The sequence below is a fragment of the Mesorhizobium sp. L103C105A0 genome (genome assembly GCF_000502215.1).
Taxonomy (GTDB): Bacteria; Pseudomonadota; Alphaproteobacteria; order Rhizobiales; family Rhizobiaceae; genus Mesorhizobium.
In genome coordinates, this window is the sequence record NZ_AYXF01000006.1 from 168,586 (window position 1) to 224,107 (window position 55,522).

The 55,522-nt window shown below is 63.7% G+C and carries 54 protein-coding genes and 2 pseudogenes (1 of these 56 cut by a window edge); 28 read left to right on the forward strand and 28 right to left on the reverse strand.

The features are described 5' to 3' along the window. Both X727_RS146585 and X727_RS146580 read left to right on the forward strand, forming a co-directional pair. A protein-coding gene (locus X727_RS146585) for an ABC transporter ATP-binding protein (protein WP_023834572.1) crosses the window boundary here: on the forward strand, positions 1-914 show its 3' portion. 13 nt of this gene lie to the left of the window's left edge; the window shows 914 of its 927 coding nt (coding positions 14-927); its start codon lies beyond the left edge, outside the window; the stop codon is at positions 912-914. Further along, the gene (locus X727_RS146580; protein ID WP_023681263.1) at positions 911-1,672 is read left to right on the forward strand and encodes an ABC transporter permease; all 762 of its coding nucleotides are present in this window, start codon (positions 911-913) and stop codon (positions 1,670-1,672) included. Before X727_RS146585 ends, X727_RS146580 begins: the two co-directional genes overlap by 4 nt. Positions 1,673-1,865: 193 nt before the next feature. Here the strand turns inward: X727_RS146580 and X727_RS146575 are convergent, their stop codons facing one another. After that, entirely contained in the window at positions 1,866-2,897 is a 1,032-nt protein-coding gene (locus tag X727_RS146575; RefSeq protein WP_023814554.1) for a phosphatidylglycerol lysyltransferase domain-containing protein, read from the reverse strand. A 185-nt stretch (positions 2,898-3,082) separates the two neighbouring features. Between X727_RS146575 and X727_RS146570 the strand changes: the two genes are divergently transcribed. From X727_RS146570 to X727_RS146560, 3 genes are all read left to right on the forward strand, one after another. Beyond that, positions 3,083-4,231 carry an NAD(P)/FAD-dependent oxidoreductase gene (locus X727_RS146570; RefSeq protein WP_155923588.1) on the forward strand — a complete coding sequence of 383 codons (1,149 nt, stop codon included), beginning with the start codon at positions 3,083-3,085 and terminating at the stop codon, positions 4,229-4,231. Between the two features lie 394 nt (positions 4,232-4,625). Further along, positions 4,626-5,111 (forward strand): MarR family transcriptional regulator, encoded by a 486-nt coding sequence (locus X727_RS146565; RefSeq protein WP_023703860.1) that lies wholly within the window; start codon positions 4,626-4,628, stop codon positions 5,109-5,111. Next, positions 5,108-5,788: a GNAT family N-acetyltransferase gene (locus tag X727_RS146560; RefSeq protein WP_023703859.1), complete on the forward strand. Its 681-nt coding sequence runs from the start codon at positions 5,108-5,110 to the stop codon at positions 5,786-5,788. Before X727_RS146565 ends, X727_RS146560 begins: the two co-directional genes overlap by 4 nt. A 118-nt stretch (positions 5,789-5,906) precedes the next feature. Here X727_RS146560 and X727_RS146555 read toward each other — a convergent pair whose 3' ends face one another. Beyond that, on the reverse strand, positions 5,907-6,131 hold the full coding sequence (locus X727_RS146555) for a hypothetical protein (RefSeq protein WP_023736970.1): 225 nt from the start codon (positions 6,129-6,131) through the stop codon (positions 5,907-5,909). Between the two features lie 240 nt (positions 6,132-6,371). On the opposite strand from X727_RS146555, the gene X727_RS146550 reads away from it, so the two are divergent. Both X727_RS146550 and X727_RS146545 read left to right on the forward strand, forming a co-directional pair. After that, positions 6,372-6,713 (forward strand): hypothetical protein, encoded by a 342-nt coding sequence (locus X727_RS146550; RefSeq protein ID WP_023673273.1) that lies wholly within the window; start codon positions 6,372-6,374, stop codon positions 6,711-6,713. Between the two features lie 4 nt (positions 6,714-6,717). Beyond that, complete coding sequence (locus tag X727_RS146545; protein WP_023701943.1) at positions 6,718-7,428, forward strand: phosphatase PAP2 family protein; 711 nt, start codon at positions 6,718-6,720, stop codon at positions 7,426-7,428. A 16-nt stretch (positions 7,429-7,444) separates the two neighbouring features. Here the strand turns inward: X727_RS146545 and X727_RS1000000168020 are convergent, their stop codons facing one another. Further along, positions 7,445-7,636: a hypothetical protein gene (locus tag X727_RS1000000168020; protein WP_155923589.1), complete on the reverse strand. Its 192-nt coding sequence runs from the start codon at positions 7,634-7,636 to the stop codon at positions 7,445-7,447. A gap of 79 nt (positions 7,637-7,715) precedes the next feature. On the opposite strand from X727_RS1000000168020, the gene X727_RS146540 reads away from it, so the two are divergent. Together X727_RS146540 and X727_RS146535 are read left to right on the forward strand one after the other, a co-directional pair. Beyond that, entirely contained in the window at positions 7,716-7,985 is a 270-nt protein-coding gene (locus X727_RS146540) for a helix-turn-helix transcriptional regulator (RefSeq protein ID WP_023673276.1), read from the forward strand. Positions 7,986-8,064: 79 nt separating this feature from the next. After that, the gene (locus X727_RS146535) at positions 8,065-9,786 is read left to right on the forward strand and encodes a SulP family inorganic anion transporter (protein ID WP_023805827.1); all 1,722 of its coding nucleotides are present in this window, start codon (positions 8,065-8,067) and stop codon (positions 9,784-9,786) included. Positions 9,787-9,804: 18 nt separating this feature from the next. On the opposite strand, the gene X727_RS146530 is transcribed toward X727_RS146535, so the two are convergent. Beyond that, on the reverse strand, positions 9,805-10,662 hold the full coding sequence (locus X727_RS146530; RefSeq protein WP_023834573.1) for an ATP/GTP-binding protein: 858 nt from the start codon (positions 10,660-10,662) through the stop codon (positions 9,805-9,807). A gap of 116 nt (positions 10,663-10,778) precedes the next feature. Between X727_RS146530 and X727_RS146525 the strand changes: the two genes are divergently transcribed. Next, a complete protein-coding gene (locus X727_RS146525; protein ID WP_023739823.1) occupies positions 10,779-11,579 on the forward strand; it encodes a helix-turn-helix transcriptional regulator in 801 nt (266 codons plus the stop codon). 116 nt (positions 11,580-11,695) lie between these two features. Next, the gene (locus tag X727_RS146520; RefSeq protein ID WP_023834574.1) at positions 11,696-13,072 is read left to right on the forward strand and encodes an adenylate/guanylate cyclase domain-containing protein; all 1,377 of its coding nucleotides are present in this window, start codon (positions 11,696-11,698) and stop codon (positions 13,070-13,072) included. 142 nt (positions 13,073-13,214) lie between these two features. On the opposite strand, the gene X727_RS146515 is transcribed toward X727_RS146520, so the two are convergent. Both X727_RS146515 and X727_RS146510 read right to left on the reverse strand, forming a co-directional pair. Next, positions 13,215-13,511, reverse strand: a complete 297-nt coding sequence (locus tag X727_RS146515; RefSeq protein ID WP_023834575.1) for a YciI family protein — start codon at positions 13,509-13,511, stop codon at positions 13,215-13,217. Between the two features lie 64 nt (positions 13,512-13,575). After that, positions 13,576-14,403 (reverse strand): oxidoreductase, encoded by an 828-nt coding sequence (locus X727_RS146510; protein ID WP_031204401.1) that lies wholly within the window; start codon positions 14,401-14,403, stop codon positions 13,576-13,578. A gap of 123 nt (positions 14,404-14,526) precedes the next feature. On the opposite strand from X727_RS146510, the gene X727_RS146505 reads away from it, so the two are divergent. Then, positions 14,527-15,117 (forward strand): TetR/AcrR family transcriptional regulator, encoded by a 591-nt coding sequence (locus tag X727_RS146505; protein WP_023673283.1) that lies wholly within the window; start codon positions 14,527-14,529, stop codon positions 15,115-15,117. Positions 15,118-15,124: 7 nt separating this feature from the next. On the opposite strand, the gene X727_RS146500 is transcribed toward X727_RS146505, so the two are convergent. The 3 genes from X727_RS146500 to X727_RS146490 all read right to left on the reverse strand — a co-directional run bounded on the left by X727_RS146500 (position 15,125) and on the right by X727_RS146490 (position 17,493). Beyond that, a complete protein-coding gene (locus X727_RS146500) occupies positions 15,125-15,925 on the reverse strand; it encodes a hypothetical protein (protein ID WP_023834577.1) in 801 nt (266 codons plus the stop codon). A 42-nt stretch (positions 15,926-15,967) separates the two neighbouring features. After that, a complete protein-coding gene (locus tag X727_RS146495; protein ID WP_023828854.1) occupies positions 15,968-16,909 on the reverse strand; it encodes a CHAD domain-containing protein in 942 nt (313 codons plus the stop codon). Between the two features lie 86 nt (positions 16,910-16,995). Beyond that, the gene (locus X727_RS146490; protein ID WP_023681278.1) at positions 16,996-17,493 is read right to left on the reverse strand and encodes a CYTH domain-containing protein; all 498 of its coding nucleotides are present in this window, start codon (positions 17,491-17,493) and stop codon (positions 16,996-16,998) included. Between the two features lie 92 nt (positions 17,494-17,585). Here X727_RS146490 and X727_RS146485 point away from each other — a divergent pair, with 92 nt between their 5' ends. The 4 genes from X727_RS146485 to X727_RS146470 are packed head-to-tail and all read left to right on the forward strand — an operon-like array spanning position 17,586 to position 21,290. Continuing rightward, the gene (locus X727_RS146485) at positions 17,586-18,290 is read left to right on the forward strand and encodes a DUF1956 domain-containing protein (protein WP_023805823.1); all 705 of its coding nucleotides are present in this window, start codon (positions 17,586-17,588) and stop codon (positions 18,288-18,290) included. Further along, positions 18,287-19,240, forward strand: a complete 954-nt coding sequence (locus X727_RS146480; protein WP_023805822.1) for an HlyD family efflux transporter periplasmic adaptor subunit — start codon at positions 18,287-18,289, stop codon at positions 19,238-19,240. Before X727_RS146485 ends, X727_RS146480 begins: the two co-directional genes overlap by 4 nt. Next, complete coding sequence (locus X727_RS146475) at positions 19,237-20,157, forward strand: ABC transporter ATP-binding protein (RefSeq protein WP_023805821.1); 921 nt, start codon at positions 19,237-19,239, stop codon at positions 20,155-20,157. The genes X727_RS146480 and X727_RS146475 overlap by 4 nt, the downstream gene beginning before the upstream one ends. Continuing rightward, positions 20,154-21,290 (forward strand): ABC transporter permease, encoded by a 1,137-nt coding sequence (locus tag X727_RS146470; RefSeq protein ID WP_023805820.1) that lies wholly within the window; start codon positions 20,154-20,156, stop codon positions 21,288-21,290. Before X727_RS146475 ends, X727_RS146470 begins: the two co-directional genes overlap by 4 nt. Positions 21,291-21,294: 4 nt before the next feature. Here the strand turns inward: X727_RS146470 and X727_RS146465 are convergent, their stop codons facing one another. The 3 genes and pseudogenes from X727_RS146465 to X727_RS146460 all read right to left on the reverse strand — a co-directional run bounded on the left by X727_RS146465 (position 21,295) and on the right by X727_RS146460 (position 23,278). After that, positions 21,295-21,894, reverse strand: a complete 600-nt coding sequence (locus tag X727_RS146465; RefSeq protein WP_023681283.1) for a DNA-3-methyladenine glycosylase — start codon at positions 21,892-21,894, stop codon at positions 21,295-21,297. 17 nt (positions 21,895-21,911) lie between these two features. Continuing rightward, positions 21,912-22,292, reverse strand: a pseudogene (locus X727_RS01000000164830) (nuclear transport factor 2 family protein). A gap of 8 nt (positions 22,293-22,300) precedes the next feature. After that, the gene (locus X727_RS146460; protein ID WP_023673293.1) at positions 22,301-23,278 is read right to left on the reverse strand and encodes a threonine/serine dehydratase; all 978 of its coding nucleotides are present in this window, start codon (positions 23,276-23,278) and stop codon (positions 22,301-22,303) included. 195 nt (positions 23,279-23,473) lie between these two features. Here X727_RS146460 and X727_RS146455 point away from each other — a divergent pair, with 195 nt between their 5' ends. Both X727_RS146455 and X727_RS146450 read left to right on the forward strand, forming a co-directional pair. Further along, positions 23,474-25,495 carry a hydantoinase/oxoprolinase family protein gene (locus X727_RS146455; RefSeq protein ID WP_023752360.1) on the forward strand — a complete coding sequence of 674 codons (2,022 nt, stop codon included), beginning with the start codon at positions 23,474-23,476 and terminating at the stop codon, positions 25,493-25,495. Between the two features lie 123 nt (positions 25,496-25,618). Beyond that, on the forward strand, positions 25,619-27,790 hold the full coding sequence (locus X727_RS146450) for a malate synthase G (RefSeq protein WP_023819275.1): 2,172 nt from the start codon (positions 25,619-25,621) through the stop codon (positions 27,788-27,790). Positions 27,791-27,995: 205 nt separating this feature from the next. On the opposite strand, the gene X727_RS146445 is transcribed toward X727_RS146450, so the two are convergent. Both X727_RS146445 and X727_RS0134185 read right to left on the reverse strand, forming a co-directional pair. Next, complete coding sequence (locus tag X727_RS146445) at positions 27,996-29,528, reverse strand: YifB family Mg chelatase-like AAA ATPase (RefSeq protein WP_023834578.1); 1,533 nt, start codon at positions 29,526-29,528, stop codon at positions 27,996-27,998. A gap of 248 nt (positions 29,529-29,776) precedes the next feature. Next, positions 29,777-30,841, reverse strand: coding sequence for a glycosyltransferase family 4 protein (locus X727_RS0134185; RefSeq protein ID WP_155923590.1), 1,065 nt, complete (start codon positions 30,839-30,841; stop codon positions 29,777-29,779). 76 nt (positions 30,842-30,917) lie between these two features. Between X727_RS0134185 and X727_RS1000000169090 the strand changes: the two are divergent. Then, positions 30,918-31,400 (forward strand): annotated as a pseudogene (locus tag X727_RS1000000169090) (glycosyltransferase family 2 protein); the annotation flags it as partial. A 791-nt stretch (positions 31,401-32,191) separates the two neighbouring features. Here X727_RS1000000169090 and gshB read toward each other — a convergent pair. From gshB to X727_RS146425, 3 genes are all read right to left on the reverse strand, one after another. Continuing rightward, positions 32,192-33,145, reverse strand: a complete 954-nt coding sequence (gene gshB, locus X727_RS146435; protein ID WP_023834581.1) for a glutathione synthase — start codon at positions 33,143-33,145, stop codon at positions 32,192-32,194. Positions 33,146-33,279: 134 nt separating this feature from the next. Continuing rightward, a complete protein-coding gene (locus X727_RS146430) occupies positions 33,280-33,654 on the reverse strand; it encodes a GtrA family protein (protein ID WP_023681308.1) in 375 nt (124 codons plus the stop codon). Positions 33,655-33,658: 4 nt separating this feature from the next. Then, the gene (locus X727_RS146425; protein ID WP_023834582.1) at positions 33,659-34,663 is read right to left on the reverse strand and encodes a glycosyltransferase; all 1,005 of its coding nucleotides are present in this window, start codon (positions 34,661-34,663) and stop codon (positions 33,659-33,661) included. Positions 34,664-34,793: 130 nt separating this feature from the next. On the opposite strand from X727_RS146425, the gene X727_RS146420 reads away from it, so the two are divergent. The 8 genes from X727_RS146420 (at position 34,794) to X727_RS146385 (ending at position 43,973) form a co-directional block, all read left to right on the forward strand. Beyond that, on the forward strand, positions 34,794-36,587 hold the full coding sequence (locus X727_RS146420; RefSeq protein WP_031198343.1) for a hypothetical protein: 1,794 nt from the start codon (positions 34,794-34,796) through the stop codon (positions 36,585-36,587). A 100-nt stretch (positions 36,588-36,687) separates the two neighbouring features. Then, the gene (locus X727_RS146415) at positions 36,688-38,037 is read left to right on the forward strand and encodes an EAL domain-containing protein (RefSeq protein WP_023673185.1); all 1,350 of its coding nucleotides are present in this window, start codon (positions 36,688-36,690) and stop codon (positions 38,035-38,037) included. 169 nt (positions 38,038-38,206) lie between these two features. Continuing rightward, positions 38,207-38,974, forward strand: coding sequence for an SDR family oxidoreductase (locus X727_RS146410; protein WP_023755348.1), 768 nt, complete (start codon positions 38,207-38,209; stop codon positions 38,972-38,974). Between the two features lie 5 nt (positions 38,975-38,979). Then, positions 38,980-39,924, forward strand: a complete 945-nt coding sequence (locus tag X727_RS146405) for a 2-dehydro-3-deoxygalactonokinase (RefSeq protein ID WP_027049049.1) — start codon at positions 38,980-38,982, stop codon at positions 39,922-39,924. Positions 39,925-39,946: 22 nt separating this feature from the next. Next, positions 39,947-40,588 carry a 2-dehydro-3-deoxy-6-phosphogalactonate aldolase gene (locus X727_RS146400; protein ID WP_023755350.1) on the forward strand — a complete coding sequence of 214 codons (642 nt, stop codon included), beginning with the start codon at positions 39,947-39,949 and terminating at the stop codon, positions 40,586-40,588. After that, positions 40,588-41,463 carry an SMP-30/gluconolactonase/LRE family protein gene (locus X727_RS146395; protein ID WP_196814867.1) on the forward strand — a complete coding sequence of 292 codons (876 nt, stop codon included), beginning with the start codon at positions 40,588-40,590 and terminating at the stop codon, positions 41,461-41,463. Before X727_RS146400 ends, X727_RS146395 begins: the two co-directional genes overlap by 1 nt. 103 nt (positions 41,464-41,566) lie before the next feature. Continuing rightward, positions 41,567-42,628: a hypothetical protein gene (locus X727_RS146390; protein ID WP_023814537.1), complete on the forward strand. Its 1,062-nt coding sequence runs from the start codon at positions 41,567-41,569 to the stop codon at positions 42,626-42,628. Between the two features lie 91 nt (positions 42,629-42,719). After that, positions 42,720-43,973: a low temperature requirement protein A gene (locus X727_RS146385; protein ID WP_027049051.1), complete on the forward strand. Its 1,254-nt coding sequence runs from the start codon at positions 42,720-42,722 to the stop codon at positions 43,971-43,973. A gap of 18 nt (positions 43,974-43,991) precedes the next feature. On the opposite strand, the gene X727_RS146380 is transcribed toward X727_RS146385, so the two are convergent. The 4 genes from X727_RS146380 to X727_RS146365 form a co-directional block, all read right to left on the reverse strand. Continuing rightward, a complete protein-coding gene (locus X727_RS146380; RefSeq protein WP_023681317.1) occupies positions 43,992-44,279 on the reverse strand; it encodes a DUF1330 domain-containing protein in 288 nt (95 codons plus the stop codon). Positions 44,280-44,292: 13 nt separating this feature from the next. After that, positions 44,293-45,006, reverse strand: coding sequence for an orotidine-5'-phosphate decarboxylase (pyrF, locus tag X727_RS146375; protein ID WP_023701963.1), 714 nt, complete (start codon positions 45,004-45,006; stop codon positions 44,293-44,295). Beyond that, positions 45,003-45,599, reverse strand: a complete 597-nt coding sequence (locus tag X727_RS146370) for an NADPH-dependent FMN reductase (protein ID WP_023701964.1) — start codon at positions 45,597-45,599, stop codon at positions 45,003-45,005. Before X727_RS146370 ends, pyrF begins: the two co-directional genes overlap by 4 nt. A gap of 120 nt (positions 45,600-45,719) precedes the next feature. Beyond that, positions 45,720-46,331, reverse strand: a complete 612-nt coding sequence (locus X727_RS146365) for a LysE family transporter (RefSeq protein ID WP_023714463.1) — start codon at positions 46,329-46,331, stop codon at positions 45,720-45,722. Positions 46,332-46,453: 122 nt separating this feature from the next. Here X727_RS146365 and X727_RS146360 point away from each other — a divergent pair, with 122 nt between their 5' ends. Further along, positions 46,454-47,362 (forward strand): LysR family transcriptional regulator, encoded by a 909-nt coding sequence (locus X727_RS146360; RefSeq protein ID WP_023701965.1) that lies wholly within the window; start codon positions 46,454-46,456, stop codon positions 47,360-47,362. A 95-nt stretch (positions 47,363-47,457) separates the two neighbouring features. Here the strand turns inward: X727_RS146360 and pmtA are convergent, their stop codons facing one another. The 7 genes from pmtA to X727_RS146325 all read right to left on the reverse strand — a co-directional run bounded on the left by pmtA (position 47,458) and on the right by X727_RS146325 (position 55,466). Next, positions 47,458-48,063 (reverse strand): phospholipid N-methyltransferase PmtA, encoded by a 606-nt coding sequence (gene pmtA / locus X727_RS146355; RefSeq protein WP_023681321.1) that lies wholly within the window; start codon positions 48,061-48,063, stop codon positions 47,458-47,460. Between the two features lie 117 nt (positions 48,064-48,180). Continuing rightward, on the reverse strand, positions 48,181-49,311 hold the full coding sequence (dnaJ, locus tag X727_RS146350) for a molecular chaperone DnaJ (RefSeq protein WP_023681322.1): 1,131 nt from the start codon (positions 49,309-49,311) through the stop codon (positions 48,181-48,183). 219 nt (positions 49,312-49,530) lie between these two features. Beyond that, a complete protein-coding gene (gene dnaK / locus X727_RS146345; protein ID WP_023673200.1) occupies positions 49,531-51,447 on the reverse strand; it encodes a molecular chaperone DnaK in 1,917 nt (638 codons plus the stop codon). 371 nt (positions 51,448-51,818) lie between these two features. Continuing rightward, positions 51,819-52,817: an LLM class flavin-dependent oxidoreductase gene (locus tag X727_RS146340; protein WP_023834584.1), complete on the reverse strand. Its 999-nt coding sequence runs from the start codon at positions 52,815-52,817 to the stop codon at positions 51,819-51,821. Positions 52,818-52,839: 22 nt separating this feature from the next. Further along, positions 52,840-53,043 (reverse strand): arylamine N-acetyltransferase, encoded by a 204-nt coding sequence (locus X727_RS146335; protein WP_023687482.1) that lies wholly within the window; start codon positions 53,041-53,043, stop codon positions 52,840-52,842. Between the two features lie 82 nt (positions 53,044-53,125). Beyond that, the gene (locus tag X727_RS146330) at positions 53,126-54,295 is read right to left on the reverse strand and encodes an AI-2E family transporter (RefSeq protein ID WP_023681324.1); all 1,170 of its coding nucleotides are present in this window, start codon (positions 54,293-54,295) and stop codon (positions 53,126-53,128) included. Between the two features lie 109 nt (positions 54,296-54,404). After that, positions 54,405-55,466 (reverse strand): LLM class flavin-dependent oxidoreductase, encoded by a 1,062-nt coding sequence (locus X727_RS146325; protein ID WP_023741321.1) that lies wholly within the window; start codon positions 55,464-55,466, stop codon positions 54,405-54,407. Between the last annotated feature and the right edge of the window lie 56 nt (positions 55,467-55,522).

Below are 55,522 nucleotides of genomic sequence, written 5' to 3' on the forward strand. Positions count from 1 at the left end.
TTTCGATTGCCGGGGTCACCAAGACCTACGCCACCGGCTTCAAGGCGCTGAAGGAAATCAACCTCGACATCGAACGCGGCGAGATTTTCGCGCTGCTGGGGCCGAACGGCGCCGGCAAGACGACGCTGATCTCGATCGTCTGCGGCATCGTCAACCGTTCGTCGGGAACGGTGACCGTCGACGGCCACGACATCAACCGAGACTACCGCGCCGCGCGCAGCCTGATCGGGCTGGTGCCGCAGGAGCTGACCATCGACGCGTTCGAGAGCGTCTGGGCAACCGTCACCTACAGCCGCGGCCTGTTTGGCAAGCCGCCCAATCCGGGCTTCGTCGAAAAGGTGCTGCGCGACTTGTCGTTGTGGGACAAGAAGGACGCCAAGGCGATCACGCTGTCGGGCGGCATGAAGCGGCGGCTGATGATTGCAAAGGCGCTGTCACATGAGCCGCGCATCCTGTTCCTCGACGAACCCACGGCCGGCGTCGACGTCGAACTGCGCCAGGACATGTGGGCGATGGTGCGGCGGCTGCGCGACGACGGCGTCACCATCATCCTCACCACGCACTATATCGAAGAGGCCGAGGCGATGGCCGACCGTGTCGGCGTCATCAACCGCGGCGAGATCATCCTGGTCGAGGGAAAGGCCGAACTGATGCGCAAGCTCGGCCGCAAGCGCCTGATCGTGGAATTGCGCAACCCGCTCGCCGCCATTCCCGATGCATTTTCGCACTATGCGTTGGAGCTGTCGGGCGATGGCACACAGCTGACCTACACCTATGACAACCAGAGCGAACGCCCCGGCGTCGCATCGCTGCTGCGCGAACTCGAGACGGCCGGCATCCAGTTCCGCGACATGGACACGCAAAACAGCTCGCTCGAGGAGATCTTCGTCAATCTGTTGAGGCAAGAGCCATGAATTGGCGAGCAGTATGGGCGATCTACCGGGTCGAGATGGCGCGTGCGTTCCGCACCGTGCTGCAGAGCATCGTCTCGCCGGTGATCTCGACATCGCTTTATTTCGTCGTCTTCGGCTCGGCCATCGGCTCGCGCATCACCGAGATCGACGGCATCAGCTACGGCGCCTTCATCGTGCCGGGGCTGATCATGCTGTCGCTGTTGACGCAGTCGATCTCCAACGCTTCCTTTGCCATCTATTTCCCGAAATTCGTCGGCTCCATCTACGAGCTCTTGTCGGCGCCGGTGTCGTATCTGGAGATCGTCATCGCCTATGTCGGCGGCGCCGCGACCAAGTCGATCATCCTCGGCTTGATCATCCTGGCGACGGCCTCGCTGTTCGTGCCGCTCACCATCCAGCATCCGTTCTGGATGCTGGCCTTCCTTGTCTTGACGGCGGTGACCTTCAGCCTGTTCGGCTTCATCATCGGCATCTGGGCGAAAAGCTTCGAGCAATTGCAGCTGGTGCCGCTATTGATCATCACGCCGCTGACCTTCCTCGGCGGCAGCTTCTATTCGATCAACATGCTGCCCGAGACCTGGCGCACGGTGACGCTGTTCAACCCGGTCGTCTACCTGATCAGCGGTTTCCGCTGGAGCTTTTACGGCAAGTCCGATGTCTCGGTCGCCGTCAGCCTGGGCATGACGATGGTGTTCCTCGCCATCTGCATCGCCATCGTCGCCTGGATCTTCCGCACCGGCTACCGGCTGCGCAACTGACCCTGCCGCTCTTAAGCGCGTCGCGTTTCAACGGACTCAGGCGACGCGCATTAGGTCTTTGTTCTTATGCATGTCGTTTGCTCAAAACCGGGACCACTTTTGAGCGACATGCAAATAGGGGATCGCCCGTGCGCCGGTCAAATCAACAGTTTTGCTGAGGGCAAATTGGCCACGTTGGCCGCCACGGTTCTTGCTAGATCGCCTTGATGAGGCGCAGCAACCCCAGCATCTCGATCAGCCTGCCTTGGCGGAAGGCGATGTAGGTCGGTTCCTCGATGCCGTGGAAGCGGCGCTTGAACGCCGCCTGGCCCTTGAGGTTGAACTTGCTGCGGTTGACCCAGGGCGACTCATAGGCCCGCTCGAAGGCGTTGCGCCAGAAGCTCGATTCGGCAAAGCTGTTGGCTCCGACATCGAGCATCGGCGACAGGCCGAGCGTGACGACCGAAATGCCCTCATTGCGAAACCGGTCGACGGCGAATTTGGTCAGCCCGATTTCGGCATGCGGCGAGGCATCGATGTGCTTGCGCTTGAACGAGGTGGTGTAGCCGATCACCTTGCCATCCCGGAACATCGGATCGAAATCGAGCAGAGCGACGAGCTCGCCTTCCGGGCTGTAGAGCACGAAACGGCGCATATCGATGCCGAGATGATCGGCAAAGGGGCGGTTGAGGAACGCCATCTCCCAGCGCTTGACGATGCGGTCGGCCCGCCAGTTCTGTGACAGGCGCTGGACCTCGTCGAGATAGACCGCTCCTTCGCCAAAGGAAAACCCCTTCTTCAACAGCCAGCGTTCGGAATACCGCACGGTTTCGTTGCGCTTGCCGGAAAAATCGTGAGCCGGCAGTTCCAGCCGCGTGTCGACGCCCAGACGGTTGACCTGGTAGCCGAGCCCGGCCAGAACGCGCGCCGTCGGTTCGCCGATCTGCACGAACCACGGGCTGTCGGCGGCTTCGACAAAGCGCCTGATATAGTCGGGCCGATCGGCCGGATGGGCCACCGGGTCACCGAGCGCGAAATGGTGCTTCATCTTGGTGCCGAAGGCGATGTAGCCGTCGGCGTCGCCGAAATAGGACAGTTTTTGCTGCACGGCGGTCGAATAGGCCAGCGAGAAGTCGCCGTGCCGGCGGACAAGCGCCAGCCGCTCGACATGCGAAAAATCCTGGCGCGGCACCTTGGCTGCGGCGCCCTCCAGCAGTCTGTCAAGAAAGATACGCAAGGAGGGCATGGTCGAGCTTCCGCGTGCCGATGATAAACAGGCTTGCCCCCAAGGCCTCGAATCAGTCGCATTGACGCGACCTCATTATCGATCATATCGCCCCTGTGCCATATGGGACGTGCCATATAGGACGGGTCCCCATGGCGCACCTGAAAGGGAATCTCGACCGAATGGCGGCTACGACAAGCGAAACGATGCCTATCGTCCTGGGGCCGAAAGGACTCGACGACACGGTTATCGTCATCGGCGCCGGAGCGGCGGGGCTGGCGGCCGCCGACGCGCTTGGCCGGCGCGGCGTGCGGGTCGTCGTGCTTGAAAAGGAGCCGCGGATCGCCGAACCGTGGCGACGGCGGCACGAGAAGCTGACCCTCAACACGCATCGCGCGCTATCGGCCCTGCCCGGCCTTGCCTATCCGCCACGCACCGCCGCCTTTCCGAACAAGGATGCCATCGTCGGTTATCTCGAGGATTTTGCCCGCGCGCGCGGCATAAGGGTCGAATTCGGCACCGCCGTCGAGCGGATCGAACGCAGAGGCAATGGCTGGCTCGTCCATACGGGCCGGGAAACGCTGAGCGCCCGCAATGTCATCGTCGCCACCGGCCGCGACCGCTTGCCATGGACGCCGGACTGGCAAGGCAAGGCGACTTTCACCGGCAAACTTGTCCACGCCGCCGATTTCGGCACAGCACAGGACTATGTGGGCAAAAGCGTGCTGGTGGTCGGAGCCGGAAATTCCGGCTTCGACGTGCTCAACCACCTCGCCCGCGCCGACACCAAGGCCATCTGCTTGTCAGCCAGGCAGGGTCCGTCGCTGATGCCGAAACGGATCGGCAAGGTCGCCGTGGCGCGCTTCGGCGGTTTCATGGCGATGCTGCCGACGTGGATTGCCGATGCCGCGATTGCCGCGACGCAGCGGCTGGTGTTCGGCGACCTCGCCCGCTTCGGCCTGCCGCCGGCGCCGAAAGGCGGCGCCAGCCGGCTCGGCGTCGAGCAGATCGCTATCGCCGTCGACGACGGCGCCGTCGCAGCGCTGAAGGCCGGACGGATTTCGGTGGTGGCGCCGGTGGCGGCTTTCGAAGGCGCCGGCGTGCGGCTGAACGACGGCACGGTGCTCGAGCCGGATGTGGTGATCGCGGCAACCGGCTATCGCACCGGCCTGGAGGCCATGCTGGGCGATCTCGGCGTGCTCGACGCCAAGGGCGTGCCGAAGGCCAATGGCGGCACCCCGAGCGGCCAGCCCGGCCTGTGGTTCATCGGCATGCGGCCAAGCCTGACCAGCTATTTTCACAGCGCCGGCCTGCAGGCCGAAGCGATTGCCCGTCAGATCGCCAAGGGGTTGTAGACGAGCGCTTCTGGACGGAGAACCACCGCGCACTTCGGGCTGCTGCTATGGCGCGGACTAGTGGTTCAACGCATCTGCAAGACGGATCGAATATCCTGGCGATTGGCTGAAACGCCGATCCCGTCGTCATCCACGGGCGAAGCAAGGAGCGTAGCGACGGCGCAGACCCGAGGATCCATGCCGTGACTTCTGAGCTACGCTGCGTTGCAGGTTCTGCTCCGCTGCTTCCACGGCCAAGGCATGATCCCTGGGTCTCCGCGACGGAGCTTCGCTCCTGCTTCGCCCAAGGACGACGAAGTTGAGATGCTTGCGGCCAACCTCCAAAGCAGGCGCTTGAACTCGTTCATTGCATCATTATATAACATGTTATACTTATCCAGGAGACGGACCACCCATGGAAGACATCATTCGATCCCTTGGCTACCTCACCCTCGGCAGCAGGCTGAAGCGCATCGGCGAGCAGTTGCAGGCCGATACGCAGCGCATGCTCGATGGGCTGGAGGTGCCGGTGCAGTCCAGCCAGTATCCTCTGCTGGCCGCGCTCGACCGGCTTGGGCCGCTGCCTGTCGGCGAGCTGGCGCAGTCACTGGGGATCACCCAGCCGGGGGTGACGCGCAGCGTGGCGCTGCTGGCCGAGTTGGGGCTGGTCGAGGCCGCGCCATCGAACGACGACCAGCGCCGCAGGATGATCTCGCTGACCGCGAACGGCCAGCGCCTGGTCGATAAGGCGAAGCGGGACGTTTGGCCGCGCATCGAGAACGCCGTTGCCGACTTGTGCAAAGACCTTGCAGGGCCGCTTCTCGAACAACTCTCGGCAATAGAGGACGGCCTGGCGGCGGCCCCGCTCGACCGTCGTGTGAAACAGGATGTCGCGCCATGAGCCATGTCCTCGATCGTCCGGTCTGGAGCGCGCTCGACACGCGGCATCGGATCTTTGCGTATGGCGACAGGCTCGCCAGGCGCTATCCCTCCTCGATCGTCCCCTTCGCGGCTTCCGGGGCAGACGACGCTGAGAGCCTGCAGGCGCTCGCAAGCCTCATTCCTGCAGGTGAGAGCGTGTTCATGCTCCAGGCGGACCCCATTGCCTTGCCGCCGGAACTGACCGCGACCGTGACCGCCTTCGGCGTTCAGATGGTTGCCGAGGCGCCATTGCCTTCCGTGTCGGACGAGCGTGTACAGCAGCTGACGCAGGACGACGCGGCCGAGATGCTTGCTTTGGCGTCACTGACCAAGCCCGGCCCGTTCACGCTCAAGGCGCTGAGCCTCGGCGAGTTCTGGGGCGTGAAGATCGACGGCCGGCTGGCGGCGATGGCCGGCGAGCGCATGAAGCAGCCCGGCTACAGCGAACTCAGCGGCGTCTGCTCGCATCCCGAATTTCGCGGCAGCGGCCTCGGCCGGCTGCTGTCGGTGTTCGTGGCCAACCGAATTTTTGCGCGCGGCGAAGTTCCCTACCTGCATGCCTATGCCAGCAATGCCGGCGCGGTTGGGTTGTACGAATCCATCGGCTTCAGGCTGCGGGCAGAGATGAATGTGGCCGTCGTGCAGCGCGCCGGCTAGAGCGTTTCACCGTTTCACGGAAACGGCGAACCGCTCCTAGGCCTTTATTTTTACGCAATTCCGGACGGAAAACCGCTTCACACTTTTCCTGGAATTGCTCCAGGCCGCCTTGCGGGCCTCAGGCTGATTTCGGCTCCAACCTGCGGAAACCCACGGTTTCCATAAGCATATCTTCCTCGATCATGCCGGCATTGTGGAGCGCAAGCAGGTTCAGCGCGATCTCCCGCGCCTCCGCCGAATCGGGATGCACGTCGCGCCTGCGGCAGGCTTCGTCGAACACGCGTTGCAGCCTGGCGATGTCGTCGGGTTTCAGCAGGCCACGGTCATAGACGGACTTTGGCATGGCACTCTCCTCCAGAAGACGTAGGGCGCCATGTTTAAATGTCCATTCTTATCCGGGGCTTGGGTGGGCAGCTGCCTGGGTTTGCGTTAATCCGGCCCGAGCGTTGCAATCAGACCGCGATCGTGCTGCCATTCATTCAGCCACCTCTCGTCATCGTCGGGCCTGTCTCGCCGCAGTCTGCTTGACGTGTCGGCGCGCTTGCGAAACAAGGGCTGCCACAAACGACAGCGAGGCACAAAAGTGAGTTTCTGGGGACTGGCGCAGCTCGTCGTTTCGACGGTGATTTTCCTGCTGGCGGCAATCGCGGCCAAGCAATGGGGGCTGGCGCCAAGCCTTGGCAAGATCGTGCTGACACTGGCGCTGTATACGGCGGGCAATCTGATGATGCTGCGGCTGGTTCGTGAGTTCGGCATGTCGGTGTCGTTCAGCCTGTCGGCGGTGATCCAGCTGGTGGCGGTCAATGTGGTGGCGCTGGTGTTCTTCGGCGAACGCGTCAATGCCTTGCAAGCGACCGGCATCGTGCTGGCCATCGCGGCGGTGGTGCTGATCTCGCTCGGGCCTTACCTGCAGGGGCGACTGTAATCCGATGAAGACCCCGCGTGCGTTCACCAACTGGCTTGAATTTCCGGTGCTGCTGGCCGGGCTGGTGATAGCCGCCGGGCTGTGGGGCTTCGAGGAACTGATGGAGGTGGCGCGGGCCACCACGCCGCACGCTTTCGATACTGAGATCCTGCTCGCTTTCCGAAAAGTGGGTCAGCCGGATGTTCCCGTCGGCCCGGCATGGCTGGAAGGCGCGATGCGCGACATCACCAGCCTCGGCAGCTCCAGCGTGCTGGCGCTGATCGTAACGGCGGTGATCGTCTACCTCCTGCTGATCCGTAGGCCGAGGACGGCGCTGCTGATCTTTGTCGCGGTGGCCGGCGGGCAGCTGCTGTCGACCTTGCTCAAGGCCGGCATCGACCGGCCGCGCCCCGATCTTGTCTCGCACCTGGCCAACGAGACGTCGCTGTCGTTTCCCAGCGGCCACGCCATGCTGTCGGCGGTGACCTATCTCACGCTGGGCTCGCTGGCAGCGCGCTTCCTGCCGGGACGAACGACGAAAATCTATGTCCTCAGCCTGGCGGTGCTGGTAACGCTGCTGGTCGGCGTCAGCCGCGTCTATCTCGGCGTCCACTGGCCTTCCGACGTGCTGGCGGGATGGTGCGCCGGCTTCACCTGGGCGACGCTGTGCTGGCTGGCGGCGCGAATGCTGCAGCGGAACAAGGCGGTGGCCGATGGCAACGAGCCCGAAGACTGACGATCCGGAGCGACATTCAAATCAGCCGGTTGATCAGCCCGTGTCCGCAGCCTGCCAGCAGAAAAACCGCCGACAGCAAGGCTGCCGAAGTCGTCAAGGTCCTGAAAATCTTCAACTGATATTTCCCCGCCAGTAAGAGCCAAGGCGGTAGCGTAGCATGCTCATCCCGTATCCCGCCATCCGGCTTTGTGGAGAGATCATGTTTCATGTATGCTTTATGATGGTTGAAACATCACTATGATTGTATTACACGTCGTCTCCGCAGACTCAGACGGGGGTTCCGACCGATGATCACTGCCGCGCAGATGCGCGCCGCGAGGGCGCTGGCCGGCATCGATCAGAAGACGCTCGCCGAGCGTGCCGGCGTTTCGCTTCCGACAATCCAGCGCATGGAAGCGAGTGACGGCGTGGTCAGGGGTGTGGTCGATACGCTGATGAAGGTTATCCAGGCTCTCGACGAGGCCGGGGTGGAGCTCATCGGCGAGAACCAGACCAGCGAGCGCGGCGGCCGGGGCGTGCGCCTCAAGCCGGTCGCGCCGCCGAACCCGCAAGGCTGAGCCGGCATATAGTCGCGACGGCGACCGCCGACAGTCCTGCCGACGATCCCGCCGCCTTCACGCAAGCGGAAGGCAGTCCATGGATCAGATCCGGCGGGCAGTGCATCAACCGGCCCAGAAGTCGGCAAAGCCGACATTTTCAGAGCTGTTCACGCCCAAGCTGGTGACGGTCTGGCGCGAAGGTTACCGCCTGCCGCAGTTCAAGGCCGACTTCATGGCCGGGCTGACCGTCGCTATTGTCGCGTTGCCGCTGTCGATGGCGATTGCGATTGCTTCGGGCGTGACGCCGGAGCGCGGCCTGTTCACGGCCATTGTCGGCGGCTTCATCGTCTCGGCGCTCGGCGGCAGCCGCTTCCAGATCGGCGGCCCGGCCGGCGCCTTCATCGTGCTGGTGGCGGCGACGGTGCAGCGCGAAGGCGTCGACGGACTGCTGCTGGCGACGATGATGGCCGGCATCTTCCTGCTCGCCATCGGCTATCTCCGGCTCGGAACCTATATCAAATTCATCCCTTACCCGGTGACGGTCGGCTTCACCGCCGGCATCGCAGTCATCATCTTCTCCGGCCAGATCGTCGAACTGTTCGGGCTGAGGCTTGCCGGGCCGGAGCCCGGGCCGCTGCTGCCGAAGCTGATGGCGATCGGCCACGCGGCCGGCACGCTCAATATCTCGGCAACGCTGGTGGCGGCGCTGACCATCGCCACCATCGTCGGGGTGAAGCGCTGGCGGCCCGGCTGGCCGGGCATGCTGATCGCCGTCGGACTGGCCTCCCTTGTCGTGGCGCTGCTTTCGCTGCCGGCGGAAACGATCGGCACGCGCTATGGCGGCATTCCGCGCAGCCTGCCGTTGCCGGCACTGCCGGGACTCAACCTCGACAAGGCGATTGCGGTGCTGCCGGATGCGGTGGCTTTTGCGCTGCTCGGTGCCATCGAATCGCTGCTCTCGGCCGTGGTCGCCGATGGCATGACCGGGCGGCGTCACCGTTCCAATTGCGAACTGGTGGCGCAAGGCTTTGCCAACATCGCGTCTGCCCTGTTCGGCGGCATCTGCACCACCGGCACCATCGCCCGCACCGCCACCAATGTGCGGGCCGGCGCGCATGGGCCGGTTTCCGGCATGCTGCATTCGCTTTTTCTGCTGGTCTTCATGCTGGTGGCCGCACCGCTGGCCAGCTACATCCCGCTTGCCGCCCTTGCCGGGGTGCTGGCGGTTGTCTGCTGGAACATGTTCGAGAAGCAGGCCTTCGCCACGTTGCTGCGCGCTTCGCGCGGCGATGCCCTGGTGCTGATGGCAACCTTCCTGATCGTCGTCTTCCGCGACCTCACCGAAGGCATCGTCGTCGGCTTCGCGCTAGGCTCGATCCTGTTCATCGACCGTATGGCCAAGTCGATCGCCGTGGAGGCGGATTTGCCGCTGGTGCAGGACGATGTCGCCGACAGCAGGGGCCGCGCCTACGATGCAAGCGAGGCAAGCGACGCCGACACCGTCGTCTATCGCATCTCCGGCGCCTTCTTCTTCGGCGCCGCCTCTACTGTCGGCACGGTGCTCGACCGCATCGCCGACCAGCGCAAGAACTTCATCCTCGATTGTTCGGCGGTGCCCTTCTTCGATTCCACCGCGGCCAATGTCATCGAGGGCGCGGCGCACAAGGCGAAACGCGCCGGCGTGCGTTTCATCATCGCCGGCGCCTCGCCGCAGACACGGCGCATGCTGATCAACCACGGCGTCAAGCGGCCGCTGGTGACCTTTGCCGCCTCGATCAAGGATGCGCGGGCGCAACTCAAAGCCGCGCCCGCTGGCTGAGCCGGCAAGTGTGCGCCGTCAGTCCAGGCTCAGCACCGCGATCTCGCCCTCGTTCATCAGCGGCACGAAAATCCGCGTGCCGTCTGTGCAGATATCGGCGCTGCCCGGCTTGAACTGCTCTACAGCCTCCGGCGCCTCGCCGACTTTGTACCTATAGAGCGTGCCGGTCATGAAGGCGGTGGCGTAGATGCTGTCGCCGATGGCGACGACGCCATCGAGGTCGGCAAAGTTTTGTGCGCTAGGCAGCGGCGTCACGGCTTTCGTCGCGAGATCGACCGACAGCAGGCCCCCGGGCGCGGCAGTGCTGAAGTCCGGCTTGATGCCCTTGCCCCAGGACGCCACGATCAGCCGACCTCCATCGGCAAAGATGCCGTTGGGCGCGGCGAGCTTCGCATCCTTCACGAACAGGTCCGGCTTGTCGCCGTCGATGCGGTAGATCGCATCGGCCAGCATGTCGGTGACATAGACCTTGCCCGATGAGTCCGATGTGACGTCGTTGAGGAAGACGGCACCGGGCACATCGATGGTCGAGACGAGCTTGCCGCTGGCGAGATCGACGATGCGCACCTTGGTGATATCGGCGACGTAGAGCTTGCCGCCGGAGATCGCCGAGCCTTTTGGTGCATCCATGCCGTCGGTCCAGTGCCGGCTAATGATCTTGCCGTCCAGCGACAGCACCGAGAGATAGCCGTTGCCGTCGGCCTCCCCGGGATTGCCGACGATGTTGGAGACGATGATGCGATTGTTGGCGGCGTCGAACAGCGCCGATTCGGGTTGCTCGAAGCCCGAGGCGCGCCAGAGTTCGGCGGCCTCGGCCGCAGGTGCGAGCGCGATACCGAAGGCGGCGACGCAAATCGAGGTGATGAGGGTTTTCACGGCCAGGTCTCCTGTGGTGGATGGCGGAGAGCTAGAGATGTCGATACTTTTCCGGAAGGGCGATTGCCGCTAGTATCGAAACGCGATACCAAATCGCGAGAAAAGAGGTGCATTCCATGAACGGCCTGATCTTCGAGGCGCTGAAGCGGACGCTGAAGGCCAAGGGCGTCACCTATCGTGAGCTTGCCGGGCGGATGGGCGTTTCCGAGCCGACGGTGAAGCGCATCTTCCACGAGCGCAACTGCAAGCTCGACCGTCTCGTCGGGATCTGCGCTGCCGCCGGCGTCGAGCTGGAAAACGTGCTGGGGTCGATGAACCGGGGGCCGGGACCGGTCAACCGCATCGCGCCGGAGGTCGAGCGCAAGCTTGCCGGCCGGCCGGCGTTGCTGTTCATCTTCGTCATGCTGTCGGAGAAATTTACGCCCGAGGGCGTCATGCGCTCGCAAGGCTTGAGCGAAGCGTCGATGTTCCTCTATCTGCGCGATCTCGAAGCGCTCGGCCTCATTGCGCTGGGCAGCGGGTTGTCGGCACGGCTGCTGGTCGACACACCGATCCAGTGGAATTTCGAAGGGCCGCTCAGGCCGCTATTCGAGATGACAAACAAGAATTTCATCGGCTGGGCGATCACCCATCTGGAGCGGGAAGCGACCTTCGTCTCTTTCTCCAGGCGGATGCGGCCGGAGACGGCGGAGATGGTGAAGCGCGAGGCGGAGGAACTGGCCGAGCGCGCCAAACTGCTCGCCCATCACGACCAGCACACGACGCCGGAAGACGGGCTGACCGGCTACAAATGGACATTTGCTTTTGGCGCAACCCCGTTTCCGGCGATCATGCCGATCGGCCCGCACCCCAGGGATGCCGGTGCGTCCGACCGGCCCACCGCTCCGGCAAAGGGACGCCGCCCGTTGCCGGCTTGACGCGCCAGCCGCGTTTCAAAAACGAAACCATGATAGAGTTCGCGCGCTGATTTGCCAGACTGTACGGGGCGGGTTTGCCGAATGCGTGACCGTCACCGCAAAATCGAAGTGATCCTATGCCGACCGCGCCAACACTTGAACTTCGCCGCTATTCGCGCCTGAAAAATTTGCGGGAGCGCGCAGAACGCCAGGGTGCTGCATTGCAGTTCTGGGCGCGCACGGCATCGCTCGCCGTGATCTCCTGCTTCTTTTCATTGATCAGCCGCTGGGATGCCTCGCTGCTCTTCGTGCTGGCGGGCCTCGCGCTGTTCCAGCTCGTCGGCCTGATCCAGTTTCGCTTTGCGCGCCGTCGCAACGCGCCATGGTGGATCGGTTACCTCGTCGGTACGCTGGACATCATTCTGTTGACCGTTCTGCTGGTAACGCCCAACCCGTTTTCCCTCGAGGTCGCGCCGGCTGCGATGCAACTGCGCGAGGGCAGCTTCAAATTCCTGCTGATTTTCGTATGCCTTGGCGCGCTGACCCTTTCGACGCGATTGGCGCTCTATCTCGGCGCGCTCGCGGCCTTGACGTGGACGATCGGGGTGGGATGGGTGGTTTTGCATGCGGGAACCGTCATTCCGGCAACGAACCTCTATTCGCTGCCGATGACAGAGCGACTGAATCTCTATCTCAACCCCAATTTCGTCGATACGTTCGCGCAGGCGACCAATGTGTTGGTTGTCCTGATTATCGGCGCGATCATGGCGCTGGTCGTCTCTCGTTCCCGGCATCTGTCGGAAGACTATGTCAAGGCAGAGCGCGCCCGCGCCAATCTCGCCCGGCATTTTTCGCCCAATGTCGTCGACCAGCTCGCCACGGATGACGAGCCCTTCGGCCCGGTCCGCCGGCAGGATATCGCGGTGCTGTTCGCCGACATCGTCGGCTTCACACACTATTCCGAGGATCATCCGGCCGAAGCAGTGTTCGAACTACTGCGTCAGTTCCACCGTCGCATGGAGCAGGTCGTTTTCGACCACCATGGCACCGTCGACAACTATATCGGCGATTGCATCATGGCGACCTTCGGGGTTCCGCAAGCCAGCCATGACGACGCAACCCGGGCCATCCGGTGCGCTGAAGCGATGATCGCCGCTATCGAAGACTGGAATGTCCAGCGTGTGTCCAGAGGATATCCGCCGCTGGACGTTCGGATCGGTGCACAATATGGCGCCGTCGTCCTCGGCGCGGTCGGCAGCGAGCGCAACCTGTCCTTCGCGGTGGTGGGCGACACCGTCAACGTCGCCAGCCGTTTGCAGGCGCTCTGCCGTGAGCTTCAGGCGAATATTTGCTTTGGGTCACGACTGATCGAGGCCGCGAAGGCGGAATCGCCAACGACACGGTTGAATGCGCGCGATCATGGGCCGGTGAGCATCCGGGGCCGGGACGAACCGGTCCATATCTGGGTCGAACACAGAGCCGAAAACCAGGGCGCCATTGCGGTTTCGGCGTGATGCCGGCCGCCATGTGAGACGCCTGCACCTCGGCAGGATGGACGCCAGAAACCTCGACTGGATCGCGCCCGCCAGCGTGCGCAAAGCTGGCCCCTTCGAGAGCGACTTTCGCTGCCGCATCGATGCGGTTTGGTCGAAATGGTTAGCCGTGCGTTTTCAAATGCAGCATCGGATGGTGTTCGTAGTGCCCGGCGCCATTCTTCACGATCGGGTCCTCCGAGGTGATCGCCTCTATGTCCAGATCATCGGCAATCCGATAGAGCGACACCCCATAACCGCCAGCCGGGTCCATCACGGGGCCGTGCGCGACGATAAGCCTCTTTTCAAGCAGGTCATCCAGGAATGCTCGGTGCTGCTTCATCCACTCTTCCTCATCGGTGGTCATCGTTGCCAGAAAGTCGGAACGCGGCGGAATATATTTGCACAAATAGGACTTCATTCGTCGCTCCTCGGCGAAAGGAGGCTCGCCTGCCGGACTGGCCTGGCCATGCCTTGATTTTAGATCAATCGGCCACGCCCATCTGCTTGCGGAAGCTCTTGTCGAACATGTTTTCGGGCACGAAGCGCCGCATGAAGCGAAGACGGCCTGCCGTTTTGCCAGGCGTATAGCGCATGCTCGGCGTCTTTTCGGTGGCTGCCTGTACCACTTTGTCGGCCACCGCTTCCACCGGATCGCCGCTCGCGATTCTGTTGCGCCAGGTCGAATTCATGGCTGAGCGCCCCTGTTCGTAGACGCCGGAAATCCGGTCAGGCTGTTCGGCGTTCTCTTCCAGTCCGGTGCGGGTGAAGGCGGGCTCGACAAGGGAAACCCTGATGCCGAACGTTCGAAGTTCGTGATCGAGCGACTCGGAATATCCTTCGACTGCGTGTTTGGTGGCGGTGTAGAGGGCGGTGAATGGCCCCGGCAGGAAACCGGACACCGAACTGATGTTGATGATCCGGCCCTCGCCCTGTCTGCGCATGATGGGCAGCACTTCATTGGTCATGCGAACGATGCCGAAGACATTTATGTCGAACATGCTTTGGGCTTGAGCGACCGATGATTCCTCGGCGCCGCCGATCAGGCTGCGGCCCGCATTGTTTACCAGTACGTCGATCCGGTCGGCGAGGGCGACAACTTGCTTGATGGCGTCTCTGACGGACCCATCATCGGTGACGTCGCAAGGGACCATGTGAATGCCCTGACGCACTTCGTTGGGCGCAGCTCGGCGGCTGGTGCCGAACACGCGATACCCCGCCCGGATGAGCGCAAGTCCGGCCGCATGCCCGATGCCACCCGAAGCGCCGGTGATCAGCGCGATCTTCTCGGCGCGCGACTGAACTTGTGTCATCTCAACTTTCCTGCCTAATGATTATGATCGTAATCATTGGGTGATAATGACCGCCATAATCATTGTCAAGCGCCTCCGCCACGTCTTATATGTCGATCATCATCAATAGAAGAGGATGCGGTCGTGAAGGTGAGCAAGGAGATGGTCGAGTTAAATCGAGAGCGGGTCATCGATACCGCCGCAAAGCTCTTCCGCGAACAAGGGATCGACGGGATCGGCATTGCCGATCTGATGAGCGCGGCCGGGCTTACCCACGGAGGCTTCTACCGACAATTCAAGTCGAAGGACGACCTCATCGTTCAGGCCATGCAGCGGGCCTTCAGTGACATGAGCGCCGATCTATCCGCCCGGCTCGCTTCGACCGATACTCCGTTTGAGACGCTGGTGCGCCACTACATCTCGGACCATCATCGCGACAATCCGGGGCACGGATGCAGCCTCACCGCACTGGCGGCCGATGCCGCCCGGCACGACGATCCAGCGCTTCGATCGTTCTTCGGAAGCATCGTCAGCAATTATGTCGCGTTGATCATTTCACTCCTGCCGGGAAGCGACCCGGCCGCGAAGCGGAGTGCCGCGATCGCATTCCTAGCGGAAATGGTCGGATCGGTGATCCTCTCCCGCGTCGTGCCCGATCCGACGCTTTCCGCTGAGATCATCGACACTGTCTCGAATGATCTCATAGGGCGCCACTCGCCATCGGCGCCGGTTTGAATGGTTGCTATTCGGCGGCCTTCGCCTCAGCGGCCCTATCTTCCCAGGTCACCGCCCGGTAGTCGAACCCAAATTCCAGCGTCGGTTTCACGATGCGGAAGAAGGGCGACAGGTCGAAGTCGCGCGGCGTGTAGAGCGAGTGGTGGCGGATGTGCAGGATTTCGCGGCGCGAATAGTTCGACTGCGCTGAGGCGCGGCCGGGCGCGCGGGTGATCTCGGGCAGGATCGGATAGCGGATCTCGCCATAGGCTTCGGCGATCAGGGTCGAGCAGATGGCGCGCGTCGGGTCGCCGGAGCCGAAAGCCAGCATGCGGCGGCGCCAGCGCACCGGCACCGGCGGCGTCGGCAGGAAAAAGCGCAGCATGTCGAAAATGTTCTTGAGATCGTATTTCAGGCCGAGCTTGCCGATCATGAAGGCGACGACATGGTCGCGGTCTTCCGGGGTCAGCCCGCTCGCCCGGCAGATACGGGTGTTGTAGGTGCGGTAGCGCGACAGCGGCACGGCGACACAGCCTTCGCCGAGCGTGACTTCGATCAGCCGACGCCGTTCCGATCCGTCCTCCGGTTCGGACAAGGCATCGCCGATATAGAAGGCCGCATGCGACCAGGTCGACTGGGTCAGGTATTTGATCGCCGCCGAGATCTTCTGGTTGCCTTCGATGAGCAGGATGTCGCCGGGCTCGAGCGTGCGCCGCAACGTCTCGGCGTCGGACGGCGTGTAGGGCTCATAGCCGGAGGATTCGTCCTGCAGCCGGCCGGCAAGCCAGCGGCCAAGTCGGTCCAGAAGCGTGTCGGCAGGTGCGGTCATGGTAGAGCGTGACTAGCACGCGCCGGCGGGGGAGTGCCAGCGTCAGCCGGCCGGCACTGTCTCTTCCGGCAGTGCCGGCCCGGCGAGGTCGTCGCGCGCATTGCGGGCGAGCTTCTTTGTCGAGCGCTTGGGACTGTCGCCGAACAGTTCGGCCGCCCCGGCGAGGCAGCTCTTCTTCAGGCTTTTTTCCGAGCGCTTCAAAAGCTTGCCCAGGAGCTTGGTGTCCTGCGCATCGCCGAGCGGCTCGCCGTCGGCTTCGAGCAGGGCGCGCATGACGAAGACATCGTGCAGTTCGCCGAGCTTTTCACCCAGTTCGTCGACCGCCTTGCGCCGCACCTTGATCGGCGTCGGCCACAGCCGGCCGAGCAGCGAAAGATGCATCGAGTGGGTCTTGGCCGCCTTACGCAGATCGTGGAAATCCTCGGCTCCTCCGTGGGATCCGGCCTTGTCCAGCGCCTTCCTGGCCCGGCGCAAGGTCTTGCGAGCGCCTTCCGCAAGCACATCGGCTGCATGCTCAGGCAGATCGGGGAGCAGCAGCCGCTCGATCCGGATCAGGCCTTCCTCGCAGGCGGCCGTGGCCGCGCCTATGGCGGCGTCGAGACCAGCCCCGGCATGGATTTCATGCTGGCGGGCGATAAGCCGGTCGCGCACGCTGTCGAGGCCGCCGCCGGCAACCTGCTCGGGAAAGGCGGCTGCCAGCCGGTCGACGGTCTCGACCAGCGCGGTCGCCTCGCGCGGCCCGGCAAGCAGCGCCGCCACCTGACGGTAGCATTGGTTCTCAGTCCGACAGAATGTTTCATTTCCGGAACGGACCAGCCGCAGCAAGGCGCGCGCGCTCTTCAGCCGCTTGCGGCATTTGTGCAATGCCTGCTCCGGCTGGTCGCGCGCGACGGCCAGATGGGCAAGCGCCTTGCCGATCTCCTCGCCAAGGATACGCCTGACCTCGCCGGTCAGCGGCAGGCGCGGATCGATGCGAAAGCTCATGCGGCGATCTCCGGAATCCCCCTAGAGCATGATGCCGAAAAGTGTGAAGCGGTTTTCGGACGACATCATGCTCCATCTCTTTTGATTTAGAGCCGGATTCCGATTTTAGGTCGACCCGACCTAAAATCATCCGGCTCTAGGGCGAGCGACGCGTTGTAAAATCTCTGCTCGCCGGTCACTTCGCGGCCGAGCCAATCAGGCAGCATTTCGTCAGGTACATCCTCCGGCGTCTCCAGTTCGGCCACCACAAGGCCGGCTAGGATCCCGCCGAAAACATCGACTTCGTAGAGATAGCCGCGATGCCTAACATGGTGGCGTGTCTTCTCGATGACATGTCCGATGGCGAAGGCCAGCATCTCCTCGGCATCAGTCAGAGGAATTTCATATTCGTATTCGTCGCGCTCGCGGATCTTGCTGCCGAATTTAAGCGTCAGCTTCGCCGAACTGCCGTCGCTGATGCGCACGCGCACGGTGCGGCCAGGTGCTGCGGCAAGATAGAACTGGCGAATGCGTATATTCGCCTCGGCCATTTCTAGCCATTCGGCGCTGGAGACCAGGAACTTGCGCTCGACTTCCTTGCCCATGGCCGCGCACTAAAGCGTCTGCGGCCCGACATGGCAAGCCGCCGCGGATAATCAATTTGACTTTAATCAATCGATTGATTAAAGTGCCCAGCATGATCAAAACCGTAGCCGATAAAACGCCCCGCCAGGAGACATCCCCCGCAGAGCAGACGCGCGCCGCACTCGTGCTTTCGGCGCTCAAGCTGTTCGGACGGCAAGGGTTCGACGGCACGTCGACGCGTGAGATCGCCGCCGAGGCCAAGGCCAACATCGGCTCGATCGCCTATCATTTCGGCGGCAAGGAAGGGTTGCGCGCGGCCGCCGCCGACCACATCGTCGAAACCATCCAGTCGGTTGCCGGCCAGGCGCTCGGCGGCACGCAATTGCCGGGTCAAGCCGGCCCGGAGGCGGCGAGGGCACAATTGTTCGCCGCGCTGGAAGCGATGGTGGCGTTTATCGTAGCCAGACCGGAAGCTGGCGAGATCGTACAATTCGTACTTAGAGAGTTGTCGCATCCGACGGCCGCCCTCGACCGCATCTATGACGGGGTGTTCGAACCGACGCATCGCCGCCTCTGCCAGATCTGGGAACAGGCGACGGGCGAGCCGGCCGAAAGCGAGGCCACCAAGCTCGTAGTCTTCACGCTGATCGGCCAGGTCATCTATTTCCGCATCGGCCGCGAAGCAGTGATGCGTCGTATGGGCTGGCGCGAGATCGGTAACACCGAAGCCGCCAAGGTGGTGGCGGCGGTCACAAGCAATCTTGGCGCCATACTGGCGGCCCGCAATCCGGTCGCCCGCAAGGAGGGCAAGCGATGAGTTTTCTCTGTTCCCTGCCGCTCGCAGCCCAGCTGTTCGGCGCCTGCGCGCCGGCAGCGCCGCTTGCCGTCGGCTATGTCGAGGGCGACTATGTCTTGCTGGCGCCGATCGAAGTGGCGCAGGTCGAGACCGTCGCGGTCAAGCGCGGCGACCGTGTTGTATCAGGCACGCCGGTGGTGACTCTCGAAAGCGCCGACGCAAAAATCGCCGTCGCCCAGGCAGATGCCGCGCTCGCCCAGGCGCAGGCGCAGCTGGCCGACCTGCAGATCGGCAAGCGGCCGGAGGAGATCGCGGTGCTGAAGGCCGAGGTCGACATGGCCAAGGCCCAGGCCACGGATGCCAAGCGCAAATACGACCGCGCCGCCGACCTGTTCAAGCGCGGTGCCGGCACGCAGGCCGACTACGACACCGCCGCCGCGACGCTGGAGACCGCCAATGCGCAGGTCGGCCAGGCGCAGGCCAACCTCGCCGTCGGCGGTCTGCCTGCGCGTCCCGAAACGATCAAGGCGGCAGACAATCAGGTCAAACAGGCGCAGTCGGCGTTGGAACAGGCTGAGTGGCGGCTATCGAAGCGCGTGCTGGCGGCACCCTCGCCCGGCCGCATCAATGACGTCATCCGCAATCCCGGCGACACCGCCGGTCCGACCGCGCCTGTCATTTCGATGTTGCCGGACGGTGCGGTAAAGCTCAGCGTCTATGTCCCGGAAAGTGCGTTCTCGTCGATCAAGGTCGGCACGCTGCTTGTCGTCCATTGCGACGGCTGCGGGCCGGAGGTGAAGGCGCGCGTCAGCTATGTCTCGCCCGACCCGGAATTCACCCCGCCGGTGATCTACTCGCTCGAGAACCGGCAGAAGCTGGTCTACCTCGTCGAGGCGCGGCCTGAGGGCAAGGCGCAAGCGCTGCAGCCGGGACAGATCGTCGATGTCGAGCTGGCGGCCTCCGCAAAATGAACGCCATCGACGTTCATGGCCTGGTCAAGCGTTTCGGCGACAAGACTGTCGTCGACCATGTGACGATGAAGGTGGCAGAGGGCGAGATCGTCGGCTTTCTCGGGCCCAACGGGTCCGGCAAGACGACGACCATCCGCATCATGTGCGGCCTGCTGACGCCCGACGAGGGCGAAGGTACGGTGCTGGGTTTCAACATCCGCACCGAGTCGCTCCGCATCAAGCGCGAAGTCGGCTACATGACGCAGAAATTCTCGTTCTACGAGGATTTGACGATCGGCGAGAATCTCGAATTCGTGGCGCGGCTCTACCGGCTGAAGCCGGTCGAGGAGCATGTGTCGAAAACGCTGGAAGAGCTTGGCCTGACGAGCCGCCGCAACCAGCTCGCCGGCACGCTGTCGGGCGGCTGGAAGCAGCGGCTGGCACTGGCCGCCTGCATCATGCACAAGCCGAAGCTGCTGCTGCTCGACGAGCCGACCGCCGGCGTCGATCCGAAGGCGCGGCGCGAATTCTGGGACGAGATCCACCGGCTGGCGAGCGGCGGTCTGACCGTGCTGGTGTCCACCCACTACATGGACGAAGCCGAGCGCTGCCACCGAATCAGCTACATCTCCTACGGCAAGATGCTGGCCACCGGCACGGTGGACGAGGTGGTGACGAATGCCGGTCTGACCACCTTCGTGCTGCAGGGACCGCGCCTCGACCAGGTCGCCGATGCACTCAGGGACCGGCCCGGCGTCGACCAGGTGGCGCCGTTCGGCGCGACGCTGCATGTCGTCGGCTCCGACAAGGCAAAGCTCGAAAAGGCGCTCGCCGATGTCGAGAAGGAGCACAAGGGTGTCAGCGTAAAACCCGGCGAGACCAGCCTCGAGGACGTCTTCATCCAGTTCATGTCCGGCTCGAAGGACAATATGGCATGAACAGCGTCTTCTCCTTCGCCAGGCTCGGTGCGCTGCTGATCAAGGAATTCATCCAGATGCGGCGCGACCGCATCACCTTCGCCATGATGCTGGGCGTGCCGCTTTTGCAGCTGGTGCTGTTCGGCTACGCCATCAACAACGATCCCAAAAGCCTGCCTGCCGCACTGGTGGCGACCAGCAACGACCCCTACACCCGCGCCATCGTCGCGGCTCTGCAGACGACCGGCTACTACCGCTTCGACCATGTCGCGCAAAGTGCCGAGCATGCTGAATTCCTGATGGCGCGCGGCGATGTCGCCTTCGTCGTCACCATCCCGGCCGATTTCGGCCGTCGGGTGGAGCGCGGCGACAATCCGCAGATCCTGATCGAGGCCGACGCAACCGACCCGGCCGCCGCCAGCGGCGCCATCTCGACGCTAAGCAAAGTGGCCAGCCAGGCGCTGCTTCGGGCGCAAGGCATGCAGGAGGCGGCGAGTGAGGCCGCCAGGGGCCAGCTCGATGTGGTGGTGCACCAGCGCTACAATCCGGAAGGCATCTCGCAATACAACATCGTGCCCGGCCTGCTCGGCGTCATCCTGCAGATGACCCTGGTGATGATGACCTCGATCGCGCTGACCCGCGAGACCGAGCGCGGCACTATGGAAAACCTGCTCGCCATGCCGTCCAGCCCGTTCGAGATCATGCTGGGCAAGGTGCTGCCCTATCTGGTGGTCGGCGGCGTCCAGGTGGTGGTGGTGCTGGCGGCGTCGAAGCTTCTGTTCGCCATTCCTTTCACCGGCTCGATGTCGCTGCTGCTTACAGCCGTATTGGTGTTCGTGCTGGCGCTGGTGCTGCTTGGCTACACCATCTCGACCATCGCCCGCACGCAGATGCAGGCGCTGCAGCTGACCTTCTTCTTCTTCTTGCCGTCGATCCTGCTGTCCGGCTTCATGTTCCCCTATCGCGGCATGCCGGGCTGGGCGCAGACCTTCGGCGAGATTTTTCCGCTGACGCATTTTCTGCGCATCACCCGCGCGGTGATGCTGAAGGGCGCCGAACTGCCGGCGGTTGCGGGCGAGATCGCCTGGCTGGTCGGGTTCGTGGCCCTGTTTGCCGGCGTCGCATTGGTGCGGTTCAGGCGCACGCTCGACTGAGCGTTCAGGAATTGAGCGATGGCGGACCGCTGACGAACGGACTGCCCCTGACATAGAACCGCAGCGGGCGGTCCGCATCCTTCGTGATGCCGATGCGGATGCCTTGGCCGATGTCGCCGGGCTCGTGCTCGTCGGCTGCCAGCCATAGCGGGCCTTGGCGGCACAGATCGAGGCCGTCCAGCGAACGGTCGATCCGCAATGCCTGGGCGAGCCGCCCCGGCCCGCGCGCCAGGTCGCGCAGGCGCTCCACGCCCCGGTTCAGCCGCATGATGGCGATGCCTTCGAGCGGCTCCAGCGCCCGGATCAGCACGCCGGTGCCGGTGCCCGGCCCCTCGCTCGAGACATTGAGCATCCAGGAGACCCCATAGGCGAGGTAGACGTAGGCGTGTCCGGGCCCGAGGAACAGCGAACGGTTGCGCGGCGTCATGCCGCGATAGCCGTGCCCGGCGGCGTCGCCGGTGACATAGGCCTCGGTCTCGACGATACGGCCGCTGACGATGCCTTCCGGCAGCTCCCGCACCACGAGCTTGCCGATGAGATAGCGGGCGAGATCGGCCGTATCATCAGGCAGTTCGGCACGATCGAGCGGATGGTGGCCGGTCATGCTACCGCCGCCGTGTTTCAAGGTATCCGTTCGACCCATTGCGCGCGCGACTGCCCCGGCTCGAACGGATCGCCGAAATACTGGGTCTCGCGAACCACCTAGCCATCGACGAACTCCATGATGCTCACCGTATAGGACGGAATCCCGTCATAGGTCAGGACATATTCGGTGATCCAGAGGTCGCCTGACCCGGTGATCCGCCGCACGGCAAAGCGCTTCCGGTTGGGCTGCGTGGCGCGCGACGACTGGATGTTGTGCCGTCCGCTGATGCGCTCGCCTGATTGCGGATAATCGAGCACCGCGTCCTCGCGATAGATCTGATGCTCCGTCTCCAGATCATTGGCATCGGAGGCAGCCCAATGGCGATCGAGAGCCGCCCTTATCTCAGCGTCTGCCATATCGGTTCTCAGGCCGCGGCCATGATCTCGGCATAGGTGGTGAAATCGACATTGCCGCCTGACAGCACGACGGCGACGCATTTGCCCGACAGTTCGATCTCGCCTGACGAGAGCGCCGCCAGCGCCACGCAGCCGCCGGGTTCGACCACCAGCTTGAGATGGGCCATGGCGTCGCGCACCGCCTGTGCGGCCGCCTTGTCGGAGACGGCGATGGCGCCGGCGAGGTTCTTGCGGTTGATCTCGAAGGTGATGGCACCGGGCTCTGCGGTGAGGATGGCATCGCAGATCGAACTGTGGCCGGGCTCGTTAGAAACCCTTTTTCCCTCGATCAGCGAGCGGCGGGTGTCGTCGAAATGCTCGGGCTCAACGGCCCAGACTGCTGTGGCCGGCGAGGCATCCTTGACGGCGATCGAAATGCCGCTCGTCAGGCCGCCGCCTCCACAGGGAATGACGACCGCATCGAGGCTGACGCCGAGCGCTTTTGCCTGGCGCATCAGTTCGAGACCGATCGTGCCCTGGCCGGCGATGATGGCCGGATCGTCGAAAGGAGGCACCAGCACCATGCCCTTGTCCATGTAGGGTCGCACCACCGTCATGCGGTCGTCGCGAAAGCGGTCGAACGGCACCACTTCGGCGCCCATCTTGCGGACATTGGCGATCTTCATCGCCGGCGCGTCGGCCGGCATGGCAATGACCGCCTTGACGCCGAACATGGCAGCCGCCGCGGCGACGCCCTGAGCATGGTTGCCTGAGGAGAAGGCGACGACGCCGCGGCTGCGCTCTTCTTCGCTCAGCGAAGACAGTTTGTTGTAGGCGCCGCGGAATTTGAACGAGCCGGTGCGCTGCAGCGTCTCCGGCTTGAACAGGATGCGGCCGCCGAAGCGTTTGTTGAGTTCCAGCGATTCGATCAAGGTCGTTTCGGCGATCAGGCCGGAGAGCCGCGCGGCGGCGGCATGGATGTCGGCGATCCCGGGAAGCGTGGTCATGGCGAAGTCCTGAAAGGGATGAGATCGGCGCATGGTGCACGCAAAGGCAGGCCACGCACCAATGAAAAAATGTGACCGTTACAAAGTTTGGCGGGCATGAGCGGCGACGAGGGTCAAACTGGCCCACCTCTCCCGCCTTTATCAGCTGGGCCGTATCGGCTAAGGGCGGGGGAGCAGAATCCCGGACCGCCAGACATGACCGCCAAGCCAAAACCCCTGTTTCTCGGTATCGACACCGGTGGCACCTATACCGATGCCGTGCTGTGGTCGGAACAAGGCGGGCCAAAAGGCAAGGTGCTGGCCAAGGCCAAGGCGCTGACCACGCGGCACGATCTTGCTGTCGGCATTTCCGGCGCGGTCGATGCGGTGCTGGGAAAATCCGCCACCGATCCGGCCGCTATCAAACTCGTGTCGATGTCGACGACGCTCGCCACCAATGCGCTGGTCGAGGGCCAGGGTGGGCGTGTGGCGCTCATCATGATCGGCTTTACCGGGGCCGACCTTGCGCGCGACGGGCTGAAGACGGCGCTCGGCACCGATCCGGTGGTGTTTTGTCCGGGCGGCCATGACGTGCACGGCAATGCGGCCAAGCTCGATCTGTCGGGGCTGGAAGCAGCACTCCCTGAACTCGGCGCCTCGGTGTCGGGCTTTGCCGTCTGCGCCTATTTCGCCACCCGCAACCCGGCGCATGAACTCGCCGCGCGCGACCTCATCCGCGAAAAGACCGGCCTGCCGGTGACCGCCAGCCATGAATTGTCGGCCAAGCTCGGCGGTCCGCGTCGCGCGCTCACCACCTTGCTCAACGCCAGGCTGATCTCGATGATCGACCGGCTGGTGGCGGCAACCGACGGATTTTTGGAAGCCCGCAACATCGCAGCGCCCCTGATGGTGGTGCGCGGCGATGGCGCGCTGGTTTCGGCGGCGTTTGCCCGCCAGCGGCCGATCGAGACCATCCTCTCCGGCCCGGCCGCCAGCCTGGTCGGCGCCCGCCACATGACGGGCCTGGACAACGCCATGGTGTCCGACATTGGCGGCACCACCACCGATGTCGCCGTGCTCGATGGTGGCCGGCCCCGGCTCGACCCCGAAGGCGCCACCGTCGGTGGCTTCCGCACCATGGTCGAGGCGGTCGCCATGCGCACCTTCGGCCTCGGCGGCGATTCCGAAGTGGCGCTGGAAGATGGCGCGCTCAACCCGAAGATCCTGCTCGGGCCGCGCCGCCTGGTGCCACTGGCGCTGGCCGGCATGATGCATGGTGTTTCCGTGACATCGGAGCTCGAGCGCCAGCTCAGGGCGCCCAACCCCGGCCGCATGGACGGCCGCTTTGCGTTGCGCACCGGCGTGCCGGACAGGCTCGCCGCCGGCCTGACCGCGCCCGAGGCGAAACTGTATGAACTGATTGGTGCCGTGCCGCTCGCCATCGACAGGCTGCTCACCTCGAACGCCCAGAACGCCACGCTGAACCGGCTGGTCTCGCGCGGTCTTGTGCATATCTCGGGCTTCACCCCCTCGGACGCCGCCCATGTGCTCGGCAAGCAGGCCAACTGGGACCCGCTTGCGGCCCGGCTCGGCGCCGAACTGTTTGCCCGCAAGCGTGATGGGCGAGGCCAGTACATCGCGCCGTCTCCGGAGGTGATTTCCGAACGCGTGCTGCTGACGCTCACGCGCTGGTCGGCCGAATACATTCTGGAGACAGCCTTTGCCGAGGATGGGCTGGATGGCGCCGCCACCGTCGCGCATGCGCTGGTGCAGCGCGCCGTCGATTCCCATCCCGGCATCGCAAGGCTCAGCGTCGCGCTCGATCGTCCGGTCATTGGCCTCGGCGCCTCGGCGCCGCTGCACTATGCCGGCTTGGCCGAGCTGGTCGGTAATGAGTGCGTGGTGCCGGAGGATACTGATGTCGCCAACGCGCTCGGCGCTGTCGTCGGCCAGGTCCGCGTCTCCGCCGAAGCCCGCGTCAGCCAGCCCAGGGAAGGTTTGTTTCGTTTGGCGTCGGGGCAAACGGTGCGCGACTTCACGGACGAGGCCGAGGCGATCGCGGCAGCGGAGGCTGATGTGCGGGCGATCGTAGCCGCGCGCGCGAAGGATGCCGGCACGGATAATGCCGAGATCGACGTTTCGACCGAGTTCAAGGTGTCTACGGTTGAGGCCCAACGGATGTTTATCGAAGCGCATGTGGTGGCGGTTGCATCGGGTCGGCCGAGGATTGCGGTTTAGGTGATCTCCCCCACGAGGGGAGAGATCAGCAGCTTCAAATTCCCCGCCTTCACCCTAAGCTGAATTGACCCTTCACCCCTGACATGCCAAAGGCCGCAAAGCCTTTCATCTGGAGAAGCCCTGATGACCGATCGCGTCGAGATCGCCGGATTGCGGATTGCCCGCGAACTGCATGACTTTGTCGGCGAAGCGCTGCCGGGTACCGGCATTGCCGCCGACGCCTTCTGGAACGGCTTTTCGGCTATCGTCCATGATCTCGCGCCGAAGAACCGGGCGTTGTTGGCCAAACGCGACGCCATGCAGGAACAGATCGACGCCTGGCACCGCGCCAATGGCGCGCCCATCGATATGGAGGCCTACAAAAGCTTCTTGCGTGAGATCGGCTATCTCGTGCCCGAAGGGCCGGCCTTCTCCGTGACGACCGACAATGTCGACCCCGAGATCGCCAGCGTTGCCGGGCCGCAGCTGGTGGTGCCGGTGATGAATGCGCGTTATGCGATCAACGCCGCCAATGCTCGCTGGGGCTCGCTCTACGATGCGCTCTACGGAACCGACGCCATTGCCGAGACCGGTGGCGCCGAGAAGGGCAAAAGCTTCAACCCCGTGCGCGGCGCCAAGGTGGTTGCCTGGGCGAAGAGTTTTCTGGACGAGTCCGTGCCGCTCACCTCGGGCAAATGGGCCGGCGTGAACGGGCTGACGGTTTCGGGTGGCACCTTGCGGCTCGGCGCTGGCGCCGGCGGCACCACGCTGGCCAACCCGAAACAATTTGCCGGCTATCGCGGCGACGGTGCCAACCCGGAAGCCATCCTGCTGGTCCAGAACGGCCTGCACATCGAGATCCTCATCGACCGCACCAACCAGATCGGCCGCACCGACCCGGCCGGCATTGCCGACGTGATCCTGGAATCGGCGCTGACCACCATCCAGGACTGCGAGGATTCGGTCGCGGCGGTGGATGCCGAGGACAAGGTCATCGTCTACCGCAACTGGCTCGGCCTGATGAAGGGCGATCTGGCGGAGGAAATCAGCAAGGGCGGCAAAACCTTCACGCGCAAGCTCAATCCGGACCGCGCCTGGACCGCGCCCAGTGGTGGCGCGCTGAGCTTGCCTGGCCGCTCGCTGATGCTGGTGCGAAACGTCGGTCACCTCATGACCAATCCGGCCATCCTCGACCGCGATGGCAACGAGGTGCCGGAAGGCATCTTGGATGCGGCGATGACGGCGCTGATCGCGCTGCACGATGTCGGCGCCAACGGGCGTCGGATGAATTCCCGCGCGGGCTCAATGTATGTGGTGAAGCCGAAGATGCATGGGCCGGAGGAAGTCGCCTTCGCAGTCGAGATTTTCGACCGCGTCGAAGCGCTGCTCGGTATGGCGGCAAACACCATCAAGATGGGCATCATGGACGAGGAGCGGCGCACCACCGTCAACCTCAAGGAGGCGATCCGCGCGGCGAAGGAGCGCGTCGTGTTCATCAACACCGGCTTCCTCGACCGCACCGGCGACGAGATCCACACCTCGATGGAAGCCGGGCCGATGATCCGCAAGGGCGACATGAAGCAGGCCGCCTGGATCTCCGCCTATGAGGCGTGGAATGTCGACATCGGGCTCGAATGCGGGCTCGCCGGTCATGCCCAGATCGGCAAGGGCATGTGGGCGATGCCGGATCTGATGGCGGCGATGCTGGAACAGAAGATCGCGCATCCCAAGGCCGGCGCCAACACCGCCTGGGTGCCGTCGCCGACAGCGGCGACGCTGCACGCCACGCACTATCACAAGGTCGATGTCCACGCCGTCCAAGCGGCGCTGAAGAGCCGGCCGAAGGCGAAGCTCGATGATATATTGTCGGTGCCGGTGGCGGTGCGGCCGAACTGGACCCCCGACGAGATCCAGCGCGAGCTCGACAACAATGCGCAAGGCATTCTGGGCTATGTCGTGCGCTGGATCGACCAGGGCGTCGGCTGCTCGAAAGTGCCCGACATCAACGATGTCGGCCTGATGGAAGACCGCGCCACGCTGCGCATCTCCTCGCAGCACATCGCCAACTGGCTGCACCACAAGGTGTGCTCGCAGATCCAGGTGATGGATTCGCTGCGGCGCATGGCAGCGATCGTCGACCTCCAAAATGTCGGCGACCCGCTCTACCGCCCGATGGCCGCCGATTTCGACAATTCCATAGCCTTCCAGGCCGCCTGCGACCTGGTGTTTAGAGGCCGCGAACAGCCGAACGGCTATACGGAGCCGGTGCTGCACGCGCGGAGGCTGGAGCTGAAGGCGAAAGAGCGGGCGAATTAGCGCCTGCGTTTCCCTCCCCCTCGAGGGGAGGGTGGCCCGAAGGGCCGGGTGGGGTCCTGCGTGAAGTGCGGCGACTCCCTTCGGACGACACTACAAGCAATGTCATTGCAGAGGCCCCTTCTCGGCTCGGCTCCAAAAAGATCGACCATTCTTCGGCGACCCCCACCCTGCCGCTTCGGGGCCACCTTCCCCTCAAGGAGGAGCGTTACGCCGCCTGCGCTACCCGCTCCGACATCATGCGGTAGGAAATCGCCTCGGCCAGGTGAATTCGGCCGACGGTTTCGCTGGCGTCGAGGTCAGCCAGTGTGCGCGCCACTTTGAGCACGCGGTGATAGGCGCGCGCGGAAAAGCCGAGTTTCTCGTTGGCGTCTTTCAGCAGCGACAGGCCGGCGGCATCCGGCATCGCGATGTCCTCGATAACAGAAGGCGAGCAATGGGCGTTGGTGGTGGCGCTGGTAACGCCCAGCCGCTCGAAACGTTCGCGCTGGATGGTGCGGGCGCGCGCCACGCGCTGGGCAACGGCGGCACTTTTCTCCGCTCGGTCGGGCCGGATCAGGTCGGCGGCCGAGACCGCCGGTACCTCGATCCTGAGATCGATGCGGTCGAGCAGCGGGCCGGAAATGCGCGCCTGGTAGTCGGTGCGGCAGCGCTCACCGCGCAGGCAGCGATAGCCGGGCTCGCCGGCCATGCCGCAACGGCACGGGTTCATCGCCGCCACCAGCTGGATGCGCGCTGGATAGGTGACGCGGTGGTTGGCGCGCGCGATCATGCAGTCGCCGGTCTCCAGTGGCTGGCGCAGCGCATCCAAGGTCTGCGGCGTGAATTCGGGAAACTCGTCGAGGAACAGGACGCCGTTATGGGCAAGCGATACTTCGCCCGGCCGCGCCCTGATGCCGCCGCCGACCATTGCCGCCATCGAAGCCGAATGGTGCGGGGCGCGGAACGGCCGCCGGTCGGTGAGCTTGCCTTCGCCGAGCTCGCCGGCCACCGAGGCGATCATCGAGACTTCAAGAAGTTCCTTGGGCGCCAGTGGCGGCAGAATTGAAGGCAGCCTCTGCGCCAGCATCGATTTTCCCGAGCCGGGAGGCCCGACCATCAACAGATTGTGGCCGCCGGCCGCCGCCACTTCCAGCGCCCGCTTGGCGCTTTCCTGGCCCTTGATGTCTGAAAGGTCGGGCAGGTCGCGGGCCGAGACATGGATGCCGGGCTCGGGCCGCGACAGCACCTGCGTGCCGCGAAAATGATTGGCGATGGCAATCAGGCTGCGCGGCGCCAATATGTCGAAATCCTTGCCCGCCCAGGCCGCTTCCGGCCCGCAGCCGAACGGGCAGATCAGGCCTTTTCCCTCGGCATTGGCGCCGATCGCCGCCGGCAGCGCACCGGCGACCGTGGCAATGGTGCCGTCGAGCGACAATTCTCCGAGCACGACATAGGAGGCCAGCATGTCGCCCGGAATGGCGCCAAGGGCGGCCATCAGGCCGAGCGCGATCGGCAGATCGTAATGGCTGCCTTCCTTGGGCAGATCGGCCGGAGCGAGGTTGACCGTCACCTTCTTCGACGGCATCGACAGCCCCGACGCATGCAGTGCCGCCTGCACGCGCTCGCGGCTTTCGGCCACCGCCTTGTCGGCCAGCCCGACGATCTGCATGCCGACCTTGCCCGGCGCGATCATCACCTGGACATCGACCGGTACGGCCTCGATGCCCTGGAAAGCAACCGTGCGAACCCGCGCCACCATCTTGCTCTGCCCCCGGATATCGGCTCGCCTCGGCCTTGTGGTTCAGACCGCGAGCGACGTCAGGACAAGACAACCATAGATTTCAGGCCAAGACAAGAACATTACAGGAACATGCATTCGTGGTGGTTGCAGCGCGCTGTGCCGGTTGCAAAAACGGAAGATGGTTGAGCAAAATGGAACGGCTGCTCCGCCTCCTCGACCGCGTTAACAAGGCGACTAGGCCCTTCGGCAATCTGAGGGTGTTGCTTCTAAACGGTGATGAAGGCATCGACCGAACCTGAAAGCGATCGATCGATCGCGACCTGCGGTGGAAGCCACTCCATGACAGGATATCTGAAAGGCCAAGGCAGGGCGATCCGGCGCGAAGAGCCGCTCTCCAGAAAAATCTCGTTTACAAGGTCTATGAACCGCCCGCGGTCTCGTTCGATTCGTTTCAAAGTTTGCGAACGAATGTAATCCCGGGGAATTCGTCGCTCCTTCAGCGCTAAGACAGCCTCCGCGATGGATCGAGGATCGGGTGGAACTGTAAGCGAATAGTCGTCATCCAGATAAAGGTCTCGGCCGCCATGGTTCGGCGTCGTGACCACTGGAAGCCCCGCGAGAAGATATTCCGTGCTTGCGAACATTGGTCCTTCCAGGTGAGAGAGACAGATTCCCACGGCTGCACGATTTAGATGCGTGTTCACCTGAGCCGGTGCCAATCGGACAGGCTTGCCGGTGCCGTCAAACTCGTTGATAAAGACGTGATGCGGCGCGAGCTCCCTATGCCGATTTATTCGCGCTCTTTCCGACTCCGTCGTGGAGGATCCGCTTGAATCTCGATAGAAGACAAATGCGCAACGCTGGATGCCAAGCGACAAGTCATGGCGCTTCCACGGAGCCAGCTGCGCATTGTAGATTGCATCAAATTCTACAGGGACGTCATCGAGAGGCCTGAATATGTGTTCGGAGGTTGTTGACGTCTTGTTGTGCAGGACGGCGGCCTCGCCGGACTGGTTCAACAGATCAGCCTCTGGCTGAGTGTTGGAAAGGAAGATTAGCGAGTGACGGGGGTTCTTGAGTCTATGCAGAACGGCATAGGTCCGGATGGTTTTGACGCTAGCACTGTTTTCGATGGACCAGGTTGGCGAGATGAGAAACCAGGCGCGGTGGCTGCGTGGACGGAAAGGCATATGACTTGCTAATCCGAGCGGCGTACCGGACATTCCCGAATAGGATATGAACGGATCGTCCGACAGCAAACTGGCCTGAAGAGCAGGTTGCGACTTCGCGGAAGGGTGCCCTTTTCTGAGGTTGTGGCCATGACGCAGCATGGCTCTGACAATCTCGAATTTGGTAGGAGGGCGATACCCGTGCTGTAGGGTCAACATGCGGCAATTGCGATCTTGAGTGCGGAGAAAAACTCGCTTCGATAGAGAGAAATTTGGCAAAGAAACACCGCCAGTTGATCGACGGAATATCTCAGGCGATCAAATCTGGTGTACGGAGAAGCGCCTCTTGAAAGAAAACATCGTCCCAAGCGGAGCTGGTTCTCACATCGCGCTACCAACCGTATCCGTTTGCGTAGGCTGTTTCAATCAAGAGGCATTCATCGACACTGCGATCCGATCCGTAGCGGCGCAGACATACACTGCGTTCGAATGCGTGGTGGTCGATGATTTTTCGACCGACGGTTCCCGCCGAAGGATTGAAGAGTGTCTGTCCCAGCTTGGCGACAGTCGTTTCCGCTTTCTGCCCCGACTGCAAAATGGCGGGCAGTTGACAGCAATGATGACCGGGCTTGACGCGACAGCCGGGCCCCTGATCTCCTTTCTTGACGGTGACGATGCTTGGCATCCTGACTTCATAGAATGCCATGTGAGAGCGCATCTCAGCCAAACCCGTATCGCGGCAATGTCGAGCTCCGATGAGGTGGTGATAGATACGGCCGGCAACCTGCTTGCGGGCGGTCATCCCGTATTCCACCTGAACGACCCGCGATCGATGCCGAAAATGAGCGGCTACCTGCATGTCGACACCGAAGCTGACCCGACATTATTATTTATTGATCGGGGTACCGTGGGTTGGTTTTGGTCAACCACATCGGGGATGATGTTTCGTCGAGCTCCGCTTGAAATCATGCGTCCATCCGATCCGGACGAAATAAAGATATGTGCCGATGGTTATATGGCTCGTGCCGCCCATATGATCGGCGGAACCGTGAGGATTGGGCGGGCTCTTGGCAGTTATCGGCTTCACGGCGGCAATGGCTGGGCGGACGGGCGCATCCTGGGTACCGGAGTTGGCCTCGGCAGGATGTCGCCTGATACTGAAATAGCGATACGGCGGGCACTGGCCAATCGTTGGTGCGAAGTGGCGCCGGGACTGGCGCATTTAATCTCCCGCCACCCAATGCGCAGGACCTTGGTCGACCTGATCGGACTGTCTGCGGCTTTTGCATTGCTGGAAAAGAACTCCGATGCGGGTTTTCTGCTGAAAGACTGGGCAACACCACAGCGAAAATTGCAGACCAGACTTATCGGTCTCCTTCCTCCGAAACTGAGGCCTCGGCGCTTCCGGGACATAGTTCGATTTGATGAGCCGCTTGCTCGGCAGTCTTACCCGATAAAGAGCATCTTTCGATGCTTCTCTGGACCCACCAAAGTCCTCCGTAGCAACGCACACTACGCGGCCAAATTCCGCCGCTTCGCCTCTACCGCGTCCCAGAACAGGCTGGCGATATCCGCGCCACCAAAGCGTTGCACTTCGCGCACGCCGGTTGGCGAGGTCACGTTGATCTCGGTCATGTAGTCGCCGATCACGTCGATGCCGACCAGGATGAAGCCGCGCTCTTTCAGCGACGGGCCGATGCGGGCGCAGATTTCGCGTTCGCGTTCCGTCAGCTCGGTCTTTTCGGCGCGGCCGCCGACATGCATGTTGGAGCGCGAGTCGTGGTCGGCCGGCACGCGGTTGATGGCGCCGACCGCTTCGCCGTCGATCAGGATGATGCGCTTGTCGCCCTTGCGCACGTCCTTGAGATAACGCTGAACGATATAGGGCTCGCGTGACAGCTGGGCGAACATTTCGAGCAGCGAGGCGAGGTTGCGGTCATCCTCCTTGAGATGGAAGATGCCGGCGCCGCCATTTCCGTAGAGCGGCTTGACGATGATGTCGCCGAACTCCTTGCGGAAGGCGGCGACCTCCTGGGGATCCTTGGTGATCAGCGTTTCCGGCATCAGATCGGGGAATTCGGTGACGAAGATCTTTTCCGGGCTGTTGCGCACCCAGGCCGGGTCGTTGACGACCAATGTCTTCGGGTGAATGCGCTCCAGAATATGCGTGGTGGTGATGTAATTCATGTCGAAGGGCGGATCCTGGCGCAGCAGGATCACATCCATCTCCGACAGGTCGGTGCGCACCTTGTCGCCCAGCGTATAATGATTGCCCTTCTCGTCGCGGAGCTTCATCTCTTCGATGCGGGCAAACACCTTGCCGCCCAGCATCGACAGCCGGTCGGGCGTGTAGTGGAACAATTGGTGGCCGCGCCGCTGCGCCTCCAGCGACAGCGCAAAGGACGTGTCGCCGCCGATCGAGACGGTGGAGACATGGTCCATCTGGACGGCGATCTTCAGGGGCATCTTCTGGTCTCCAGCGGGTCGAGCAAGTCCAGGAAAAGTGCGTAGCGGTTTTCCGTCCGGAATTGCGGCAAGGCAAGTCGCCGATATACGGAACTTGGCGGCTTCTGCCAATCGCGCTTGCTTGGCCCAGACCTTTACCGGTCGAAGACCAGCCGGGAGTAACCGAGGAAGGACAGCGCCATGGCGACCAGCGAGGCGACGGCAAGTGCCGCCAGCGGCGGCATTGCCGGCAGCGCGAACAGGATGGCGCAGTAGACGAGATAGTTGACAATGCTGGTGGCGATACCGACGCCGCCATAGCGCGCGCCCTCCTGCGCCACGCCGCGGCTCGACGGCGAAAAGGTCAGGTGCCGGTTGATCTGCCAGGTGACGCACAGCGCAAAGCCGATCGACAGGACACGGGCGACGAAGGGACCGAGCGGCGTCACCGCCAAGAGCAGCCAGAGCACCGCGGCATCGGCGACGAAACCAACGCCGCCGGCCAGGACGAAGCGGGCGAGCCGGCTCACGGCCTCAGGCGGCCCGGGGCGTCTTGCCCGGTTCGGCCTTCGCTGTTTCGCTCGTGCGTTCGCGCCGTTCGACCCGGCCCGACGGGACGGAGAGATAGAAAATGCGCTTCTGCTCGGCGCGTCCGCGCGATACCGAATCGATGATCAGTCCGGTCACCATCGCAAGCATCGAGAGCAGCAGCAGGCCGACCGACAGCACCCAGGTCGGCATGCGCGGCACGAGGCCGGTCTGGGCGAATTCGATCAGCACCGGCGTCATCAGGGCAAGGCTCGACGCCAGGAAGAAAATCGCGAAGGCGCCGAAGAAGCGCAGCGGCTGCGTTTCCTTCATCAGCATGGCGAACATCCACAGGATCCTGGCGCCGTCGCGATAGGTCGACAGCTTCGACGACGATCCCTCAGGCCGGCGGCCATAATCGAGCGCGATCTCGCTCACCGGCAGTTTGAGCTGCGAGGCATGCACCGACATTTCGGTCTCGATCTCGAAGCCGCCGGAAACCGCGGGAAAGCTCTTGACGAAACGCCTCGAGAAGACGCGGTAGCCGGAGAAGATGTCGGTGAAGTCGGCGCCGAACAGCCGCTTGTAGAGGCTGTTGAAGATGCGGTTGCCGAAGGCATGGCCGGAACGGCCGGCATCGTCGGTGACGCCGCGCCTGGTGCCAACCACCATGTCGCAGCGCTCGGTCTGCAGGATGTTGATCAGCAGCGAGGCATCTTCCGGCGCATAGGTGCCGTCGCCATCGGCCATCAGATAGATGTCCGCATCGATGTCGGCGAACATGCGCCGCACGACATTGCCCTTGCCCTGGCGCGGCTCGCGGACGACGATGGCGCCCGCTGCGCGCGCCTTGAGCGCGGTCAAATCCCTGGAATTGTTGTCATAGACATAGATCTCGGCCGATGGCAGCGTCTCGCGAAAGCGCCGCACCACCTCGGTGATGGTCAGTTCCTCATTGTAGCAAGGCAGGAGCACGGCAATGGCCGGCTCATGGCGGACTTCGTGCGGCATTTCCGTCTCCCGACACCCGGCGGAGCCTCCGGCCGCGCTCATATGCGGCCTCGCTCAGGCGACTTTACTATTTATTGAAGCTGTTAAGGCTAGGTTTAAGGCCGCAGTCTTTCCGACGAAGGTCATGATGATGAACGCAGCCAAGGCGGGTGCTTCCTCCTGGAAGTCCGATATGACGCTGGCGCTGCTTGCCATGCTGGTGGTGCTGGCTGTCAATGCCGCCACGGGCTTTCGCGAATTGAGCAATGCCGGCGGCGACAATGACAGCCTGCTGCGGCTGGTCGAGGTTCGCGACATGCTGGCCGGCCAGGGCTGGTTCGACCTGCATCAGTACAGGATGGGGCCGGAAGGCGGTTTCGTCATGCACTGGTCGCGGCTGGTCGACGCACCGCTCGCCGCCATCATCCTCGCCGCCTCGGCGCTGACCGGCAGCATGGCCATGGCCGAAGCGATCGCGCAGGTGCTGTGGCCGGCGCTGCTGTTTTGCCTGGCGGTGTTCTTCCTCGCCCGTGCGGCGCGCAGCTTCGCCGGCGTCGGCGCGGTGCTGCCGGCGGTCGTTATCGGCGCGGCGGCGCTGCATTTCATCGGCATTTTCTTGCCGGGTGCGCTCGATCATCACAATGTCCAGCTGACGCTGACCATGGCCAGCCTCAGCCTGCTGCTCGAGGCGCCGGCGCGTCGCTGGGCGGCGCTGATTTCCGGGCTGTGTGCGGCCCTGACGCTGGCCGTCGGCATGGAAACCGCGCCCTATGTCGCCACCATCGGCGCCTGCATCGCTTTGCTGTTCGTCGTCGATCCCGGCGGCGAACGCCGGATCGCCAGGGATTTCGGTCTCGGCTTTGCCGGCGTTTCAGCCCTGGTCTTCGTCAGCACCATCCCGCCATCGGCCTGGGGCCAGGCGCAGTGCGATGCCTTCTCGGCCGTACAATTCGTCGTCGCGGCAATCGCCGGACTGGGCCTTGCCGCCGTGACGTCGCTCAAGGTGTCCAACGGCACGGCCGGACGCCGCCTGATTTCGCTCGGCCTGCTCGCGCTTGTGCTGGGCGCCGTTGTCGCGGCGCTGTTTCCGCAATGCCTTGCGGCTCCCTACGCAACTCTCGATCCGCGCCTCAAGGAATTGTGGCTCGATCACATCGACGAGGCGCAGTCGCTGTTCAGTATTGCCGCCAGCGAGCCGGCCTCGCTGGCGGCGCGCTATGTCACGCCGCTGGTGGCGATCGCGCTGATGGCGCTTCGCCTGCGCGGACCATGGCGCCGCCAGGACAGCCTCGTCGGCGCCTTGCTGGTCGGCGCCTTCATCGTCAGCGCCTGGCAGGTCCGCGGCTCGACATTCTCGATCGCCTTTGCCGTCATCCCGCTGTCGGCCTGGATCGCAAGCTGGCGCGAACGGGCGAGGATCAGCCCTGCGCGCAGCGTATCGCTGCGCATGGCGGCGGTCTGGGTGGTGTCGGTGAATGCCGTCTGGGCCGGCGCTGCCGCCGCGACGTCGAGCGTGTTCGAGGCCAACAAGGTCTCGGTCGAGGCACAGGACACCGACAGCGATCCGTCCTGCGAGCGCAAGGCCTCCTTCGCGGCGTTGGCCCGGCTGCCGGACACCACGGTGCTTGCCATTTCCAATCTCGGCTCGCCCATCCTGGCCTATTCCGGGCACCGCGTCTTTGCCGGCCCCTATCATCGCAACATCGCCGGCGACCTGCTTGCGCTCGATGCCTTCCTCGGATCGGCGGACCAGGCGAGGACGATCGCGGCGGCTCACCACGTCGGCCTGATGGCGCTCTGCCGCGGCAGCGCCGAAAGCAAGATGCTTGCCGCCAAGGCGCCGCAAGGCTTCCTGGCCAGGCTGATGCAGGGAAGCGTCCCCGATTGGCTCGAACCGGTGGCCGAAACGCGCGGAACCCCGGTCGAACTCTACCGCGTCCGCTAAAGCATCATTCGCCAGCGAAAAATCGATTTCGCGATACGCTTCCTAAACGCTTTGCTGCCAGTCTCAGCCTAAATTTCGGGCGTCACAAACAGGGATACCGATGCAAACGACGTTTGGCACCGGGCAGGCAAGCAGGGAAAACTCGGATCTGGCGTTCACCGATGCGCTGACCGGGCTTGGCAACCATCGCCGCTTCTTCGACAAGGTCGATCGCCTGATCAGCGACCGTGCAGACGATCCCGCGCCGTTCACGGTCGGCATTCTCGACCTCGACGGCTTCAAGCCGATCAACGATCTGTTCGGCCACAAGGCCGGCGACGACATATTGATCCAGGTGGCGATGCGGCTGCGCGCCTCGATGGACAGCCACTCTACTGTCTGCCGCATCGGCGCCGACGAATTCGCCTTCCTCTACCCGATGGTGTTCTCGGAGGAGGCGGCGGCCGAGAAGTCGCGCATGATGATCGAAATCCTGTCGGCGCCCTACGATGTCGGCGAACGCACCGCCAGGCTTTCGGCCTCGGTCGGCTGCTCGCTCTTTTATTCCGGCGACGAAACCACGGAAATCCTCGTCAACAAGGCCGAAACGGCGCTCTACCACGCCAAGCGTTCGGGCCGTGGCCGCGTCGTCGTCTACACCCGCGAAATGGAAGAGGCGGCCAAGCGCGTCACCCGCATCGAACAGGCGCTGCGCCGCGCCGTCTCGGCCGGTGAGGTCGAGCCGCATTTCCAGCCCATCGTCGATCTGACCACCCGCCGCACCATCGGCTTCGAGACGCTGGCGCGCTGGACCGATCGCGACCTCGGCGTCGTCCCGCCGACCGTGTTCATCCCCATCGCCGAAGAGCGCGGCATCATCGGCCCGCTGTCGCAGCTGGTGCTGCGCAAGGCGGCCGAAGCGGCGCGCAGCTGGCCGAAGGACCTGTTCCTGTCCTTCAACCTGTCGCCCTCGCAGCTCGTCGACCAGAACACTGGCCTGCACATATTGTCGATCCTCGACCGCACCGGCTTCGATCCGCGACGGCTGGAGATCGAGATCACCGAAACCGGCCTGATGAACGATCCGGCCTCGGCCGAGAAGATCGTCGAGGACCTGCGTCGCGTCGGCATCCGAGTCTCGCTCGACGATTTCGGCACCGGCCAGTCCTCGCTCGGCCGCTTGCGCGAATTCCATTTCGACAAGCTCAAGATCGACCGCGCCTTCGTCTCCTCGATCCTCGACGACCGACCGTCGGAACACATCATCCGCGCCATTCTGGCCATGTGCGAAGGGCTCGGCATGGATGTCGTCGCCGAAGGCATCGAGGAGGAGGCGCAGGCCGACCGCCTCGTTCAGTTCGGCTGCGCCGGCGGCCAGGGCTATCTCTTCGGCAAACCGGTCGATGCCGACGCCACGCTCGGCTACCTCCGCGATTCCTATCGCGGCGCCCTCTACGCCAAGGCAGTCTGACCGGCGGTCTGGCCTGCGTCGAGCAAGTCAGCGGCGCGAGCCAAGATCGACTGTGGCCGCCATCTTGCGGCCTTTTGTCTGACATAAGCCAATCAAATCGCCGTTTTCGCCCTTGCTCCCCGGACTTGGCTGGATAGGATGCGCGCCGACCGGACCGGGAGATGAAGATATGATGCCATCGGCGGATTTTGCCGACCTCAGGGGAGCCTCGGTGCTGATCACCGGCGGCGGTTCCGGAATTGGTGCGGCACTGACCGAGGGCTTCGTTCGCCAGGGCGCCCATGTCGCCTTCATCGACATCGCCGATGGCCCAAGCACGCTGCTTGCCGACCGCGTCGAAAAAGAACTTGGCCGGCGACCGCTCTACCTCAAGACCGATTTGCGCGACGTCGAGGCGTTGCGCGCTTCGGCCGCCAAAGCGGCTGAGGCACATGGCGACGTCACCGTGCTGGTCAACAATGCCGCCTGGGACGAACGCCACGACGTCGCTGACGTTACCGTCGAGTTCTGGGACAACAATCTCGCCGTCAATCTGCGCCCGCATTTCTTCACCGCACAGGCGGTGGCGCCGGGCATGAAGCGGGCCGGCGGCGGTTCGATCATCAACTTCACCTCAACCTCCTATCTCATCAACCACCCCGATATGCCGGCCTACACCGCCGCCAAGGCCGGCATACTCGGCCTCACCAAAGGTCTCGCCGGCAAGCTTGGGGTCGATGGCATCCGCGTCAATGCGATTGCGCCGGGCTGGGTGATCACCGAGCGGCAGCGGGAACTCTGGGTCACCGAGCAGGGGCTCGCCGCCCATGTCGCCAAGCAAAGCATCAAGCAGGTCATGCAGCCCGACGACATCGTCGGCACGGTGCTGTTCCTGGCCTCCGACGCCTCGCGTATGCTGACGGCGCAGATGTTGATCGTCGACGGGGGTTTCCTGTGAGCCCGGTGAATCAAAATCCGGCAAAAGGCACGCCGGCAGTCGCCGCCGTCGACTGGGGCACGACCCGCATGCGGGTCTGGCTGGTCGACGAGGCGGGCGGGGTGCTTGCCGAGCGTCGCGGCGATGATGGGCTGATCACCGCGCAGCAAAAAGGCTTTTCGACCATCCTCGAAGGCCATCTCGCGGCGCTCGGCGCGCCTGACACACTGCCAGTCATCATCTGCGGCATGGCCGGCTCGCGCCAGGGTTGGCTGGAAGCGCCTTACATCACCGTGCCGGCGCCGCTCAGTGCCATCCTCGCGGGGGCCGCCCGCATTCCCGGCCAGAGCCGCGACATCCGCATCGTGCCTGGCCTGGCGCAGCGCCTGGAAGATGCGCCGGATGTAATGCGCGGCGAGGAAACCCAGCTTGCCGGCGCCGGTTTGCCGGCAAAAGGTCGCCATCTCGTCTGCATGCCCGGCACCCATTCGAAATGGGTTCTGGTCGAAGACGGCGCGGTCGACGGCTTCTGCACCTGGCCGACCGGCGAGCTGTTTTCGGTGCTGGCCACTCACTCGATCCTGCGCCATTCGCTGGGCGAGAGCCCGAAGCCGGTCATTCCGGACAATCCCTCCTTCCAGGAATGGTGCCGCAAGGCTTTGGCCGAGGGCGGCGATGTCACCTCGCGGCTGTTCTCGATCCGCGCCGCCGGCCTGCTGCAGGACCTCAAGGCCGACGATGCCGCCGCTTGCCTGTCCGGCCTGCTGATCGGCGGCGAGATCGCCTCGGCGGGCCGCCGCTATGGCGAAAGCACCACTGCAATCGTGCTGGTCGCCTCGGGGTCGCTAGCAGCCCTCTACCGCCAGGCGCTCGACCTTGCAGCGCTTGCCGTCAGGACGGTCGACGCCGACGAGGCGGTGCGTGCCGGCCTTATCGAGGCGGCGCGAGAAAATGGCATGATCGCCAAATGACTCACCAGAGTGGAGTGATAGCGTGACCCAGACCGCACCCTTCCCGAAGCTCAAGCGTGGTCTTGTCGCCATTCTGCGCGGCCTCAAACCCAGCGAGGCGGTTGCCATCGGCCAGGCGCTGTTTGACGCCGGCATCGAAGCCATCGAGGTGCCGCTCAATTCGCCGGAACCGTTTTCATCGATCGCCAGCATTGTCACCGCTTTGCCCAAGACAGCGCTGGTCGGCGCCGGCACGGTGCTGACTTCAGCCGATGTCGACACCTTGGCCAAGGCCGGCGGGCGCTTGCTGGTCAGCCCCAACATCGATGCCGACGTCATGGCCCGCGCCATGCACCATGGCATGGTGACGATGCCAGGCGTGTTCACCCCCACCGAAGCTTTTCAGGCGATTAGGCTTGGGGCTTCGGCGCTCAAATTCTTCCCGGCAAGCGTGCTCGGGCCTAGCGGCATTTCGGCGATGCGGGCCGTGCTGCCGGCCGATACCGTGGTCGGCGCCGTCGGCGGCGTTTCCGACAAAGACTTTGCCGGCTACAAAGCCGCTGGGGTGACTGCTTTTGGTCTTGGCTCCAGCCTGTTCAAACCCGGCATGAGCGTCGACGAGGTGGCCTCGCGCGCGCAGGCGGCGGTGACGGCCTGGGATGCGGCCTTCGGCGGAGCGGCATGATGGAAAACGTTTCGGTTTTCTCGGACCATGTCTGCGAACTCGGCGAGGGGCCGAGCTACGATCCCGCCACCGATACGCTGTTCTGGTTCGACATCGTCAACGGCCTTCTGCTGGAGCAGGGCGTCGCTTCCGGCGCGCTGAAGGTCCACGACCTCGGCCAGATGGCCAGCGCCATCGCCATCATCGACGACCATCGCCAGCTCATCGCCACCGAGACCGGCCTGCATGTCCGCGACGTCTCGACCGGCAAGCTGACGCTGCATACGCCCATCGAGGCCGACAATGCGCTGACCCGCTCCAACGATTCGCGCGTCCACCCTTGTGGCGCCTTCTGGGTCGGCACGATGGGCAAGGGTGAGGAGAAGGGCGCGGGCGCCATCTACTGGTTCTTCAAGGGCGAATTGCGCACGCTTTACACCGGCATCACCGTGTCGAACTCGATCTGTTTCTCGCAGGATGGAACGATCGCCTACTACACCGATACCGCGACCGGCCTGTTGATGCGCGTCGCCTGCGATCCGGCGACGGGCCTGCCGGTCGGCGAGTCCAAAGTGTTCGTCGACCATCGCTCGTCGCGGGGCTATGTCGACGGCTCGGTTGTCGACCGTGACGGCGTGCTGTGGAACGCGGTCTGGGGCGGCAAGGCAGTGAAGGCTTATGCGCCGGACGGCACATTGTTGCGCGAGATTGCCGTGCCGGCGGGGCAGTCCTCGTGCCCGGCCTTTGTCGGCGCCAAGGCCGATCGGCTGGCGGTGACCTCGGCCTGGAAAGGCAAGGACGACAAGCAGCGCAAGCTCGACCCACAGGCCGGCATGACCTTCCTGCTCGACATCCCCGTCAACGGCCGCTTCGAGCCGCGCGTGCTGATCGCCTGAGCGTACCGGTTGTCGTGCAGGCGGCGGGCGCGGGTCGATTTCGCGCAAGCCGATCGCATTGGCCGTGCGATGGTGTGGCTGCATCACCGAGAAGCTTTGACCCATGCCGCGCCCGACCTTGATCCTCGTCTACGAGCCTGAAAAGGCCTGTTTCGACAGGCTGGTCGCCGATGGTTTTCCTGCCGAGCGTGCCTTGGAAATCTCGTCCTATCTGGCGCAATCGACCGATCTCGCGCCCGAATTCGATGAAATCACCGCCGCTTGCGGGCGGCGCGGCCTCGCCTTCATGCCGGTTGCACTCGACGATGCGTCAAGCGCGCTGGCGAAGGCCGATCCCGCAACCACGCTTGTCTGGACGCTGACCGACGGCATTGCCTATTTCCGCGGTGCTGCAGCGCCCGCACTTGCCAGGCTGAATGGGCTTAGAACCATCGGAGCCGACGATGCGCTGTTCGCGCTTTGCCAGGACAAGTTCCGCTCCGGCGCCGTGCTTTGCGCGCTCGGCCTGCCGGCGCCGCAGGCAGGCCTGGCCCGCGACGGCCGCTGGCTGGCCGCCCCGCCAGCTTCGGAAGCCGGCTGGTTCGTCAAGCCGAACCGGCTCGGCTCTAAGGTAGGCATCTGGCCGGATTCACGCTGCAACGACCTGGCCCATGCGCTGGAGCTTAGCCGGCGGGTCTATGCCGCTTATCGCGACGATGTCGTCGTCCAGCCCTATGTCGGCGGTCGCAATGTCCGCGCCAGCTTCCTTGGGCTGCAAACGGATGCCGGGGCGGAAGCGCTCGGCATTGCGTTCGTCGACTCCGGCGGCGATTTCCAGACCATGGCGGACTCGATGGCGCTTTACGGCGACACCGGCGAGGCCGCCAAGGCGGCTGGACTATACAGCGAGCCGGTGCTGGAGGCGGTTGCCGACACCCAGCCGGCAGCCGCGGCAACCATCCGCCGCATCGCCGAGCGGCTGGTCAGCGGACTTGGCCTGCGCGACGTGTTTTCCATCGATTTCAGGGTCGAGGCCACCGATCATGCCCACCTCATCGAGTTCGAGGTCTGTCCCGGCCTGCCCTGCTTCGATTTCCGCGCCTATTGCCGGCTGCAATGGAGCATGACGCTGGCCGATGCGGTTGCCGAGACGGCGGCGAACCGACTGAACCGACAGGCGATCTGAAAGGCCGCGGGGACCGGCACGACCTACCGCGCCTTGACGGCTTTTGCTCCACCTTTAGTGTCGCGGGACAGTCCTCAGGCAAGGCCGCGCGATGAGCACACCAGCAAGCTCCCTCCATCATCACATAAGGCGCATGGCCGGGCGCGATCCGCATGAGGCGCATCGCGTCGCCACGCCGCTCGAGCTGCTGTTCGATCTGACCTTCGTCACCGCCTTCAGCCTTGCCTCGTCGCAACTGGCGCATGCCTTGGCCGAGGGCCACTACGCGGCGGCGCTGATCGGCTTCGGCTTTGCCAGCTTCGCGATCTGCTGGGCGTGGATCAATTTCTCCTGGTTTTCCTCCGCCTATGACACCGACGATTGGATCTTCCGCCTCGTCACCATGGTGCAGATGATCGGCGTGCTGGTGCTGGCCATCGGCCTGCCGCGCATGTTCGCCTCGATCGAGCATGGCGAACACCTCAACAATTCGGTGATGGTGCTGGGCTACGTCATCATGCGCGTCGCCATGATCTTCCAATGGCTGCGCGCGGCGCGGCAGGACCCTGGGCGGCGGCGTGCCTGTCTCACCTATGCCATCGCCATCGCGATCGCCCAGATCGGCTGGGTGGTGCAGATCCTGGTCGATTTCTCGCTGGCGACGAGCCTGGCTTTCGGCGCGGTCCTGCTTCTCATCGAGCTTGCCGGACCGGTCATCGCCGAACGCCGGGATGGCGGCACGCCCTGGCACGCGCATCACGTCGCCGAGCGCTACAGCCTCTTCGCCATCATCGCGCTGGGCGAAGGGGTGGTCGGCACGCTGGCGACGCTGTCGGCCGTGGTCGAGGAGCAGGGCTGGAACCTCGATGCCGCCTTGATCGGCATTGCCGGAATGGGTCTCACCTTCGGCATGTGGTGGGTCTATTACATGCTGCCCTCGGGGACAGTGCTGCACCAGCACCGCAATCGCTCTTTTGTCTGGGGCTATGGCCAGATGCTGATCGTGGCGGCCATCGTCGCCACCGGCGCCGGGCTGCATGTCGCGGCCTATTTCATCGAGCACAAGGCCCATATCGGCCCGGTAGCGACCCTGCTCTCGGTCGCCATTCCGCTAGGCGTGTTCCTGGGGGCGATCTACGCGCTGTATTATTATCTCGTCCAGCGCTTCGATCCCCTCCATGTCTGGCTGCTGGCGGGAACGGCTGCGGTCGTCGCACTTGCCATCATCGCCGCCCTTGCCGGCGTCGACATGGCGGTCTGCCTCATCTTACTCACGCTAGCGCCGGCCGTCACCGTTGTCGGCTATGAGCTGTCGGGGCACCGCCATCAACTGGAGGTGCTGGCGCAGGAGGAAGCGCCGCACTGAGCAGAGCAGCTTCGCGCGTCAGATACCCTCGACCAGCACGATCTCGCCATCGGCTACTTTCTGACGGATGGCCACGGCGCGCTGGTACTCCGGCGAGTGGTAGCAATCGTGCGCCGCGCTGAGCGATTCGAACTCGATAATGACATTGCGGGCGCGGCCAGGCCCCTCGGCCTTTTCATGCTCACCGCCACGGGCAAGGAACTTCACGTCGAAACGGTCGAAAGCGAGCTTGGCGGCAGCGACATAGTCCTTGTAGCCTTCGGCGTCGCGCACATCGACGCGGGCTATCCAGTATCCCTTGGGCATTTTCTTCTCCTCGTTACGCGGCGCGCATCTCTTCCAGTATGGCTTCCGCCGCCGCGCGCCTGTCGCTTGCCGCCACGATTGGCCGGCCCACAACAAGATGGCTGGAGCCGTTGCGGATCGCCTGGCCGGGCGTCACCACGCGTTTCTGGTCGCCATGGTCGCTGCCCTTGGGCCGTATCCCCGGTGTCACCACCGCCAGGTCGGGTCCGACGATGCGGCGCACCGCTTCCGCCTCCTCGGCCGAGCAGACGACGCCGCCCATGCCTGCATGCAGCGCCTGTTCGGCGCGCCTCAGCACCAGCGTGTGCGGGTCATATTCATAGCCGGCGTCGATCACGTCCTGCTCGTCCATCGAGGTCAGCACGCTGACCGCCAGCAGGCACAGGTCGCTGCCCCTGGCGGCCTCCACCGCGGCCCGCATCGCCTTGGGATAGGCGTGGATGGTCAGCATGGTCATGCCCATGCGCACGATGTTCTCGACACCCTTGGCCACCGTGTGGTCGATGTCGAGCAGCTTCATGTCGAGGAAGATTCTGGTGCCGCCGCTGGCCAACTCCCTGGCGAAGTCGAGCCCGCCGGCGAAGGCCAACTGATAGCCGATCTTGTAGAAGGAGACGACGCCGTCGAGTTCGCGCACCGCCTGTTCGGCCTCTTTCACCGTCGGCACGTCGAGGCCGACGATCAGCCTGTCTCTCATGGTATGGGCCTGCATGGCTGTGGAAATCATGCCCCGGTCCGGGTCGATAGCATGCGCGAGGTTTCGATCAGCGTGCGGCATAGGTGCTCCATCGATTTGGTCAGTCTATCATCCCTGAAATTGCCGTCGCCGTCGAAGGCACTGCCGCCATCGGATACCGAGCATTCCGGCGTCACCATCTCCAGCTGGCAGCGCACCAGCACGGCGCGCAGATGGTTGATGCAGCGGATCCCGGCGAAATGTCCGTTCGAAGACGAGCACAGGCCGGCGACCTTGCCGACAAATGGCCTCACCGGCCAGCCGCCATCGAGGCGCACCCGGCTTACCCAGTCGATCGTGTTCTTGAGCAGTGGCGGGATCGAGCCATTATATTCCGGCGTCGCGATCAGCAGCCCGTCATGGGCGGCGATCAGCCGGCCGAGCTTCACGGCGTTGTCGGGAACGCCTTTTTCCTTTTCGAGGTCCTCGTCGATGATCGGCAGCGGATAGTCGGCCAGCGAAATGCGCGTCACCTCGGCGCCTTGCATGGCCAGCTCCTTCTGCGCCACATCGGCGGTCCTGCCGCTGAAGGCGCCGCTGCGCACCGAGCCGGCGAAGACGAGGATTTTCGCGATCACAGCCATTGGCCACTCTTGTTCCCGGACAGGTACAGCCAGAGGCTGCGCAAATCAACGCACTGGCCCAAAAAACGGAAACGATCGGGGGGCAAGCGCGCGAAGGTGTGCCGAGCAGCTGGGCTATTGCTAGTGGGTGACCGCAATTCTTGCACTCAGCGCGATGAGTGCAACTCCGAGCAAGGCATCTATCGGCCTGCGGACGCTGCCATATACCGACCGAACCCTTCTTGTGGAGAACATTAGCGCGACAAGCCCAAACCACGCCATCGCGACCAGCCCGATTATGGCCAGGGACACTGCCTGGACCCAGATCGGAGCCTGCATCGGCAATACCGATATGAACAGGCTCGCGAAGAAGGCGGCCGTCTTCGGATTTGTAATTCCGACAACGAAGCCGCTTCGCCAGGGAGCCGTAGTCTCTGCGCCACTGACGGCCAGCGGTGGCTGCGCCTGCCAAGCCGACAAAAGGATCTTGCTGCCCAGGTAACCGAGATACACGGCGCCGGCGATCCGGACAGCAAGGTGAGCCCATGCAATCTGCGTCAGCACGAGGCCCAGGCCAAACATCGCGAGAGCCGCCCACACCATGATCGCTGCGGCAATGCCAAGCGCCACATGGAACCCCGCGCGACGGCTGATCAGCGCATGGGAAGTCACGGCTACAAAATCGGGTCCCGGGCTCATGGCGCCGAGCAGGAACACTGAAGCAAGTGTCAGGAATTGCGGAAGGTAGCTCATGCGAAGCTCCAATTTCAGGCTCGTCGTACCGCACGCCTGCATGCCAGAGAGGCCAGGAAGCCGCTCGCCGCGATTTCGAGGGTCGTTTCCCTCATCTTCACAAACCTACAGCGCCCTTTAATATGAGCGAAATGAAAGATATTTCGGCAGCCATGAACAAAGCTAATATCAACATCACAATGGTGCGCGTCCTGACATCGCTCAGCGAGACGCGCAGCTTCACGAAAACCGCCGAGCGGCTCTGTCTTTCTCAATCGGCCATAAGCCATGCAATGAAGGCGCTGGAGGAGATCGTTGGCGCGCCCCTCGTCATACGTGATCGGCGCGGTGTCGCTTTCACCGCAACCGGCGAGTCGGCTTTGGATGCGGCGCGCGCCGCTTTGCATGCTTTAGGCCGTCTTGCCGGCCTACGGGAACACTCCATCAAAGGCAGAGTACGGCTCGCGCTGGTCAGCAGCGCCTCGGTAAAGATTGCTCCATATGCGTTGAACATTACTTCCGTCCGGCACCCGGAGCTTGCTGTCGAACTGCTCTTGGGCACGGATACCGAGGTGGCGGAGTGGGTCGATCGCGGTGCCGCCGATATTGGACTGTCCTACATCGCCGGCAATTGCCAAGCCGAGGAACTTGTCGACGACGAACTCTTTGTGGCGTCATCGCAAAAGAACTCAGTCCAAGGCGGGTCATTTCCGATCCGCGCTCTCGACGGCCAGCCATTCATCATGTCGAGCGGCGGCTGCGGACCAATGCTTGCCGAATTGTTCCAGGATTTTGGCGTTGCGCCAGTTGTCATCCTGTCGGCGAGCGATATGGCGGCGCTGCTTGCTCTGGTTGGGGCCGGGCGCGGTTTGTCGATTGCGCCAGGCCTGGCGTTTCCGGCCGATTGGCAGCGAACCGTCGCGAGGCGTCCTCTGGAGCCGCGTGCGCGTCGGCCTCTGCTGCTTCTGTTCTCCAGCAGCGCCGAAGCAACGGCCGTGCGGGCCATGTGCGCGGCGATCAGAGAAGTCGCCACGAGTTTGCGAGGCGGATAACAGTCAAGGATGTGGATCGACCCTCAATCGAGCTTCCTTCGGGAGACGTCGATCCTCTACAAGGCGCCAGAGACTTCTCCCGCCCCCAATACCAGCTAATGCGCTTCGCGCCGGTAGATCCACAGCTGCGTCGGCGGGATGTTGCGGAAGATGAAGTCGAAATGCTTGACCGTGTAATTGCCGCGGCCGGGCGGGATCGGCGACAACGGCCCATAGGTCAGCTGCACGATCGGCCGTCCAACCGGGATGCGGTCTAGCAGGCTTTCAATATAGGCGATCCGCTGTGCGACCGGGAAATTGAGCAGCGGCACGCCGGAGACGACGGAATCGAAAACCATACCGCTCTTCTCGCCAAGCGTGGCGTTGAGATTGAAGGCATCGCCCTCGATGACGTTGACGCCGGGATAGAGCTGGCGCAGATGGCGCACGAAATCGGTGGAATATTCGACCGCATAGAGGTTTTCGGGCTTAACGCCCTGGGCGAGGATTGCACGCGTGATGACGCCTGTGCCGGGGCCGACTTCAAGCACCGGCAGGCCGGACTTCGGATTGACGATGGAAGCCATCTTGCGGGCGGTGACGGAGCTTGTCGGCACGATCGAACCGACCGACTTCGGCTTGTCGATCCAGCCTTTGAAGAATTTGAGTTCGTCGTCGAACTTTTCCGCCAGCGCCTTCCGCAATCCCGGACCACGTGCCATGCAAGTTCTCCTCAACACTCCCCGAACGCTACTTAGCAGCTAACAGGTCCAAGGCAAGGCGCGATCTGGCATAAGATGTTGATGACGTTTGGGAAGCGTGGCGGCCTTGGCTTGGGTTCAGTGCTCGCCGAAGGATTCGAAAAAGTCCTTCATGCGGGCGAAAAAGCCGCTCGACTGGGGAGAATTGTCCTTCGACGACAGCTGCTCGAACTCTTCCAGCAACTCGCGCTGGCGGCGCGACAGGTTTTGCGGCGTTTCGACCGCGGTCTGGATATAGAGGTCGCCGACATTGGGCTGGCGCAGCACCGGCATGCCCTTGCCCTTGAGGCGGAACTGGCGGCCGTTCTGCGTGCCTTCGGTCACTTTCACCTTGGTCTGACTGCCGTCCAGCGTCGTCACCTCGAACGAGCCGCCAAGGGCGGCCGTCGTCATCGATATCGGCACCTTGCAGTAGAGATCGGCGCCGTCGCGCTGGAAGAATTCATGCGGCTTCACCGCCAGGAAAATATAGAGGTCGCCCGATGGGCCGCCGCGCAGGCCCGCCTCGCCCTCATTGGCAAGCCGGATGCGGGTGCCGTCCTCGATGCCGGCCGGGATATTGACCGACAGCGAGCGTTCCTCGGTGACGCGGCCCTGGCCGGCGCATTTCGGGCACGGGTCCTTGATCGTCTGGCCGCGGCCTTGGCATTGCGGGCAGGTACGCTCGATCGAGAAGAAGCCTTGCGTCGCTCGTACCTTGCCGTGGCCATGGCACATCGAGCAGGTCACCGGCTGGGTGCCGGGCTTGGCGCCGGTCCCGGAGCATTCCGTGCATGAGATCGAGGCCGGCACGCGGATTTGCGCGGTCTTGCCGGCAAACGCTTCTTCCAGCGTGATTTCCATATTGTAGCGCAAATCGGCGCCGCGTTCGCGGCCGCCCGACGAGCGGCGCTGGCGCCCGCCCATCATGTCGCCGAAAATATCTTCGAAAATGTCGGCGAAGCCGCCGGCGCCAAAACCTTGCGCGCCGCCATTCATGCCGCCCTGCTCGAAGGCGGCGTGACCGAAACGGTCATAGGCCGCGCGCTTCTGCGGGTCCTTCAGCGTTTCGTAGGCTTCGTTGATTTCCTTGAACTTATGCTCGCATGAGTGATCGCCGGGATTGCGGTCGGGATGGAACTGCATGGCCAGCTTGCGGAAAGCGCTCTTGAGCTCCTTCTCGTCGGCGCCCTTTTGCACGCCCAGCGTCTCGTAGAAATCAGCTTTCATCTTTTCCCGCAGTCCGGATGCTCAACGTCTTGATGCATGTTGCGTCGTTTGCCGGCACGTTGTCTCGATTTAGGAGCGGTGCTGCCCGGATGCTAGGGCCGGCGCGCTTGTGCCTGTGTTTTTCAGTGACTTTTTCGGCAAGGCCCGCACTTTTTCAGCGAGGGTTGCAAAAAAGCCCGGCTTTGCGCCGGGCTTTCCGCTTTATTTGCCGTCAACCGGTCAGGCCGACTTCTTCTTCTCGTCGTTTTCGTCGATTTCCTCGAAATCGGCGTCGACCACATCGCTATCCTTGGCCGCGTCCGCCTTGGCGTCGGCTTCCGCCGCTTCCTTCTGCGAAGCTTCGTACATGGCCTGGCCGAGCTTCATGGATGCTTCGGCAAGCGTCTGCGACTTGGCCTCGATGTCGGCGGCATCGTCGCCTTCGGCAGCAGCCTTCAGCGCCGTGATAGCCTCCGATATCGCCGTGCGCTCGGTTTCCGAAACCTTGTCGCCATATTCCTTCAGCGACTTCTCGGAGGAGTGCACCAGCGCCTCGGCCTGGTTGCGGGCCTCGACCAAAGCACGCCGCTGCTTGTCGGTCTCGGCATTGGCTTCGGCGTCCTTGACCATCTTCTCGATGTCGGCGTCCGAAAGGCCACCAGAGGCCTGGATGCGGATCTGGTGCTCCTTGCCGGTGCCCTTGTCCTTGGCCGAAACGTTGACGATGCCGTTGGCGTCGATGTCGAAAGTGACCTCGATCTGCGGCACGCCGCGCGGCGCCGGCGGAATGCCGACCAGGTCGAACTGGCCGAGCGCCTTGTTGTCGGCAGCCATTTCACGCTCGCCCTGGAAGACGCGGATGGTCACGGCCGACTGACTGTCTTCAGCGGTCGAGAACACCTGGCTCTTCTTGGTCGGGATGGTCGTGTTGCGTTCGATCAGGCGGGTGAACACGCCACCCAGCGTCTCGATGCCGAGCGACAGCGGCGTCACGTCGAGCAGCAGCACGTCCTTCACGTCGCCCTGCAGCACGCCGGCCTGGATGGCGGCGCCCAAAGCGACGACTTCATCCGGGTTGACGCCCTTGTGCGGCTCCTTGCCGAAGAACTGCTTCACGATCTCCTGGATCTTGGGCATGCGGGTCATGCCGCCGACCAGGACCACTTCGTCGATCTCGCCAGCCTTCAGCCCGGCATCCTTGAGCGCCGCCTTGCAGGGCTCGATGGTGCGCTGGACGAGATCGTCGACCAGCTGCTCGAACTTGGCACGGGTCAGCTTCAGCGTCAGGTGCTTGGGGCCGGTCGCGTCGGCGGTGATGAAGGGCAGGTTGATTTCCGTCTGCGTCGTCGACGACAGCTCGATCTTGGCCTTTTCAGCCGCCTCCTTGAGGCGCTGCAGCGCAAGCTTGTCGTTCTTCAGGTCGATGCCCTGTTCCTTCTTGAACTCGGCCGCCAGGTATTCGACGAGACGCATGTCGAAATCCTCGCCGCCGAGGAAGGTGTCGCCATTGGTCGACTTCACTTCGAACACGCCGTCGCCGATTTCGAGCACCGAAATGTCGAACGTGCCGCCGCCAAGGTCATAGACGGCAATGGTCTTGCCATCCTTCTTGTCGAGGCCGTAGGCAAGTGCTGCAGCCGTCGGCTCGTTGATGATGCGCAGCACCTCAAGGCCGGCGATCTTGCCGGCGTCCTTGGTGGCCTGGCGCTGGGCGTCATTGAAATAGGCCGGAACGGTGATGACCGCCTTCTCGACCTTCTCGCCGAGATAGGCCTCCGCCGTTTCCTTCATCTTCTGCAGGATCATGGCCGAGATCTGGCTGGGCGACTGCTTCTTGCCGCCGGCCTCGACCCAGGCATCGCCATTGTCGCCCTTGACGATCTTGTAGGGGACAAGCTTCTTGTCCTTCTCCGTCACCGGGTCGTCATAGCGGCGGCCGATCAGGCGCTTGACCGCGAAGATGGTGTTTTCAGGATTGGTGACCGCCTGGCGCTTGGCCGGCTGGCCGACGAGACGTTCGCCGTCGCCCGAGATGGCGACGATGGAAGGCGTCGTGCGCGCGCCTTCCGCATTTTCAATGACCTTGGGCTCCTTGCCATCCATGATGGCGATGCAGGAGTTGGTGGTGCCGAGATCGATACCGATTACTTTTGCCATTTTTCTAGTCTCTCCGCTAAGCAGGCTCTCAGGACCCGTAAGGCGTTCCGACGAAAGCCCCTGTTCACAAGAAATTCCGCTCCGGCAACCGGCATTCCGGCACTGGGCGGCTTGGCGCGTATATAAGAACAGGCGGCATCGGGCGCAAGCATTCTGCGCATGGCATCCACCGCGCCGCACTTGGCGCCTTTGAACAGCCGCCCAGCGGCCCGGATGTGCTCCAACCGCGCTCAAAACCCCAGGATCTGCGCGATCCCCCGGCGAAGCGCCCAGTCAGGGCTTCGAAACCACAAGAAAACGTCACCTATGCGTGAGAGAGGCGGCTCCTGGCTGAGGAAGGCGCCTGCCCACAGCAGACACAGGCAAAAGCGTCACGCGGCCTGCGACAGCGATTTATGCGCCTCGGCCAGGATTTCGAACGAGCGCACGCGTGCCGCATGGTCGAAGATCTGCGCGGTCACCATCAGCTCGTCTGCGCCGGTGCGGCGCACGAACGCGTCTATGCCTTGCCGGACGGTTTCGGGAGAGCCGACGACGGCGCAGGACAGCGCCTGCGAAATCATGGTTTTTGCCATCGGCTCGAGCGTCTGGTCATAGCCCTCGACCGGCGGCGGCAGGCGGCCGGCCCGCCCGGTGCGCAGATTGACGAAGGCCTGCTGGAGCGAGGTGAACAGCAGTTTTGCCTCTCCATCGGTCGGTGCGGCGAAAACGTTGAGGCCGAGCATGACATAGGGCTTGTCCAGCTGTTCCGAAGGCTGGAAGCGCGAACGGTAGATCTCCAGCGCATGGTCCAGTTCGGCCGGCGCGAAATGCGAGGCGAAGGCATAGGGCAGGCCGAGCATGGCGGCGAGCTGCGCGCCATAGAGGCTGGAACCGAGGATCCAGACCGGCACCTTCTGGCCTTCGCCGGGCACGGCGTGGATACGCTGGCCTACCGCGGCCGGCTGGAAATAGCCCATCAGCTCGACGACATCCTGGGGGAAATTGTCTGACGCCTCGAGATTGCGGCGCAGCGCGCGCGCTGTTCCCATATCGGTGCCGGGCGCGCGGCCGAGGCCGAGGTCGATGCGGCCGGGGTGCAGTGCCGCCAGCGTGCCGAACTGCTCGGCAATCACCAGCGGCGCATGGTTGGGCAGCATGATGCCACCGGCGCCGACGCGGATGGTCTTGGTGCCGCCGGCGACATGGGCGATGACAACGGCGGTCGCCGCGCTGGCGATGCCCGGCATGTTGTGGTGCTCGGCCAGCCAGTAGCGCCTGTAGCCGAGCCGCTCGGCATGGCGGGCCAGGTCGAGCGAATTTGCCAGCGATTGCGAGGCGTCGCTGCCTTCGACGATCGGCGACAGGTCGAGAACGGAAAGTGCGGTCATGGGCCTCAAGCCTTTACGATGTTCAACTGCCTGACCCTGGTTTCGAAGGCGCGGTCGGGAATGAGGATGTCGAGCTGGTGCCAAGCAGCGGGTCCAAATTCTCGAACGGGATCGCCTGCGGATGCTGGCGATGCGACGCGCTCAGCGTGCCGAGCGGAGCATCGATCGGGCCGCGATAGCCGATGCGGTCGAAATAGGAATCGAGGTCGAAGGAGGCATCGTTCATCGCAGGGTCCGGGTTGACCGGCTCGATATAGGCACTCCGCCTGAAGACAACAAATGCGAGATGACGGACAGGCGCGGCAAGCTTATGGCGCGGCCTTTCCGTTCTCTTCGGCCGCTTCCTCCTCCACCACGGCCGTCTGCTGTGCGGCGAGAAAATTGCCGACATGGCTGAGGCCATCGAAATGATCGCAGAACACTTTGACGACGACCAGCAGCGGCACCGCCATCAGCGCGCCGACAAAGCCCCAAAGCCAGGACCAGAAGGCGATGGCGATGAAGATCGCCACGGCGTTGATCTCGAGGCGTCGGCCGACAACCATCGGCGTAACGAACTGGCCTTCGACGATGTCGCACAAAAGCACGAAGCCCGGCGCCAAAAGGGCGTAGGTGATCGAGTCGAAGCTGATCATCGCAATGACGCTGACCAGCACGATGGTGATCAGCGCGCCGACATAGGGCAGGAAGTTGAGCAGCGCCGCCATCGTTCCCCAGACGAGCGGGTTGGGCATGCCGAGCGCCCACAGGCCAAGGCCGATAACCGCGCCGAGACCGGCATTGATGACGGTGACGGTGAGCAGATAATGCGAGATTTCGCGCTCGACGTCATAGACGACGCGCAAGGCCCGCTTCTTCTCACTGAGGCTGGCGAAGGACTGGATGATCTTCTCATAGAACATCGTGCCTGACGCCAGCAGGAACAGCGACAGCACGAAGATGATGGTCAGGCTTGTCCCCGCCGACAGGACGTTGCTGGCGGCGGCCGACAGGACGCCGGACTGCGCCATCGCCACCTTCTGGATGCCCGGCTCCTGCGAGGTCTCCGTCATCTGTTCGATCTGATGCGAGATCTGCATGATCCTCTCGAGCGGACGCCGCAATTGCGCCAGCCGTTCGGTAAGTTGTTGGCCGATCGACGAGGTGTTGTTGAGAAGGTCGATGACCGGGCCGCTGAGCAGATAGCCGGCAACGCCGAAGACGCAGATCGACAGCACGACCAACATTGTCGCCGAAACCACTTCCGGAATGCCGCGCTTGCGCAGGAAGCGCACGATTGGTGTCAGCGTCAGCGTCAGCAGGAAGGCGAGGATGACCGGCATGAAGAAAGCACGCGCGAAATACAGCGCGTAGATGGCCATGAACAGGAAGATCCCGATGAGCAGCGAACGCATCAGATGCGTGTCGGCACGCGCCACAACTCTCGCCTCTTCGGTCTCGGCAAGGCCAGCACCCAAAGCGGCGGGTTCGGCTTTCATGATTTTCCCTCAGCGGCGCACCGCAATTGGTGCTTTCCCCTGACGGAAACGCCTCTGCAAGCCCAAGGTTCCGTTAGCCGGCAAGGCCTCAATCCGGGCCGCCCGTCGCTCAGGCGGCTGGCGCTGCGACGGCGACGCCGGGCTTGGCGGTCTCCTTGCGTACGATCGGCGCCACCTTGGTGCCGTACAGTTCGATCGCCTTCATGATCTTGGCGTGCGGCATGGCGCCGATCGCCATCTGCAGCAGGAAGCGGTCATTGTTGAAGATCTTGTGCTGGGCGACGATCTTTTCCGCCACCTGCTCCGGATCGCCGACGAACAGCGCGCCGTTCGGACCACGCGACTGATCGAAATGCGCCCGCGAGGTCGGGCCCCAGCCGCGCTCGCGGCCGATGCGGTTCATCACTTCGGCCTGCGGGCCATAGAAATCGTCGGCCGCCTGTTCAGTGGTGCCGGCGATGAAGCCGTGCACATTGATGCTGGTGGCAAGGCCCGAGGGGTCGGTACCGGCCCGCCTTGCGGCATCGCGATAAATGTCGAACAGCGGTGCAAACCGCGCCGGCTCGCCGCCGATGATGGCCAGTGCCAGCGGCAAACCGAGCACGCCCGCGCGCGCCGCAGATTGCGGCGTTCCACCTATTGCGATCCAGATCGGCAATTTGTCCTGCAGCGGCCGCGGATAGACGCCGCGGTCGTTGATCGGCGCGCGCAGATTGCCGGACCAGGTAACTTTGACGCCGCCGCGTATGGCCAGCAGCAAATCGAGCTTTTCGGCGAACAGCTCGTCATAGTCCTCGAGATTGTAGCCGAACAGCGGGAAGGATTCGATGAACGAACCGCGCCCGGCCATGATCTCGGCCCGGCCGCCCGACAAAAGGTCGAGCGTTGCGAACTGCTGGAAGACGCGAACCGGATCGTCGGAGGACAGCACGGTGACCGCGCTGGTCAGCTTGATGCGCTTGGTGCGTTCGGCGGCAGCGGCCAGCGCCACCACCGGCGCGGACGCGGCATAGTCGGGGCGGTGATGTTCGCCCAGACCAAAGACGTCGAGGCCAACCTGGTCAGCCAGCTCGACCTCCTCGATCAGATTGCGCAGCCGCTGATGCGGGCCGATCGCGCCGGGGCCGGGCTCCGGGCTGACGTCGGCGAAAGTGTAGAGACCGAGTTCCATGGCATGTCATCCAAATGTTCTGATTTGCCGCTAGAGGTAGCGGCGAGCCGCCCCGG

Excerpts from the sequence above, each read along its gene's own strand:
- X727_RS146555 (WP_023736970.1), bottom strand. The coding sequence starts at position 6,131 with ATGCCAAAGTCCGTCTATGACCGTGGCCTGCTGAAACCCGACGACATC.
- X727_RS146335 (WP_023687482.1), bottom strand. The coding sequence starts at position 53,043 with ATGAACGATGCCTCCTTCGACCTCGATTCCTATTTCGACCGCATCGGC.
- X727_RS1000000168020 (WP_155923589.1), bottom strand. The coding sequence starts at position 7,636 with ATGAAACATGATCTCTCCACAAAGCCGGATGGCGGGATACGGGATGAG.
- X727_RS146510 (WP_031204401.1), bottom strand. The coding sequence starts at position 14,403 with ATGACACAAGTTCAGTCGCGCGCCGAGAAGATCGCGCTGATCACCGGC.
- X727_RS146385 (WP_027049051.1), top strand. The coding sequence starts at position 42,720 with ATGAGCACACCAGCAAGCTCCCTCCATCATCACATAAGGCGCATGGCC.
- pmtA (WP_023681321.1), bottom strand. The coding sequence starts at position 48,063 with ATGGCACGTGGTCCGGGATTGCGGAAGGCGCTGGCGGAAAAGTTCGAC.
- X727_RS146460 (WP_023673293.1), bottom strand. The coding sequence starts at position 23,278 with ATGACCACGCTTCCCGGGATCGCCGACATCCATGCCGCCGCCGCGCGG.
- X727_RS146580 (WP_023681263.1), top strand. The coding sequence starts at position 911 with ATGAATTGGCGAGCAGTATGGGCGATCTACCGGGTCGAGATGGCGCGT.
- X727_RS146390 (WP_023814537.1), top strand. The coding sequence starts at position 41,567 with ATGCCGCGCCCGACCTTGATCCTCGTCTACGAGCCTGAAAAGGCCTGT.
- X727_RS146545 (WP_023701943.1), top strand. The coding sequence starts at position 6,718 with ATGAAGACCCCGCGTGCGTTCACCAACTGGCTTGAATTTCCGGTGCTG.
- X727_RS146560 (WP_023703859.1), top strand. The coding sequence starts at position 5,108 with ATGAGCCATGTCCTCGATCGTCCGGTCTGGAGCGCGCTCGACACGCGG.
- X727_RS146415 (WP_023673185.1), top strand. The coding sequence starts at position 36,688 with ATGCAAACGACGTTTGGCACCGGGCAGGCAAGCAGGGAAAACTCGGAT.
- X727_RS146475 (WP_023805821.1), top strand. The coding sequence starts at position 19,237 with ATGAACGCCATCGACGTTCATGGCCTGGTCAAGCGTTTCGGCGACAAG.
- X727_RS146420 (WP_031198343.1), top strand. The coding sequence starts at position 34,794 with ATGAACGCAGCCAAGGCGGGTGCTTCCTCCTGGAAGTCCGATATGACG.
- X727_RS146330 (WP_023681324.1), bottom strand. The coding sequence starts at position 54,295 with ATGAAAGCCGAACCCGCCGCTTTGGGTGCTGGCCTTGCCGAGACCGAA.
- X727_RS146565 (WP_023703860.1), top strand. The coding sequence starts at position 4,626 with ATGGAAGACATCATTCGATCCCTTGGCTACCTCACCCTCGGCAGCAGG.
- X727_RS146540 (WP_023673276.1), top strand. The coding sequence starts at position 7,716 with ATGATCACTGCCGCGCAGATGCGCGCCGCGAGGGCGCTGGCCGGCATC.
- X727_RS0134185 (WP_155923590.1), bottom strand. The coding sequence starts at position 30,841 with ATGCTGCGTCATGGCCACAACCTCAGAAAAGGGCACCCTTCCGCGAAG.
- pyrF (WP_023701963.1), bottom strand. The coding sequence starts at position 45,006 with ATGATTTCCACAGCCATGCAGGCCCATACCATGAGAGACAGGCTGATC.
- dnaK (WP_023673200.1), bottom strand. The coding sequence starts at position 51,447 with ATGGCAAAAGTAATCGGTATCGATCTCGGCACCACCAACTCCTGCATC.
- X727_RS146365 (WP_023714463.1), bottom strand. The coding sequence starts at position 46,331 with ATGAGCTACCTTCCGCAATTCCTGACACTTGCTTCAGTGTTCCTGCTC.
- X727_RS146575 (WP_023814554.1), bottom strand. The coding sequence starts at position 2,897 with ATGCCCTCCTTGCGTATCTTTCTTGACAGACTGCTGGAGGGCGCCGCA.
- X727_RS146495 (WP_023828854.1), bottom strand. The coding sequence starts at position 16,909 with ATGAGCTTTCGCATCGATCCGCGCCTGCCGCTGACCGGCGAGGTCAGG.
- X727_RS146455 (WP_023752360.1), top strand. The coding sequence starts at position 23,474 with ATGACCGCCAAGCCAAAACCCCTGTTTCTCGGTATCGACACCGGTGGC.
- X727_RS146450 (WP_023819275.1), top strand. The coding sequence starts at position 25,619 with ATGACCGATCGCGTCGAGATCGCCGGATTGCGGATTGCCCGCGAACTG.
- X727_RS146470 (WP_023805820.1), top strand. The coding sequence starts at position 20,154 with ATGAACAGCGTCTTCTCCTTCGCCAGGCTCGGTGCGCTGCTGATCAAG.
- X727_RS146425 (WP_023834582.1), bottom strand. The coding sequence starts at position 34,663 with ATGCCGCACGAAGTCCGCCATGAGCCGGCCATTGCCGTGCTCCTGCCT.
- X727_RS146520 (WP_023834574.1), top strand. The coding sequence starts at position 11,696 with ATGCCGACCGCGCCAACACTTGAACTTCGCCGCTATTCGCGCCTGAAA.
- X727_RS146410 (WP_023755348.1), top strand. The coding sequence starts at position 38,207 with ATGATGCCATCGGCGGATTTTGCCGACCTCAGGGGAGCCTCGGTGCTG.
- X727_RS146340 (WP_023834584.1), bottom strand. The coding sequence starts at position 52,817 with ATGACCGCACTTTCCGTTCTCGACCTGTCGCCGATCGTCGAAGGCAGC.
- X727_RS146480 (WP_023805822.1), top strand. The coding sequence starts at position 18,287 with ATGAGTTTTCTCTGTTCCCTGCCGCTCGCAGCCCAGCTGTTCGGCGCC.
- X727_RS146395 (WP_196814867.1), top strand. The coding sequence starts at position 40,588 with ATGGAAAACGTTTCGGTTTTCTCGGACCATGTCTGCGAACTCGGCGAG.
- X727_RS146525 (WP_023739823.1), top strand. The coding sequence starts at position 10,779 with ATGAACGGCCTGATCTTCGAGGCGCTGAAGCGGACGCTGAAGGCCAAG.
- X727_RS146490 (WP_023681278.1), bottom strand. The coding sequence starts at position 17,493 with ATGGGCAAGGAAGTCGAGCGCAAGTTCCTGGTCTCCAGCGCCGAATGG.
- X727_RS146535 (WP_023805827.1), top strand. The coding sequence starts at position 8,065 with ATGGATCAGATCCGGCGGGCAGTGCATCAACCGGCCCAGAAGTCGGCA.
- X727_RS146500 (WP_023834577.1), bottom strand. The coding sequence starts at position 15,925 with ATGACCGCACCTGCCGACACGCTTCTGGACCGACTTGGCCGCTGGCTT.
- X727_RS146380 (WP_023681317.1), bottom strand. The coding sequence starts at position 44,279 with ATGCCCAAGGGATACTGGATAGCCCGCGTCGATGTGCGCGACGCCGAA.
- dnaJ (WP_023681322.1), bottom strand. The coding sequence starts at position 49,311 with ATGAAAGCTGATTTCTACGAGACGCTGGGCGTGCAAAAGGGCGCCGAC.
- X727_RS146370 (WP_023701964.1), bottom strand. The coding sequence starts at position 45,599 with ATGGCTGTGATCGCGAAAATCCTCGTCTTCGCCGGCTCGGTGCGCAGC.
- X727_RS146515 (WP_023834575.1), bottom strand. The coding sequence starts at position 13,511 with ATGAAGTCCTATTTGTGCAAATATATTCCGCCGCGTTCCGACTTTCTG.
- X727_RS146445 (WP_023834578.1), bottom strand. The coding sequence starts at position 29,528 with ATGGTGGCGCGGGTTCGCACGGTTGCTTTCCAGGGCATCGAGGCCGTA.
- X727_RS146360 (WP_023701965.1), top strand. The coding sequence starts at position 46,454 with ATGAGCGAAATGAAAGATATTTCGGCAGCCATGAACAAAGCTAATATC.
- X727_RS146485 (WP_023805823.1), top strand. The coding sequence starts at position 17,586 with ATGATCAAAACCGTAGCCGATAAAACGCCCCGCCAGGAGACATCCCCC.
- X727_RS146465 (WP_023681283.1), bottom strand. The coding sequence starts at position 21,894 with ATGACCGGCCACCATCCGCTCGATCGTGCCGAACTGCCTGATGATACG.
- X727_RS146325 (WP_023741321.1), bottom strand. The coding sequence starts at position 55,466 with ATGGAACTCGGTCTCTACACTTTCGCCGACGTCAGCCCGGAGCCCGGC.
- gshB (WP_023834581.1), bottom strand. The coding sequence starts at position 33,145 with ATGCCCCTGAAGATCGCCGTCCAGATGGACCATGTCTCCACCGTCTCG.
- X727_RS146570 (WP_155923588.1), top strand. The coding sequence starts at position 3,083 with ATGCCTATCGTCCTGGGGCCGAAAGGACTCGACGACACGGTTATCGTC.